Annotated in this window: 51 protein-coding genes, 4 tRNA genes, 1 other RNA gene and 1 pseudogene (1 of these 57 cut by a window edge); 32 read left to right on the forward strand and 25 right to left on the reverse strand. The window is 68.9% G+C overall.

Annotated elements, in window-relative coordinates; all coding sequences use genetic code 11:
* The 3 genes from ACFVYR_RS13820 to ACFVYR_RS13830 all read right to left on the reverse strand — a co-directional run.
* Window positions 1-818, reverse strand: partial view of an META domain-containing protein gene (locus ACFVYR_RS13820; protein ID WP_384256054.1) — the 5' portion only. The gene continues 31 nt to the left of window position 1, outside the view; the window shows 818 of its 849 coding nt (coding positions 1-818); the start codon lies at window positions 816-818; the stop codon falls past the left edge of the window.
* A 118-nt stretch (window positions 819-936) separates the two neighbouring features.
* The gene (locus ACFVYR_RS13825; protein ID WP_384256052.1) at window positions 937-1,737 is read right to left on the reverse strand and encodes a sterol carrier family protein; all 801 of its coding nucleotides are present in this window, start codon (window positions 1,735-1,737) and stop codon (window positions 937-939) included.
* Window positions 1,738-1,747: 10 nt separating this feature from the next.
* Window positions 1,748-2,389: a TetR/AcrR family transcriptional regulator gene (locus ACFVYR_RS13830; protein WP_384256049.1), complete on the reverse strand. Its 642-nt coding sequence runs from the start codon at window positions 2,387-2,389 to the stop codon at window positions 1,748-1,750.
* A gap of 127 nt (window positions 2,390-2,516) precedes the next feature.
* Between ACFVYR_RS13830 and ACFVYR_RS13835 the strand changes: the two genes are divergently transcribed.
* Window positions 2,517-4,031, forward strand: a complete 1,515-nt coding sequence (locus ACFVYR_RS13835) for an MFS transporter (protein ID WP_384256047.1) — start codon at window positions 2,517-2,519, stop codon at window positions 4,029-4,031.
* Here ACFVYR_RS13835 and ACFVYR_RS13840 read toward each other — a convergent pair.
* From ACFVYR_RS13840 to purS, 5 genes are all read right to left on the reverse strand, one after another.
* A complete protein-coding gene (locus ACFVYR_RS13840; RefSeq protein WP_384256045.1) occupies window positions 3,973-4,845 on the reverse strand; it encodes a M23 family metallopeptidase in 873 nt (290 codons plus the stop codon). The genes ACFVYR_RS13835 and ACFVYR_RS13840 overlap by 59 nt on opposite strands.
* 46 nt (window positions 4,846-4,891) lie before the next feature.
* A complete protein-coding gene (locus tag ACFVYR_RS13845) occupies window positions 4,892-5,398 on the reverse strand; it encodes an ArsR/SmtB family transcription factor (RefSeq protein WP_384256042.1) in 507 nt (168 codons plus the stop codon).
* Window positions 5,399-5,520: 122 nt separating this feature from the next.
* Window positions 5,521-7,770, reverse strand: a complete 2,250-nt coding sequence (gene purL, locus ACFVYR_RS13850) for a phosphoribosylformylglycinamidine synthase subunit PurL (protein WP_384256040.1) — start codon at window positions 7,768-7,770, stop codon at window positions 5,521-5,523.
* Window positions 7,767-8,447 carry a phosphoribosylformylglycinamidine synthase subunit PurQ gene (gene purQ / locus ACFVYR_RS13855; protein ID WP_384256037.1) on the reverse strand — a complete coding sequence of 227 codons (681 nt, stop codon included), beginning with the start codon at window positions 8,445-8,447 and terminating at the stop codon, window positions 7,767-7,769. The genes purL and purQ overlap by 4 nt, the downstream gene beginning before the upstream one ends.
* Window positions 8,444-8,725 carry a phosphoribosylformylglycinamidine synthase subunit PurS gene (gene purS, locus ACFVYR_RS13860; RefSeq protein ID WP_384256035.1) on the reverse strand — a complete coding sequence of 94 codons (282 nt, stop codon included), beginning with the start codon at window positions 8,723-8,725 and terminating at the stop codon, window positions 8,444-8,446. The genes purQ and purS overlap by 4 nt, the downstream gene beginning before the upstream one ends.
* Before the next feature lie 352 nt (window positions 8,726-9,077).
* Between purS and ACFVYR_RS13865 the strand changes: the two genes are divergently transcribed.
* From ACFVYR_RS13865 to ACFVYR_RS13900, 8 genes are all read left to right on the forward strand, one after another.
* A complete protein-coding gene (locus ACFVYR_RS13865) occupies window positions 9,078-9,395 on the forward strand; it encodes an Lsr2 family protein (RefSeq protein WP_384256033.1) in 318 nt (105 codons plus the stop codon).
* Window positions 9,396-9,528: 133 nt separating this feature from the next.
* Window positions 9,529-9,600 (forward strand) — tRNA-Gly (locus ACFVYR_RS13870).
* A 79-nt stretch (window positions 9,601-9,679) separates the two neighbouring features.
* Window positions 9,680-9,755: transfer RNA gene (locus tag ACFVYR_RS13875), tRNA-Gly, on the forward strand.
* A gap of 178 nt (window positions 9,756-9,933) precedes the next feature.
* The gene (locus ACFVYR_RS13880; RefSeq protein WP_384256030.1) at window positions 9,934-10,911 is read left to right on the forward strand and encodes an ATP-binding cassette domain-containing protein; all 978 of its coding nucleotides are present in this window, start codon (window positions 9,934-9,936) and stop codon (window positions 10,909-10,911) included.
* Entirely contained in the window at window positions 10,908-11,705 is a 798-nt protein-coding gene (locus ACFVYR_RS13885) for an ABC transporter permease (protein WP_384256027.1), read from the forward strand. Before ACFVYR_RS13880 ends, ACFVYR_RS13885 begins: the two co-directional genes overlap by 4 nt.
* Window positions 11,706-11,745: 40 nt before the next feature.
* Complete coding sequence (locus ACFVYR_RS13890; protein ID WP_384256025.1) at window positions 11,746-13,290, forward strand: histidine kinase; 1,545 nt, start codon at window positions 11,746-11,748, stop codon at window positions 13,288-13,290.
* Window positions 13,287-13,895, forward strand: coding sequence for a response regulator (locus ACFVYR_RS13895; RefSeq protein ID WP_384256023.1), 609 nt, complete (start codon window positions 13,287-13,289; stop codon window positions 13,893-13,895). The genes ACFVYR_RS13890 and ACFVYR_RS13895 overlap by 4 nt, the downstream gene beginning before the upstream one ends.
* 23 nt (window positions 13,896-13,918) lie before the next feature.
* A tRNA-Gly gene (locus ACFVYR_RS13900) sits at window positions 13,919-13,991 on the forward strand.
* Window positions 13,992-14,068: 77 nt separating this feature from the next.
* Here ACFVYR_RS13900 and ACFVYR_RS13905 read toward each other — a convergent pair.
* From ACFVYR_RS13905 to ffs, 6 genes are all read right to left on the reverse strand, one after another.
* A complete protein-coding gene (locus ACFVYR_RS13905; protein ID WP_384256020.1) occupies window positions 14,069-14,965 on the reverse strand; it encodes a phosphoribosylaminoimidazolesuccinocarboxamide synthase in 897 nt (298 codons plus the stop codon).
* Window positions 14,966-15,119: 154 nt separating this feature from the next.
* Window positions 15,120-16,601: a N,N-dimethylformamidase beta subunit family domain-containing protein gene (locus ACFVYR_RS13910; protein WP_384256018.1), complete on the reverse strand. Its 1,482-nt coding sequence runs from the start codon at window positions 16,599-16,601 to the stop codon at window positions 15,120-15,122.
* 515 nt (window positions 16,602-17,116) lie between these two features.
* On the reverse strand, window positions 17,117-19,288 hold the full coding sequence (locus ACFVYR_RS13915) for a hypothetical protein (RefSeq protein ID WP_384256015.1): 2,172 nt from the start codon (window positions 19,286-19,288) through the stop codon (window positions 17,117-17,119).
* A 535-nt stretch (window positions 19,289-19,823) separates the two neighbouring features.
* Window positions 19,824-21,080: a phosphoribosylamine--glycine ligase gene (purD, locus tag ACFVYR_RS13920; RefSeq protein ID WP_384256013.1), complete on the reverse strand. Its 1,257-nt coding sequence runs from the start codon at window positions 21,078-21,080 to the stop codon at window positions 19,824-19,826.
* Between the two features lie 284 nt (window positions 21,081-21,364).
* The gene (locus ACFVYR_RS13925; protein WP_384256010.1) at window positions 21,365-23,797 is read right to left on the reverse strand and encodes a DNA polymerase III subunit gamma and tau; all 2,433 of its coding nucleotides are present in this window, start codon (window positions 23,795-23,797) and stop codon (window positions 21,365-21,367) included.
* Between the two features lie 44 nt (window positions 23,798-23,841).
* Window positions 23,842-23,940, reverse strand: an RNA gene (gene ffs, locus ACFVYR_RS13930) — signal recognition particle sRNA small type.
* 130 nt (window positions 23,941-24,070) lie between these two features.
* On the opposite strand from ffs, the gene ACFVYR_RS13935 reads away from it, so the two are divergent.
* Window positions 24,071-24,155: transfer RNA gene (locus tag ACFVYR_RS13935), tRNA-Ser, on the forward strand.
* On the opposite strand, the gene ACFVYR_RS13940 is transcribed toward ACFVYR_RS13935, so the two are convergent.
* Both ACFVYR_RS13940 and ACFVYR_RS13945 read right to left on the reverse strand, forming a co-directional pair.
* Window positions 24,129-24,536 carry a hypothetical protein gene (locus ACFVYR_RS13940; RefSeq protein ID WP_384256008.1) on the reverse strand — a complete coding sequence of 136 codons (408 nt, stop codon included), beginning with the start codon at window positions 24,534-24,536 and terminating at the stop codon, window positions 24,129-24,131. The genes ACFVYR_RS13935 and ACFVYR_RS13940 overlap by 27 nt on opposite strands.
* Complete coding sequence (locus ACFVYR_RS13945; RefSeq protein ID WP_384256005.1) at window positions 24,533-24,835, reverse strand: hypothetical protein; 303 nt, start codon at window positions 24,833-24,835, stop codon at window positions 24,533-24,535. The genes ACFVYR_RS13940 and ACFVYR_RS13945 overlap by 4 nt, the downstream gene beginning before the upstream one ends.
* Before the next feature lie 503 nt (window positions 24,836-25,338).
* On the opposite strand from ACFVYR_RS13945, the gene ACFVYR_RS13950 reads away from it, so the two are divergent.
* The 14 genes from ACFVYR_RS13950 (at window position 25,339) to ACFVYR_RS14015 (ending at window position 40,629) form a co-directional block, all read left to right on the forward strand.
* Window positions 25,339-25,992 (forward strand): hypothetical protein, encoded by a 654-nt coding sequence (locus ACFVYR_RS13950; protein ID WP_384256003.1) that lies wholly within the window; start codon window positions 25,339-25,341, stop codon window positions 25,990-25,992.
* Window positions 25,989-27,008, forward strand: coding sequence for a hypothetical protein (locus ACFVYR_RS13955; RefSeq protein ID WP_384256000.1), 1,020 nt, complete (start codon window positions 25,989-25,991; stop codon window positions 27,006-27,008). Before ACFVYR_RS13950 ends, ACFVYR_RS13955 begins: the two co-directional genes overlap by 4 nt.
* Before the next feature lie 80 nt (window positions 27,009-27,088).
* Complete coding sequence (locus ACFVYR_RS13960; RefSeq protein ID WP_384255997.1) at window positions 27,089-27,400, forward strand: hypothetical protein; 312 nt, start codon at window positions 27,089-27,091, stop codon at window positions 27,398-27,400.
* Window positions 27,401-27,407: 7 nt separating this feature from the next.
* Window positions 27,408-31,823 (forward strand): DUF6531 domain-containing protein, encoded by a 4,416-nt coding sequence (locus ACFVYR_RS13965; RefSeq protein WP_384255994.1) that lies wholly within the window; start codon window positions 27,408-27,410, stop codon window positions 31,821-31,823.
* Window positions 31,820-32,296, forward strand: coding sequence for a barstar family protein (locus tag ACFVYR_RS13970; RefSeq protein ID WP_384255992.1), 477 nt, complete (start codon window positions 31,820-31,822; stop codon window positions 32,294-32,296). The genes ACFVYR_RS13965 and ACFVYR_RS13970 overlap by 4 nt, the downstream gene beginning before the upstream one ends.
* A gap of 209 nt (window positions 32,297-32,505) precedes the next feature.
* Complete coding sequence (locus tag ACFVYR_RS13975; RefSeq protein ID WP_384255989.1) at window positions 32,506-32,886, forward strand: hypothetical protein; 381 nt, start codon at window positions 32,506-32,508, stop codon at window positions 32,884-32,886.
* 603 nt (window positions 32,887-33,489) lie between these two features.
* Entirely contained in the window at window positions 33,490-34,395 is a 906-nt protein-coding gene (locus tag ACFVYR_RS13980; RefSeq protein WP_384255987.1) for a phosphorothioated DNA-binding restriction endonuclease, read from the forward strand.
* Between the two features lie 619 nt (window positions 34,396-35,014).
* Complete coding sequence (locus ACFVYR_RS13985) at window positions 35,015-35,218, forward strand: cold-shock protein (RefSeq protein WP_384255984.1); 204 nt, start codon at window positions 35,015-35,017, stop codon at window positions 35,216-35,218.
* A 353-nt stretch (window positions 35,219-35,571) separates the two neighbouring features.
* The gene (locus ACFVYR_RS13990; RefSeq protein ID WP_384255982.1) at window positions 35,572-37,071 is read left to right on the forward strand and encodes a DEAD/DEAH box helicase; all 1,500 of its coding nucleotides are present in this window, start codon (window positions 35,572-35,574) and stop codon (window positions 37,069-37,071) included.
* A 45-nt stretch (window positions 37,072-37,116) separates the two neighbouring features.
* Window positions 37,117-37,395 (forward strand): CBS domain-containing protein, encoded by a 279-nt coding sequence (locus ACFVYR_RS13995; protein ID WP_384255979.1) that lies wholly within the window; start codon window positions 37,117-37,119, stop codon window positions 37,393-37,395.
* A 191-nt stretch (window positions 37,396-37,586) separates the two neighbouring features.
* Window positions 37,587-37,913, forward strand: coding sequence for an SCO5918 family protein (locus ACFVYR_RS14000; protein WP_384255977.1), 327 nt, complete (start codon window positions 37,587-37,589; stop codon window positions 37,911-37,913).
* Window positions 37,914-38,236: 323 nt separating this feature from the next.
* Window positions 38,237-39,046, forward strand: a complete 810-nt coding sequence (locus ACFVYR_RS14005) for a hypothetical protein (protein ID WP_384255974.1) — start codon at window positions 38,237-38,239, stop codon at window positions 39,044-39,046.
* Window positions 38,982-39,731, forward strand: a complete 750-nt coding sequence (locus ACFVYR_RS14010) for an ankyrin repeat domain-containing protein (RefSeq protein ID WP_384255972.1) — start codon at window positions 38,982-38,984, stop codon at window positions 39,729-39,731. Before ACFVYR_RS14005 ends, ACFVYR_RS14010 begins: the two co-directional genes overlap by 65 nt.
* A 139-nt stretch (window positions 39,732-39,870) precedes the next feature.
* The gene (locus tag ACFVYR_RS14015; protein WP_384255969.1) at window positions 39,871-40,629 is read left to right on the forward strand and encodes a sensor domain-containing protein; all 759 of its coding nucleotides are present in this window, start codon (window positions 39,871-39,873) and stop codon (window positions 40,627-40,629) included.
* On the opposite strand, the gene ACFVYR_RS14020 is transcribed toward ACFVYR_RS14015, so the two are convergent.
* Window positions 40,562-41,608, reverse strand: a complete 1,047-nt coding sequence (locus ACFVYR_RS14020; protein WP_384255966.1) for a DMT family transporter — start codon at window positions 41,606-41,608, stop codon at window positions 40,562-40,564. The two genes, ACFVYR_RS14015 and ACFVYR_RS14020, sit on opposite strands and share 68 nt — an antisense overlap.
* Before the next feature lie 199 nt (window positions 41,609-41,807).
* Here ACFVYR_RS14020 and ACFVYR_RS14025 point away from each other — a divergent pair, with 199 nt between their 5' ends.
* The gene (locus ACFVYR_RS14025; RefSeq protein WP_384255964.1) at window positions 41,808-42,803 is read left to right on the forward strand and encodes a LysR family transcriptional regulator; all 996 of its coding nucleotides are present in this window, start codon (window positions 41,808-41,810) and stop codon (window positions 42,801-42,803) included.
* Here ACFVYR_RS14025 and ACFVYR_RS14030 read toward each other — a convergent pair.
* Both ACFVYR_RS14030 and ACFVYR_RS14035 read right to left on the reverse strand, forming a co-directional pair.
* Window positions 42,794-43,420: pseudogene (locus ACFVYR_RS14030) on the reverse strand (GNAT family N-acetyltransferase); the annotation flags it as partial. The gene ACFVYR_RS14025 and the pseudogene ACFVYR_RS14030 overlap by 10 nt on opposite strands.
* Before the next feature lie 186 nt (window positions 43,421-43,606).
* On the reverse strand, window positions 43,607-45,208 hold the full coding sequence (locus ACFVYR_RS14035; RefSeq protein ID WP_384255961.1) for an ABC-F family ATP-binding cassette domain-containing protein: 1,602 nt from the start codon (window positions 45,206-45,208) through the stop codon (window positions 43,607-43,609).
* A gap of 497 nt (window positions 45,209-45,705) precedes the next feature.
* Between ACFVYR_RS14035 and ACFVYR_RS14040 the strand changes: the two genes are divergently transcribed.
* The gene (locus ACFVYR_RS14040) at window positions 45,706-46,002 is read left to right on the forward strand and encodes a type II toxin-antitoxin system VapB family antitoxin (RefSeq protein ID WP_003955420.1); all 297 of its coding nucleotides are present in this window, start codon (window positions 45,706-45,708) and stop codon (window positions 46,000-46,002) included.
* Window positions 46,003-46,136: 134 nt separating this feature from the next.
* A complete protein-coding gene (locus tag ACFVYR_RS14045) occupies window positions 46,137-46,811 on the forward strand; it encodes a LytR C-terminal domain-containing protein (protein WP_384255959.1) in 675 nt (224 codons plus the stop codon).
* A 92-nt stretch (window positions 46,812-46,903) separates the two neighbouring features.
* Here the strand turns inward: ACFVYR_RS14045 and upp are convergent, their stop codons facing one another.
* Window positions 46,904-47,539 carry a uracil phosphoribosyltransferase gene (gene upp, locus ACFVYR_RS14050; RefSeq protein ID WP_384255956.1) on the reverse strand — a complete coding sequence of 212 codons (636 nt, stop codon included), beginning with the start codon at window positions 47,537-47,539 and terminating at the stop codon, window positions 46,904-46,906.
* A gap of 247 nt (window positions 47,540-47,786) precedes the next feature.
* On the opposite strand from upp, the gene ACFVYR_RS14055 reads away from it, so the two are divergent.
* The 3 genes from ACFVYR_RS14055 to ACFVYR_RS14065 are packed head-to-tail and all read left to right on the forward strand — an operon-like array spanning window position 47,787 to window position 49,319.
* Complete coding sequence (locus tag ACFVYR_RS14055) at window positions 47,787-47,975, forward strand: hypothetical protein (protein WP_384255954.1); 189 nt, start codon at window positions 47,787-47,789, stop codon at window positions 47,973-47,975.
* A complete protein-coding gene (locus tag ACFVYR_RS14060; RefSeq protein ID WP_384255951.1) occupies window positions 47,962-48,489 on the forward strand; it encodes a DUF6879 family protein in 528 nt (175 codons plus the stop codon). The genes ACFVYR_RS14055 and ACFVYR_RS14060 overlap by 14 nt, the downstream gene beginning before the upstream one ends.
* On the forward strand, window positions 48,486-49,319 hold the full coding sequence (locus tag ACFVYR_RS14065; protein WP_384255949.1) for a helix-turn-helix domain-containing protein: 834 nt from the start codon (window positions 48,486-48,488) through the stop codon (window positions 49,317-49,319). The genes ACFVYR_RS14060 and ACFVYR_RS14065 overlap by 4 nt, the downstream gene beginning before the upstream one ends.
* A 784-nt stretch (window positions 49,320-50,103) precedes the next feature.
* On the opposite strand, the gene ACFVYR_RS14070 is transcribed toward ACFVYR_RS14065, so the two are convergent.
* From ACFVYR_RS14070 to ACFVYR_RS14090, 5 genes are all read right to left on the reverse strand, one after another.
* The gene (locus tag ACFVYR_RS14070) at window positions 50,104-51,036 is read right to left on the reverse strand and encodes a P22 phage major capsid protein family protein (protein ID WP_384255946.1); all 933 of its coding nucleotides are present in this window, start codon (window positions 51,034-51,036) and stop codon (window positions 50,104-50,106) included.
* A 30-nt stretch (window positions 51,037-51,066) separates the two neighbouring features.
* On the reverse strand, window positions 51,067-51,381 hold the full coding sequence (locus tag ACFVYR_RS14075; RefSeq protein ID WP_389611870.1) for a helix-turn-helix transcriptional regulator: 315 nt from the start codon (window positions 51,379-51,381) through the stop codon (window positions 51,067-51,069).
* Window positions 51,382-52,100: 719 nt separating this feature from the next.
* Window positions 52,101-52,493: a hypothetical protein gene (locus tag ACFVYR_RS14080; RefSeq protein ID WP_384255943.1), complete on the reverse strand. Its 393-nt coding sequence runs from the start codon at window positions 52,491-52,493 to the stop codon at window positions 52,101-52,103.
* A 455-nt stretch (window positions 52,494-52,948) separates the two neighbouring features.
* Complete coding sequence (locus tag ACFVYR_RS14085; protein WP_384255941.1) at window positions 52,949-53,191, reverse strand: hypothetical protein; 243 nt, start codon at window positions 53,189-53,191, stop codon at window positions 52,949-52,951.
* 934 nt (window positions 53,192-54,125) lie between these two features.
* Window positions 54,126-55,898: a recombinase family protein gene (locus ACFVYR_RS14090; RefSeq protein ID WP_384255938.1), complete on the reverse strand. Its 1,773-nt coding sequence runs from the start codon at window positions 55,896-55,898 to the stop codon at window positions 54,126-54,128.
* A 176-nt stretch (window positions 55,899-56,074) separates the two neighbouring features.
* On the opposite strand from ACFVYR_RS14090, the gene ACFVYR_RS14095 reads away from it, so the two are divergent.
* Together ACFVYR_RS14095 and ACFVYR_RS14100 are read left to right on the forward strand one after the other, a co-directional pair.
* Window positions 56,075-56,245: a hypothetical protein gene (locus ACFVYR_RS14095; RefSeq protein WP_384255936.1), complete on the forward strand. Its 171-nt coding sequence runs from the start codon at window positions 56,075-56,077 to the stop codon at window positions 56,243-56,245.
* Between the two features lie 247 nt (window positions 56,246-56,492).
* On the forward strand, window positions 56,493-57,047 hold the full coding sequence (locus ACFVYR_RS14100) for a hypothetical protein (RefSeq protein ID WP_384255933.1): 555 nt from the start codon (window positions 56,493-56,495) through the stop codon (window positions 57,045-57,047).
* Window positions 57,048-57,105: the final 58 nt, after the last annotated feature.

The following is a 57,105-nucleotide window of genomic DNA, read 5'->3' on the forward strand; positions in this document are numbered from 1 at the left end:
GCGCTGATCACCGTGCCGTCGGCGGCGGTGAGCCTCAGCGTGCCCTGCTTCACCTCGTAGCGCGCCGTGCCGTCGAACAGCTTGAGCAGCTTGCGCTCGGTCGTCATCGCGTCGCCGGGGCACATCTTCCGGGTGGTCGCGGGCGGCCCGAAGGTGATCCGGCCGTCCTCGGCCTCGGCCTCGGCCGTGACGTCGTTGCAGCCGAGGTTGCCGCGCACCTTGCTGTCCTTGCCGAAGGTGAGGTGGACCTTGCCGTCCAGCGACTTCGGCAGCGTCGCGGCCGTCCGGGCGTCGCCGACGCCGCTCACCGTCCACTTGGTGCCGGTGAGCGGGGCGGCGGGCTCGGCGGGGCGTGAGGTGAAGTCCACGCGGTCTCCATCGGACGTGCTGAGGGTCATGCGGTCGCCTTCGGTCCTCGCGGTGAACTTCTCCTCGCCGAGGGTGCGCAGGAGTTCCTTCTCGAACGCCATGCGGCCGTCGTCCGTGCAGGCCCGCTTCGTCATCAGCGGCTTGCCGAAGTGGACGGTGTCGCCCTTGACGGACACGTCGGAGCTCACGCCGTTGCAGCCGTAGCTGCCAACGGCCCGCCCGTCCTTGCCGATCTTCAGGTAGGCGTCCCGCGGTGCGACGCGCTTCTTGCCGTCCGCGGTGAGGCTCTCGACGTGCCAGCGGACGCCGGTGAGGGACGGCCCGTCCGCCACGGAACGGCCGCCGGAGTCGCTGTCGGAACCGGCCCCGGACTCGGTGCCGCATGCGGTGAGCAGCAGCCCGGCGGAGGCCAGCGCGGTCAGGGTGAGGGTCAGACGCTGCGTGTGCATGACGATGTGACGGGACAAGTGGGGGTCCCGGTTCCACGACCGGAACGATGACCGGATCGACGACCGATTCCCCGACCGGTTCCCTCGCCGAGTCCCCACCGGTTCACGCCCCGCACCGCTACCCCATGACCGGCAGCAGCTCCGACAGATCCGCCCGCTCCCCGCTCGCGCTGACCCGCGCCGCGTCGAGCGCCGTCGCCCACTCGGTCCGCCCGGTCGCGAGGCGGATCCAGGTGAGCGGGTCGGTCTCGACGACGTTGGGCGGGGTGCCGCGGGTGTGCCGCGGGCCCGCCACGCACTGCACGACCGCGTAGGGCGGCACCCGAACCTCCGTCGAGGCGCCCGGTGCCTTGATCGCGAGGGCGTCCGCGAGCAGCCGGGCGCAGGCGGCCAGGGCCTGGCGGTCGTACGGGACGTCGAGGCCCGGCACCGCGTCGTTCAAGTCGTCGGTGTGAACGATGAGTTCGACGGTGCGGGTGACGAGGAAGTCGCCGAGGGTCATGGCGCCGAAGCGCATCGGGACCAGGCGCTCGTCCGGGGCGCCGGGCAGGGACTCCTCGATCCCGGCGAGCGTGCGCGTGAACAGTTCGTCGAGGCCCGTGCCCGCGGCCTCGGCGATCTCGCGGGTGTCCAGGTCGACCTGGACGGCGGCGGTGACCGTCGCGAACGGCCAGTCCATGAGCGCCACTTCGTGCCGTTCCGGTTCCGGCATGCCGAGGTAGCGGTGGACGGTGCCGAGGACCATCGCGATGTGGGCCGCCAGTTCGCGCACGGTCCAGTCGCCGAGCCGGGTCGGGCGGGCGAGCTGCTCGGGGGTCAGGGTGCGGACCGCCTCGCAGACGTTGCCGAACTGGGCGAGGACGGCGGAGCGGATCTTCACGGAGTCGTACGAGCGCAAGCGCTTCTTGGCCGGGGGCATGGTGCTGAGCCTAGAGGTTCCCGGGATACCCCTGAAGTCCCTTTTCGACCAGGTCGAAGGCGCGCTCGGCGAGGGCCGCGCAGTCGACGGCGATGTCCTCGGCCCGGTCGCCCGCGAGCAGCCTGCGGTGGTTCTCCAGGATCACCGCGTCCCGCGCGGCGACGAGCTGGTGGGCGGCCACGCCGGCGAGCAGCCGGTCACCCGTCTCCTCGGTGAGGACCTCGGCGAGCAGCTCGATGCCGCGCATCTGGAAGAACAGGGTGCGGCGCGCCAACGTCGGCGTGTCGGTGATGAGTTGACGCATCTGGACCAGCCGCACGTCGTCGGAGAGGCCGATCGAGGGGTCGCGCTCGGCCACCTTGGCCAGGAACTGCCGACGCAGGGCGCTGACCGCGGACTCTCCGGGCTCCCGCTCGCGTACCGCGTCGGCGGCGTCGGAGACGTGGTCCTCCATCGGGCCGAGGAGCACGTCCTCCTTGGTGCCGAAGTAGTTGAAGACCGTCATCTTCGAGACGTCGGCCGCGGCGGCGATCTCCGCGACGGAGACCTTGTCGTAGCCACGCTCCAGGAACAGGGTCAGCGCGCTGCGCCAGATCCGCATCGCGGTCTGCCGCTTCTTGCGCTCGCGCAGTCCCAGCGCTTCTTCAGCCATGCGCTTCCTCAGCCATGCGACCCCTCAGCCATCCGCCTGCTCAGCCATGCACGGCACTGTACCAGGATGAATTTTACTCTCGGAGTAAATATTGACTCGGTACATTTTCGCGGGCAGGGTGGTCCTCATGCCTCCGACCACGACCACCACGACTACGACCACGCCCCCCGCGTCACCCGCGGACACGACCCCGCCCCTGTCCGAAGGGCGCCGCAAGGTCGCGTTCGCCGTCTGTCTCGCCACGATCGTCCTGGCCGTCCTCGACATGCAGATCGTGTCGGCCGCCACCGTGCCGATCGTGCGCGACCTCGACCCGGCCCACGGGGTCGACAAGATCCCCTGGCTGGTCAGCGCCTACGCGCTGGCGGGTGCCGCGATCCTGCCGCTGTACGGCAAGCTCTGCGACGCGCTCGGCGCCGCCCGCGTCTTCGTCGCCGCCGTCACCGTCTTCCTGCTCGGCTCCGCGCTCTGCGGCGCCGCCCAGTCGATGGGCCAGCTGATCGCGGCCCGCGCGGTGCAGGGCGTCGGGGGCGGCGGCCTGATGAGCATCACGATGGTGGTGATCGCCCAGCTCAAGGGGGCGGGCGGGAAATCGTCCGGGCCCGGCGGCATCGGCGGCATCGTGGCGGGCGGCGGCATGGCGCTCGGTCCCTGGCTCGGCGGCCTGCTCGCCGACCACGCGAGCTGGCGCTGGATCTTCTACGTCAACCTGCCGGTCGGCATCGCGGTCCTCGCCGCCTCCGGACTCGTCCTGAAACTCCCGCGCCAAGCCGGCGCGCGCCACTCCATCGACTACCCGGGCGCCGCGCTCGCCGCCGCGTTCTCCGTCGCCCTGCTCCTGGTCACCGACTGGGGCGGCAAGGACTACGCCTGGTCCTCACCCGTCGTCGTCGGCCTGATCGCGGCGGCCGCGGCCACCCTCGCGCTCTTCCTGTGGCGGCAGGCCAGGGCGGCCGAACCGGTGCTCCCGCTCTCGATGTTCCGGATCCCGCAGCTCCGCTTGGGCTTCGCCATCCAGGCGCTGACGGGCGCCGCCATGATGTGCGTGATCTATTACGTGCTCGTCTACCTGCAGGTCGCGCGGGGCGTCTCCAGCTCGTCCGCCGGGCTCTACCTGCTCCCCATGGCGGCCGGCATGACCGCCGTCGGCCTGCTCTCGGGCCGCCTCGCCACCCGCGGCTGGTCCGCGCGCACCTTCACCATCGGCGGCACGGCGACCACGGCCGTCGCCTTCGCGCTCCTCGCGACCGTCGGCCCGGACACCTCGCTCTGGCTCGTCAGGGCCGAACTCCTGCTCGCCGGGGCCGGGTTCGGCCAGCTCATCGGCCAGTTGATCCAGCTCGCGCAGGACTCGGCGCCGCGCCACCAGCTGGGCGTCGCGACGACGAGCATCCGCTTCTTCCAGACCCTCGGCAACGCGGTGGGCACCGCCCTGTTCGGCGCGGTCCTGCTCCGCCTGTACGCGGCGGAAGGCCCCGGCGGCGACGTCGGCGCCATCCCCGGCCTGACCGGAGAAGCGCACGCCGCCGCCGTGCGGGCCTACGTCGACGCCACGGACGTGGTGTTCCTGTGCGGGGCCGGGATCATGCTGCTCGGGACGGTGCTTGCGCTGCGGCTTCCTCGCCGGTCCCACCGGCCGTGAAGAACGCGCCGTTCGCCGGTACCCCGATCCCGCGCCACGTGAACGGCACGCCCCGCGCGGTGTCCGGGTCGGGCCCGTCCATCAGCTGGAAGTGCACGTGCGGCTCGGTGGAGTTGCCGGAGTTCCCGCAGTCGCCGAGCCACTGCCCCGCCACGACCCGGTCCCCCGCCCGCACCGTGAGCGAGCCCCGCCTGACGTGCGCGTACATGGCGTACGTTCCCCCGCCGAGGTCGAGCACGATGTGGTTGCCGACGACGCGGCGGGTGCCGCCGAGCGTCCTGCCGACGCCCTCGACCAGCCGGAAGTACAGGACCCCGACGAGCGAGCTGCGGCTGAGGTGGTCGCGCTGGCCGTCCTCGGCGTGCACCACGGTGGCGTCGGCGACCGCGTGCAGGGGTTGCCCGAAGGCGGGATAGGCGTCGCCGCGCCGGGCGACGGGCCAGAACCAGACGGGCTTGGGGCGGGCGGGCCCCTCCTCCGGTTCGGCCGTGATGTCGATGGCGTACGTCTGCCCCAGGTGGTGCGTACCGTGGCTCGGCACGTTGTCGGCGGGGCTGTTCAGCGCGGACCAGCGGCCGGTGACCGGGGGCGCGACCTCGACCGGGGCCGGGGGGTCCGTCTCGATCTGCTTGCGCGCGGAGCGGGACATCGACGTACTGATGCCGATCGCGGCGATCGCGGGCAGCCAGCCCAGCCAGTAGTTGTACGGCAGCTCCGTGAACTGCCGTACGACGAACTGGGCGAAGAACACGACCCACAGCAGCCGGTGGGCCACAGCGGCGGACTTGCGCAGCCCCGCGGATTTCACGGACATGATTCCCCCTCGTGCGACTCGTACAGAAATGCGTGCCGGAATCCGGTCAGGTCACCGGGCGCGCTGCCGTGAGCACCACAAGCAGCGGCACCACGCGCCCGGCGGGAACCTCGTACCGCCCGCGCTCGGTGGTGTGCAGCCAGCCCGCGCCGGTCAGCTGGCGCAGGTGGTGGTAGATCTGGCCGGTCGTGCCGACGTCGTCGAGCGCGGCCAGCTCGGCGGCGGTGCGCAGGCCGCCGAGGATCTCCCGCAGCAGCCGCAGCCGTACGGGATTGCCGAGGGCCGCGAACGACTCGGCCGCATCCGACCAGTCGCCCTCGAACAGCGCCTCCGTGAGCTGCCCGTACTGCCAGTCGTACCGATGCCCCGTCGGCACCCGCACGGAGCCGGTGAACAGGACGGCACCGTCGGCCTCCTCGGTCACCGGGTGCCGTGCTTTCAGGGCGTCGAGGGCCCAGAAATCGCCCTCGCCCACCGGGGGCGCGGCCGGACCCGCGCTCTCCAGCCGCGCCATGCGCCGTTCGAGCTCGGCGACCCGCTCTTCCAGGTTCATGATGCGAGATTACGTAATTACGTAATCTCATGCAACCCCCTACGGGGCGCGGTCCAACCGGCGCGGGAACGACGAAGCCCCCGCCCGGACCAGGTCCGAGCGGGGGCGGCGAAGAAGAACCGTCAGGCGAAGAGCCCCGGAATCGTCTCCTCGTGCGCGGCACGCAGCTCGCTCAGCGGCAGCGTGAACTCGCCCTGCACTTCCACCGCGTCGCCGTCGACGACACCGATGCGGCGCACGGGCAGGCCCCGCGCCCCGCACATGTCGGTGAAGCGCAGCTCCTCGCTCCGCGGCACCGAGACGACCGCGCGCCCCGCCGACTCGGAGAAGAGGAAGGTGAACGCGTCGAGGCCGTCGGGGACGACGAGGCGCGCGCCCTTGCCGCCGCGCAGGCACGACTCCGTGACGGCCTGCACGAGACCGCCGTCGGACAGGTCGTGCGCGGCGTCGATCATGCCGTCGCGGGAGGCCGAGATGAGGATCTCGGCGAGCAGCTTCTCGCGCGCCAGGTCGACCTTGGGCGGCAGCCCGCCGAGGTGGCCGTGGACCACCTGCGACCAGGCCGAGCCGCCGAACTCGTCGTGCGTGTCGCCGAGCAGGTAGAGGAGCTGGCCCTCTTCCGCGAAAGCGATCGGCGTGCGCCGCGCGACGTCGTCGATCACGCCGAGGACGGCGACGACCGGCGTCGGGTGGATCGCCGCCTCACCGGTCTGGTTGTACAGCGAGACGTTGCCGCCGGTGACCGGGGTGCCCAGCTCCAGGCAACCGTCCGCGAGACCGCGGACGGCCTCGGCGAACTGCCACATGACGTCCGGGTCCTCGGGCGAGCCGAAGTTCAGGCAGTCCGAGATGGCGAGCGGCCTGGCGCCGGACGCGGCGACGTTGCGGTACGACTCGGCGAGCGCGAGCTGCGCGCCCGTGTACGGGTCGAGCTTCGCGAACCGGCCGTTGCCGTCGGTGGCGATGGCGACGCCGAGGCCCGTCTCCTCGTTGATCCGGATCATCCCGGAGTCCTCGGGCTGGGCGAGCACGGTGTTGCCCTGCACGAAGCGGTCGTACTGGTCGGTGACCCAGGACTTCGCGGCCTGGTTCGGGGCGGCGACCAGCTTGAGGACCTGCTCGCGCAGTTCCTCGCCGTTCGCCGGGCGGGCCAGCTTGTTCGCGTCGTCGGCCTGGAGGGCGTCCTGCCAGGACGGGCGGGCGTACGGACGCTCGTAGACCGGGCCGTCGTGCGCGACCGTGCGCGGGTCGACGTCGACGATCTTCTCGCCGTGCCAGAAGATCTCCAGGCGGTCGCCGTCCGTCACCTCACCGACGACGGTGGCGATGACGTCCCACTTCTCGCAGATCTCCAGGAAGCGGTCGACCTTCTCGGGCTCGACCACGGCGCACATGCGTTCCTGCGACTCACTCATGAGGATCTCCTCAGGGGTGAGCGTGGAGTCGCGCAGCGGCACGTCGTCGAGCTCGACGCGCATGCCGCCGGAGCCGTTGGACGCCAACTCGCTGGTGGCGCAGGAGAGTCCGGCCGCGCCGAGGTCCTGGATGCCGACGACGAGCTTCTCGGCGAAGGCCTCCAGGGTGCACTCGATGAGGAGCTTCTCCTGGAAGGGGTCACCGACCTGGACGGCGGGACGCTTCGACGGCTTGCTGTCGTCGAAGGTCTCGGAGGCCAGGATGGAGGCGCCGCCGATGCCGTCGCCGCCCGTGCGGGCGCCGTACAGGATGACCTTGTTGCCGGGGCCCGAAGCCTTCGCGAGGTGGATGTCCTCGTGCCGCATGACACCGATGGCACCGGCGTTGACCAGCGGGTTGCCCTGGTAGCAGGCGTCGAAGACGAGCTCGCCGCCGATGTTGGGCAGGCCCAGGCAGTTGCCGTAGCCGCCGATGCCCGCGACGACTCCGGGGAGCACGCGCTTGGTGTCGGGGTGCTGGGCGTCGCCCATGCGCAGCGGGTCCACGACGGCGACCGGACGGGCGCCCATCGCGATGATGTCGCGGACGATGCCGCCGACGCCGGTGGCCGCGCCCTGGTAGGGCTCGACGTAGGAGGGGTGGTTGTGCGACTCGACCTTGAAGGTGACCGCGTAGCCCTGGCCGACGTCGACGACACCGGCGTTCTCGCCGATGCCGACCAGCATCGCTTCGTTCTCGGGGACCTTCTCGCCGAACTGCTTCAGGTGGATCTTGCTGCTCTTGTACGAGCAGTGCTCGGACCACATGACGGAGTACATGGCGAGCTCGGCGCCGGTCGGGCGGCGGCCGAGGATCTCGCGGACGCGGTCGTACTCGTCCTCCTTCAGGCCCAGTTCGGCCCAGGGCAGCTTGACGTCGGGCGTCTCGGCCGCGTGCTTGACGGTATCCAGAGTCATGCGTTGACCAGCTTCTTCAGGATCGAGGTGAAGAATCCGAGGCCGTCGGTGCGGCCGGTCCCGACCAGCGGCTCCACGGCGTGCTCGGGGTGCGGCATGAGGCCGACGACGTTGCCCGCCTCGTTGGTGATGCCTGCGATGTCACGGAGCGAGCCGTTGGGGTTGCCGTCGAGGTAGCGGAAGGCGACGCGGCCCTCGGCCTCCAGCATGTCCAGGGTCCGCTCGTCGGCGGTGTACTGCCCGTCGATGTTCTTGAGCGGGATCGCGATCTCCTGGCCCGCCGTGTAGTCGGCGGTCCAGGCGGTCGCGGCATTCTCCACGCGCAGCCGCTGCTCGCGGCAGATGAAGTGCAGGTGGTTGTTGCGCAGCATCGCGCCGGGCAGCAGGTGCGTCTCGGTGAGCACCTGGAAGCCGTTGCAGATGCCGAGGACCGGCATTCCGGCCTTCGCCTGCGCGATGACGGACTCCATCACCGGGGAGAAGCGCGCGATGGCGCCGGCCCGCAGATAGTCGCCGTAGCTGAACCCGCCGGGCAGCACCACGGCGTCGACCTGCTTGAGGTCCTTGTCCTTGTGCCAGAGCGGCACGGCCTCGGCGCCCGCCACGCGGACGGCGCGCTGGGTGTCGCGGTCGTCGAGGGTTCCGGGGAAAGTGACGACTCCAATTCGAGCAGTCACTTCGCGGCCTCCTCGGCCTTCTGCGTCTGCTGGTCTTCTTCGACCTTTACGACGAAGTCCTCGATCACCGTGTTGGCGAGGAAGGTTTCCGCCAACTCGTGGATACGGGCGAGGGCCGGGGCGTCGATCGGCCCCTCCACCTCGAGTTCGAAACGCTTTCCCTGACGTACGTCGGAGATGCCCTGGAAACCGAGGCGCGGCAGTGCACGCTGCACCGCCTGGCCCTGGGGGTCGAGGATCTCCGGCTTGAGCATGACGTCGACTACGACGCGTGCCACTGGCACTCCCGGTGTGTGGTGCTGGCGTGTGCTGCTTGCACGGTGCTGAGCAGGTGCCTTCAGACTACCGGCACAAAATTTCTACTCGCGTAGATTCGTAGCAACCTACGAGATGACGGTCACGTTCCGGTACCCAACCAGGTTTCGAACCGGGAATCTTCACAGCGAATCCCCGAAAGATCACGCATCGTCATTGGAGCCTGACACGCGGAGGTATTAGGACAGGCTTCACAATGCAATGCCGGGCACTGTACAAAGGAAATGGCAATAGTCGATACTTTGCCCAAAACATCCGTGCAGTCGGCATCACCGCATGTCAACGCGGTAGAGCCGCGCGAAGGGACCGATATTCGTGGCGCAACGTGTCGTGGTCACTCTCTTTGACGACATCGACGGCGGGGAAGCGGCGGAAACGGTCGCGTTCGGTCTTGACGGCAAGTCGTACGAGATCGACCTCAGCCAAACCAATGCGAAGAAACTGCGCACGGCCCTCGCCCCCTACCTGGAGGCGGCCCGCAAGCAGGCACGCCCCGGTGTCACCTTCCGGCACACGGCGGTGTCCCCCGATCCGTCGGCGGTCCGCGCCTGGGCGCGCTCGCACCGGATGAGCGTGCCGCCGCGCGGCCGCATCCCGAAGAAGGTCTACGAGGCCTTCGAGGCGGCCAACTGACGGCGCGCGCCGACCGGCCGGGACCCGGCCCCGGGCCCCTCGCGGCAACCGACTTGCGCTGCACCCCTCCCGGTCGGCTAAAGTCTGGAGCACGCCGAGGGGCGAGGCCGAAGGCCGGGCCTCACGGAGTCTTGCGGGTGTAGTTCAGTAGTAGAACATCCCCCTTCCAGGGGGAAGGCGCAGTGTGCAATTCCTGTCACCCGCTCCGCATCGCTCACCGACCAGTCAGCTGGTTGCGGTAAGCTGATGCCCGCGCCGACCGGTGAAAGCCGGTTGGAGGCAATGCGAACGTAGCTCAGTTGGTAGAGCGCAACCTTGCCAAGGTTGAGGTCGCGAGTTCGAACCTCGTCGTTCGCTCCACAGAGAAGGCCCCGGTCGATCCGACCGGGGCCTTCTTCATGTGCCCCCCCATCCGGCCCCTGCCTGCCCCCCCCTCCCACTTGCTCCCACCTGCGCGGACACCGCTCCTGACATTTGTCATGCGGGCCGGTGACAGCGCGCACTGCCGACGGCCCGGCGGCCGGGTGACGCTGAGGACATGACTGACCAAGTGATCGACGTGACCGGTCTCCGGCGCGTGTACGGGGGCGGTTTCGAGGCGGTACGCGGGATCTCCTTCTCCGTGGGACGGGGCGAACTGTTCGCGCTGCTCGGCACCAACGGCGCCGGCAAGACCTCCACGGTCGAACTCCTCGAAGGGCTCGCCGCACCGTCCGGCGGACGCGTACGGGTGCTGGGACACGACCCGTACACCGAGCGGGCCGCCGTGCGCCCACGGATCGGCGTCATGCTCCAGGAAGGCGGCTTCCCCGCCGAGTTGACCGTCGCGGAGACCGTACGGATGTGGGCGGGCTGCACCAGCGGCGCCCGGCCCGCCGCCGAGGCACTGGAGCTCGTCGGGCTCGGCAGGCGGACCGGCGTGCGCGTGAAGCAGCTCTCCGGCGGCGAGAAGCGGCGGCTCGACCTCGCGCTGGCCCTCATCGGCCGTCCCGAGGTGCTCTTCCTCGACGAACCCACCACCGGACTCGACGCCGAAGGGCGCCGCGAGACCTGGGAGTTGGTCCAGGAACTGCGCGACAACGGCACGACCGTCCTGCTCACCACGCACTACCTCGAAGAGGCCGAGGCGCTCGCCGACCGGCTCGCGATCCTGCACGAGGGGCGCATCGCCGCCGAGGGCCGCGTCACCGACGTGGTCGCCGCACAGCCCTCCCACGTCTCCTTCGACCTGCCCGAGGGGTACTTCCCCGGCGACCTGCCGCCGCTCGCCGCGCTCGGCGTGACCGGCCACGAGGTCACCGGGCGGCGCGTCCGGCTGCGTACGAACGAACTGCAGCGGACCGCCACGGAACTGCTCCTGTGGGCCAGGGACACCCGGATCGAACTGGCCGGGCTCGACGTGCGGGCCGCCTCCCTGGAAGAGGCGTTCCTGCGGATCGCCCGCGACGCGGAGAACGGAACGGGAACGGACGAGCGCCCCGCGGGGCGCGCCACGCAGAAGGAGACAGTGGCATGAGCGGAGGCAGCGGCATGAGCACGGTGGCCGTCACGACACCCGCGCGGCGGATGCGGGCGCTTGCACGCGCCGAGCTCACCCTGCTCGGCCGGAACAAGGGAATGCTGTTCGCGGCGCTGTTCGTGCCGATGGTGGTGCCCTTCAGTACGAAGCAGGCCGCCAAGGACATGGACCTGGCAGGCACCGGGCTCACCGTCGGCACCGTCGTGCTGCCCGGCGCGCTCGGCTTCTCGCTGCTCTTCGCCGTGTACTCCTCGCTGACCGCCGTCTACACGGCCCGCCGCGAGGAACTCGTCCTCAAGCGGCTGCGCACCGGTGAGCTGCGCGACCCCGAGATCCTGGCGGGCGCCGCGCTGCCCTCGGTCGTCATCGCGGCCGTGCAGTGCCTCGTGCTCGCCGCGGGCTGCGCGGCGCTCCTCGACGCCGGGGCGCCGAACCGGCCCGACCTCGTCGTGCTCGGCCTCGCCGCGGGGCTCGTGATGTTCGCCGCGCTGGCGGCCGTCACCGCGAGCTTCAGCAGGTCCACCGAGTCCGCGCAGGTCATGAGCCTGCCGCTGATCTTCGCCTCGATGGTGGGCTCGGGTCTCTTCGTGCCTCTCGAAGTCATGCCCGACAAGGTCGCCTCGGTCTGCGAACTGCTTCCGCTCACGCCCGTCGTCGAGCTGATCCGCGGCGGCTGGGCGGGCGGCGTCTCCGCCGGTGAGACGTTCGGCGCCCTCGCGACGGCGGTGGCCTGGACCCTGCTCGCGGTGTTTGCTGTACGCCGGTGGTTCCGCTGGGAACCGCGTCACTGAGGGACAGGCTCTGAAAGACAGCCTCTGAGGGAGGTACTGGGTGCTACTCGGCCGAATACGGGCCTGGCAGCGTGGCTGGCACGGACGCAGCAAGATCGAGAAGGTCGAGTTCCAGAGCATGGCCATGTGGCACGCCATGCCGTGGATCTTCTTCGTCAGCTGGGGCTCACTGCCGCTCGGCCTGAGCCTGCGCCACGAGCCCGCCGCGCAGATCCTCGGCTGGGCGCTGATCGCGGTCGCCGCGGCGCAGAGCGCGCACGCCAACCGCTCGCTGCGGCAGGTGTACGACCACTACCTGAAGCGTGTCCCGCTGCCGCGCCGCGACCTCGCGATCGGCGGCGCCCTGCTGGCCGTCGCGGAGGGACTCGGGCTCGCCCTGCAGGCGGTCGACGGGGTGAAGCAGGGCATGCTCGGCCTGACCGCGCTCTACCTGGTCGTCCCGTTCGGCCAGTCGCTCGCCTTCGCCCTCCCCATCAAGGTCTTCCTCTCCCGGCTCGCGCTCTTCGACGCCGTGATCGTGGCCTGCTACGCCCTCATGGGCGCACGCGGCGGCCAGCTCGCCGGCTACGCCGCGCTGATCGCCTTCGGCGGCGTACTCGCGCTGTTCTCCGCGCGCTGCGGCGCCTGGACGCTCTCCGTGATGTGGGAGGCCGACCGGGCCCGCGAGGTCGAGGCGCGGCTCGCGGTCGCCGAGGAGCGGCTGCGGTTCGGGCGGGACCTGCACGACGTGATGGGACGCAACCTCGCGGTCATCGCGCTCAAGAGCGAGCTGGCGGTGCAGCTCGCGCGGCGCGGCAGGCCCGAGGCCGTGGACCAGATGGTCGAGGTGCAGCGCATCGCCCAGGAGACCCAGCGGGAGGTACGGGAAGTGGTGCGCGGCTACCGCGAGATCGACCTCGGCGTGGAGCTGACCGGCGCGCAGGGCGTCCTGGAGGCGGCCGGAATCCGCTGCCGGGTGACCGGTTCGGCGGCCGGGCTCTCCGCGCCCGTGCAGTCGGTCCTCGCCTGGGTCGTGCGGGAGGCGGCCACGAACGTGCTGCGCCACGGGGACGCGCGGCGGTGCGACATCGTGCTGGCGGTGGGCGGGGACGAGGGCGGGGCCGAGGGGCGTACGACGCTGGTCGTCGAGAACGACGGGGTGGATGGCGGGGTGCCGGGGGCAGGGGTGCCCGGCACCGGAGGTGTGCCTGAGGGGGCACCCGTAAGGCGCGGCACCGGGCTCGCGGGGCTGCGGGAGCGGCTGGCCGCGGTGGGCGGAACGCTGGAGCACACATCGGGGGACGGCGTCTTCCGCCTCTCCGTGGACGTACCGGCGGCGGGACGGCTTCCAGGTCCGGAGCCGGAATCGGGATCGGAACCGGGGTCGGGACCGGAACAGGAATCGGGATCGGGATCGGAACCGGGGCCGGGGTCGGAACAGGAATCGGGAGCGGGATCGGAACCGGGGCCGGGCCCGGAACAGGAATCGGGAGCGGGATCGGAACCGGGGCCGGGGTCGGGATCGGAGCCGTCTTCGCGTGCCGCCACCGCCGGGGCGCCCCGCCAGGAACCCGGCAGCCGTCGTGAGGAAGAAGCCCTGCTGTGAGCGTTCGCGTGCTGCTCGCCGATGACGAGCACCTCATCCGGGGCGCGCTCGCCGCCCTGCTCGCCCTGGAGGACGACCTGGTCGTCGTCGCCGAGGCCGCGACGGGACCCGAGGCGCTCGCCATGGCGCGGGCCCACGAGCCCGACGTCGCCGTGCTCGATCTGCAGATGCCGGGCGCCGACGGTGTGAGCGTGGCCACAACCCTGCGCGACGAACTCCCGCGCTGCCGGACCATGATCGTGACGAGTCACGGCCGGCCGGGGCATCTCAAGCGGGCCCTCGCGGTCGGGGTACGCGGCTTCGTGCCGAAGACCGTGAGCGCCCAGCGGCTCGCCGAGATCATCCGGACCGTACACGCCGGAAACCGCTATGTGGACCCGGAGTTGGCCGCCGACGCGATCTCCGCCGGGGACACGCCGCTGACCGCACGCGAGGCCGAGGTACTCGAACTCGCCGCCGACGGAGCACCCGTCGCGGAGATCGCCGAGCGCGCCGCGCTCTCCCAGGGAACCGTCCGCAACTACCTCTCGTCGGCGGTCACCAAGATCGGGGCGGAGAACCGTCACGCGGCGGTGCGTCTCGCGCGCGAGCGAGGTTGGGTATAGTTGTCCTCGCGCTTCGGCGCAACGCGGACGTAGCTCAGTTGGTAGAGCGCAACCTTGCCAAGGTTGAGGTCGCCAGTTCGAACCTGGTCGTCCGCTCCGTACAGAAGGCCCCGCTCCTCGGAGCGGGGCCTTCTTCGTGCCGGGGCCTTCTTCGTGCCGGTGCGGCCCGGTGGCTACCAGGGCGTGCCCGTCAGCCGCTCGTACGCCTCGATGTACTTGGCGCGGGTGGCATCCACCACGTCCTGCGGCAGCGGCGGCGGGGGCTGCTCGCTCGCCCGGTCCCAGCCCGAGTCCCGCGAGGTCAGCCAGTTCCGCACGTACTGCTTGTCGAACGAGGGCTGGGCGTGGCCCGGCTCCCACTGGTCGGCGGGCCAGAAGCGGGAGGAGTCCGGGGTCAGGACCTCGTCGGCGAGGATCAGATGCTCCCCGTCGAAGCCGAACTCGAACTTCGTGTCCGCGAGGATCAGGCCGCGCTCGCGCGCGATGCCCCGTGCCCGGCCGTAGACGGCGAGGCTCGCCTGGCGCAGCTGGGCGGCGGTCTCCGCGCCGACCTGGCGGGCGACCTCCTCGTACGAGACGTTCTCGTCGTGCTCGCCGACGGCGGCCTTCGCGGCGGGCGTGAAGATCGGCGCGGGCAGCTCGGAGCCGTCGAGGAGGCCCTCGGGCAGGGCGAGGCCGCAGACGGTACGGGAGGCGTTGTACTCCAGGAGCCCCGAGCCCGTCAGATAGCCGCGGGCGACGCACTCGACCGGCACCATCCGCAGGGACTTGCAGACGAGGGTGCGGCCCTCCCAGTCGGCGGGCGCGCCCTGCGGCAGCTCCGTGGAGATGACGTGGTTCGGGACGAGGTCGGCGAGCTGGTCGAACCACCACAGGGAGAGCTGGGTGAGGACGCGGCCCTTGTCGGGGATCTCCGAGGGCAGCACCCAGTCATAGGCGGACAGGCGGTCGCTGGCGACCATGACGAGCTCGCCCGCCTCGTTCTGGTACAGCTCGCGCACCTTGCCGGTGTGGAGGTGGACCAGACCCGGCACTTCAAGTGGCTCGGGCTTTTCTACGAATCCGGACACGGTTCCCTCCCGTGGTTCTGGCCAAGTGAGGTCGATTCTCCCGCATCGGACGTGCGGTTTTGGCCAGGGGTTGAGCGGGGCGGTGCGGCGGCGCGGTGTTCGTTGGGGTTTCCAGTGCGATTTCCGGGGCGGTTTTCGAAGCCGTGCGACGGGGTCAGTCCCGCTTGCAGATGCGGTCCAGAAGATTGGCCGTGGCGCGCTGGATACGGGGGTCCACATGCCCGGGCCGGTCGAGCGCCGGCGACCAGGCGAAGGTGCCGGACGCGAAGACGAGGGCGCCGGACGGGGCGCGGTAGAGGGAGGACTCCTGGTGGCGGGTGGCGCCCTCGGCGTCCTCGTACGGGGAGTGGGTGAGCAGGATGCGGCCCTGGTGCTCGGGGAGCGCGGTCCGCGGGAAGTAGCGGTCGGCCTCGCCCGCGACCAGGCCCTCGATCTCGTCGCCGTCGTGCGCCCCGGTGGCCTCCCACAGCCAGTGGTCGGCGTTGCGGACGACGAGGGGGCGCGGCTCGGGGACGCGGCCCGCGTACTGGATGCCGAGCAGCTGCTGCTCGGCCTTGTCCTGCTCGCGCCAGAGCGCCGGGCGGCCGGGGCCGCGGCGCTTGCGGCAGGTGAGCAGCCGGTCCGCGACACCGGAGGCGGAGGGGCCCAACTCCACCTGCCAGTACATGGTGTTGGCTGAGAGGAAGACCAGCGAGGTGCCGTGCTCGCGGGCCAGCTCGGTGGCGCGGCGCATGTTCGGCGACCAGTACTCGTCGTGGCCGGGGAAGACCAGGCCGCGGTACCGGGTGGTGTCGATGCGGCCCGCGTGCAGGTCACGGGCGTCCGCGTACGCCAGGTCGTAGCCGTACCGCTCGGCCCAGCGGATGAAATCGTAGGCGTGGCCGACGTGCAGGGGGAGGCCCGCGCCCGCGTACGGACGGTCGAAGGAGACCGTGACGGCGGCCTCGCTCTCGCCGAGGAGAGCGCCCTGCTCGTCCCACGCGTGGTAGAGGCTGGCGCCCGTGCGGCCGTCCTCGGGGTAAAGGTTGTACGCCTGCCAGGTGACGTCCGGCAGGAGCAGCAGGAGGTCGGCGGGGTGGTCGTCGCGGACCGTGAAGGGGACGTGCGAGCGGTACCCGTCGGCGGTGGTCAGGACCGCCACGTACGCCCCGATGCTCCAGTAGCTGGGAATCTGCAGGCGCCAGGAGAGCCACCAGTGGTGGCAGGAGACCGTGCGGTCCGCGGTGAGCGGGGCGGGCTGGACGATGCCGGAGAGGCGGGGGCTGGTGGTGATCTTCGACGCCCCGTCGCCCCCGTAGTGCCCGATGCGGTAGATGTCCACGCTGAACTGCTGGGGCGGGTCGACCGTGACGTGGAAGTCGATCGCCTCGCCCGGGGCGGCGGCGCCGGTGGAGGTGAACCCCTTGATCTGGCGGTGCACGTCGTCGGCGGTGAGCGGACCGCCCGTACGGGGCGCCGGGATGTCCGTCGCGCCGGGGGCGGGCGCGTGGTCGACGTACCAGGGCACGACGTGGCCCGTGTCGTCGAAGTACTGCTCCGAACCGCGCAGCCAGGGCAGCGGGCCCTGACCGAAGGGGTCCGACACGGCGTGCGCGAGTGCGCCTGATTCCCAGCGGCGAATCGGCTCCGACTTCATCCCTGCCCCTCCCTCACTCCCCCGAGCTGCGGCGCCTGATGGTGCGTTGCGGTCCGGCGGCCATATCCAGCACATCACATTACGCAGGCACCTCGTCACCGTTCGTCGCGAATTCCTGTGAACGGAGAGTGACATTCCGGGCACCGTGGCGGAAGGGGTGGCGGACGGGTGGCGGGAGGGGTAGCGGGATGCGTGTTCCGGCGAGGGCGCCTGCCTGCGGCTTTGCCTCCGACACGCGGCTCGGAGGTCCGGCGGGGGCGTGGGCGCGCGGGGCGGGGCGCATCGGGGTGCGGGTGCGGTGGCCCTTGCCCTGGCCCTGGCCCCCTGGCCCTGGGGGCAGGGAGGGAGGGGGCAGGAGGCAGGGGCGGGTGGGCAGTGGCTGTAAGGCACACGGCGGGCGGCAGCCCTGCGTCCAGTCCTGCGTCCAGTCCTGCGATCCATACACCCGGCGCACAGCGGCCGGGCGGAGGTCGGGCACCCCGGCACGGTGCCGCCCCCGGAAGCGGACCGCCAGGTCAGACCAGGCGGACCGGTTTTTCCGGGCGGATGCCCAGGCGGGTGAGCCAGGCCCGCAGGGGCGACGGGTCGCCGTCCTCGACGAGGCTCAGGACGCGCGGCGCGAGGTCCGCCGCGCGCTCACCGTCGACCAGCAGGGCGGGGCCGTCGAGCCAGTCGAGACCGGGGACCGCTCCCGCCGTGTCCACCGCGGCGCAGCACACCATCGCCGTGACGTGGTCGGCCAGCAGCTCGCGACCCGTACGGGGTGGCTGGAGCGGGAAGAGCGGCAGGGCACCGTCGTCCCAGAGGGCGTCGTCAGGTCCCTGGCCCGTGGGCGCGGGGCGAGGCGGAGTCGCGGCCTCCTCACGGGCGAGCTCGGCGGTGAGGCCCGCGGCGAGCCTGCCGGGCCGGCTCTCCGCGTCCGCTTCGTCCGCCTCGTCGTCCACCGCGGGGAAGAGGGAGGCGGCGCGGGGCTCCGCGGCCGGTGCGGGCCGGACCACCGCCGAGGAATCGGAGGCGGAGTCGGGGAGGGAGTCGGAGTCGCAGCCAGGGCCGGAGTCGGGGTGGGCCCCGGGGCCGGAGTCGGGGTGAGCCTCGGGGCCGAGGCCAGAGGCAGGATCAGGGCCGAGGGCAGCAAGGTCACCCCTAGCCGGAGCCTCGTCCCCCGACCCGCCCAGGGACCGCACGTCACTCTCCGTACCGCCGAGACTCTCCGTACCGCCGAGACTCCCCGTACGGCCGAGACTCCCCGTACCGCCGACACCCTCCGTACCGCCGACCGACGCGGTTGTCGTCAGGTGGTCCAGGACGCGGCCCAGGGTCGGCCCTTCGGGGTCGGGGGCCGTCGGGTCGGCGGAGTGGCTGACGCCCAGGGAGTCCAGGACGCGGTGGAGCCGGGCGGCGTCCATGCGCCACTTCCGGTCGACGACCTCGTCCGGATACTCCTGCCAGGCCACCGGCGCCCAGTCGGGCCCCGCCTCCGCGGGGCCGCCGTGGAAGAGACGGGCGGCGAGGAGCGACGCCGCCTCGTCGATCGATCCCGGCTCCTCCAGAAGGTCACAGGCGGGGCGCTCGCCCAGGCGCGAGGCGAAGCCTTCGGCCAGGCGGTCCCTGCGGGACAGCTCCGTGAGCGCCGAGACGACGCCCGCGTCGAGCCGGGAGGGCCAGCGGCCCATGCGCCAGGCGGGCAGCGCGACGCGGGTGAGGAGGCGGTCCCACCCCGCGTACGCGAGGCCGACCTGCTCCTGGGCGACGATCCGCACCCCGTAGTCCACGGTCTGGGCGCGCTCGGCGGCGGCAGCCGCGACACCGCGCTCCATCTCGGCGGCGTGGACCCGGCAGTGGCGCAGGAGGAGCCGCGCGACCCGGCCGATACCGCCGAGCACCACGCGCGGGAGGGCGCCGCGCCCCGGTGCGGCGGCGACCGCGACCGCGGCGTCGAGCCCGCGGACGAAGCGCCGGGCGGCCGCTATGTCGGGGTGCGCCGAGGGCCCCGTACCGGCGACGACCGGGGCGAGCACGGCGCGCAGCTCACCGACCCGCATCCACCACAGGAACGGGGAGCCGATGACGAGCACGGGGGCGACGGAGGGTGGACGGTTCGGACCGCGCCCGCTCCGCGCGGCGCCGACGGCCGCACCACTCTTCGCCCCCGAGGCATCCGCCTGGGCACGGGCATCCGACTGGGCACGGGCGTCCACCTGGGCACGAGCATCCGACTGGGCACGGGCGCCCGCCTGACGACGACGGCCCCCGCGGCCCCTACCGCTCGGCCCGTGCGCGGGATGGGTGCGGTCCTCCAGCCAGCTGTCGCAGTCCGGGGTGAGCGCTATGGCCGAGGGCGCGGGCACGTCCAGGCGGTCGGCGAGGTCGCGTACGAGCCGGTACAGGTCGGGGGCGGACTCCTCGGCGATCGGCACGGTGGGGCTCAGCGCGGGCCTGGCCCGCGCGACGACCAGGGCGACCCCGGCCGCGCCCAGCAGGACGAGCACGGCCGCGCCGGTCACGACCCAGCGGGCGATGTCCCAGCTCCCGCCGCCCGCGTGCCCCGTGGCCCCCGCCGCGAGCAGCACGACGGCGACGGCCGCGGGCAGCAGGGCGACGGCCAGCGCCCTGCTGCGCAGCCGCAGCACAGCGAGGGCCCGGGAGCGCGCGGCCTGCGCGCCCACCTCCACACCCGTACCTGACACGACCGATGGCACCCCCTGCTGCCTACAGCTCGGCCGCCGGCCTGGGCCGGCGGCGCACATCAATGGCGTTGGTGTTGCTCACTCCCCCACTGTGGCACCCGCCACCGACATCGCAATGCCGGTGGTCTGTTTGGCCCTGGGGGCCTTGAACGCTTGCGCCGCACCCTAGTTGGGGCACACCGCCCCGTCAGCCGTACGGGCTACCGGTCACTCGATGGAATGGCTTTGGCTAAGAGCCTGTCTTTGAACCCCCGTCGTCCGCGCGAAGCGCGGGCGCAGCGGTGGATTGGGGCCTCCCCTGCTCGAGCGGAGCCGAGAGCTTGGGGAAGCGTGCGATCGGTGTGCGGAGTTCGAGGTCTGTGGCGGAGCCACCTGTCCTGGGGCTCCGTGCGCCGAGCGTGCGTGCCGGGCGTCGGGGCGCAGGCGGGGGTTCAAAGACAGGCTCTAAAGGTGGCTGCCGAAAAGGCCCCGGATCAGCGACAGATCCGGGGCCTGAAGTTGGCTGAAAGTTACGCGGGAGTACTCCCGGGCGGGGTCACGCCTGCGCGCCCGCCGCCTTCGCCGCGATGTCCGTGCGGTGCTGGGAGCCGTCGAGACGGATCCGGGACAGCGCCGCGTACGCGCGCTCGCGCGCCTCGGTCAGGTCGGTTCCGGTGGCCGTCACGGAGAGCACGCGGCCGCCCGCGCTGACGACGGCGTCGCCGTCCCGCCTGGTCCCGGCGTGCAGGACGTACGCGTCCGGGCCGTCCTTCGCCGCCACCGCGTCGAGCCCCTCGATGGGGTCGCCGGTGCGCGGCGTACCGGGATAGTTGTGCGAGGCGACGACCACGGTCACCGCGGCGTCGTCGCTCCAGCGCAGCGGGGGCAGGTCGGCGAGGTTGCCGGTCGCCGCGGCCAGCAGGAGCCCGGCGAGCGGCGTCTTCAGGCGGGCGAGGACGACCTGGGTCTCGGGGTCGCCGAAACGGGCGTTGAACTCGATGACCCGCACACCCCGGCTCGTGATCGCGAGCCCCGCGTACAGCAGCCCCGCGAACGGGGTGCCGCGGCGGCTCAGCTCGTCCACGGTCGGCTGGAGCACGCTCCGCACGACGTCGTCGACCAGCTTCGGGTCGGCCCACGGGAGCGGCGAGTAGGCGCCCATGCCGCCCGTGTTCGGGCCCTCGTCGCCGTCGAGCGCGCGCTTGAAGTCCTGGGCGGGCTGCAGCGGGACGACGGTCTCGCCGTCGGTGACCGCGAAGAGGGAGACCTCGGGGCCGTCGAGGAACTCCTCGATGACGACGCGGTCACAGGCGAGGGCGTGCGCGCGCGCCGCCTCGACGTCGTCGGTGACGACGACGCCCTTGCCCGCCGCGAGGCCGTCGTCCTTGACGACGTACGGCGCCCCGAAGGCGTCGAGGGCCTCGTCGATCTCGGCCGGGGTGGCGCAGACGTACGACCGGGCGGTCGGCACGCTCGCGCCCGCCATCACGTCCTTGGCGAAGGCCTTGGAGCCCTCCAGTCGCGCGGCCTCCTTGGAGGGACCGAAGGCGGGGATGCCGGCCTCCCGCACGGCGTCGGCGACGCCCGCGACGAGGGGGGCCTCCGGGCCCACGACGACGAGCCCGGCGCCGAGCTCGCGCGCGAGGGCGGTCACGGCGGCGCCGTCGAGGGCGTCGACCGGGTGCAGCTCGGCCACCTCTGCGATGCCGGCGTTGCCGGGGGCGCAGTGCAGCTCGGAGACGTCGGGGTCGAGGGACAGAGAGCGGCACAGGGCGTGTTCGCGGGCACCACTGCCGATGACGAGGACCTTCACGCTGGCCAGCCTAGCCGCCGGGACGGAGTGCCTTTGTACGGGCCGCCCAGCTCAGGCTCACCAGCCTGTTGTACGTTCCTCCAGCTCGCGGCGGCCCTTCCGGGGCCAGGGGCTCCCCACCTGCGGCTGCGATCGCCCTTGCCCAGGAAAGGGGCCACCGCCCCCGCACCGCCGCCCAGCCCCGCCGCCCCACGGCGGCCACCCCCCACCCACCCGCCCGTTCACCCCGCGACGCCGGGCAGAGGCAGGAGCAAGAGGCCCCCCGCTCCGTTCCCGCGCCGCGCCTACTCGTTCGGGTACTCGTCGACCACCGTCGCGCCCAGTTCCCGCATGATCAGGTCGTGACCGGAGAGCGCCGACTCCACCAGGTCCGGGTCGTCGTCCTCGGGGATGTCGTCCTCGGGGGACACGTGTTCCGGGGCCGGGGCGGCGGGAGCGGCCGTCCGGGGGGCCGGGGCGGGGGCCGGGTCGCGGGTGGGCGGTGCCTGGGGGGCGGGGGTCGAAGGGGGCGACGACGGCTGCTGCGGGGGCGCGGCGGAGCGCTGGGGCGCCGGGGCGCCGCCACCGAAGCCTCCTCCCCCGCCTCCGCCGAAGCCTCCACCTCCACCGCCGAAGTTCCCGGCGGCCGGCGGGGGCGCGGAGCCGCCGGACGGGTCGACGATCGCCTCGACCTTCCACTCCACGCCGAACTGCTCGGACAGCGCGGCCCGCAGTACGTCCTCGCTGCCGCTGCTCGCGAAGTTGTCCCGAGCGCCCGCGTTGACGAAGCCGAGCTGGAGGGTCGTCCCGTCGAACCCGGCCACCTGGGCGTTCTGGCTGAGCAGGATCCAGGTGAAGCGCCGCCGGTTCTTCACGGCCTCCAGGATGTTCGGCCACAGGCTGCGCGGGTCGGGCCCGCCCGCCGGGGCGGCCTGGGCGGCCATCGGGGCGGGAGCCTGCGCGGCCGGGGCCTGAGCGGGCGCCGCCGGAGCGGGCTGCGGGGCCGCCGGGGCGCCGCTCCCCACGCTCGCGGCGGTGGGCCAGCCGCCGGGCCGCGGTGCCGTCTCCGGAGCGGCGGCGGCCGGGGAGGCATGGGAGGCCTGGGAGGCCGCCGGTGCAGAGGCGGGGGCCGAAGCCGTGGGCCAGCCGCCGGGACGCCGCTCACCGGTGGGGGTGGGAGACGGGGAGGCGGGAGCAGCCGCGGGGCCTGTCGGCGGGGCCTGGGGCGCCTGCTGCGGCGTGTGAGGTGCCGGGGAAGCCTGAGGCGCCTGCGCCACAGGAACAGCCGAGCCCGAGCCCAAGTCTGACTCGGAGCCCGCACCGGCCCCCGGCCCCGAACCCTGCCCCGCGCCCCCCACACCAACACCCGCTCCAGACCCCTGCGGCCCCCCGGCCCCGCCCCCCCGCACCGCCGCGCGGGCAGCAGCAGGCCCACCCCCGGGCGGCACCGGCTGGCCCATGCCCGCGGGCGCGCCCTGCGACATGGCGACGCCCCCGGCCTGCTGTACGCCCGCGTGGGTCTCGGACCCGGGGACGTACGCCATCGCGGGGCCGGGGCCCTGGCCGCCCGCGACGAAGTTGCCGCCGCGCTCCAGGCGGTCGAGGCGGGCCATGACGGAACGCTCGTCGTCGTAGGCGGCGGGGAGCAGCACGCGGGCGCAGATCAGCTCCAGCTGGAGCCGGGGCGAGGTGGCGCCGCGCATCTCGGTGAGGCCCTCGTTGACGATGTCGGCGGCGCGGCTCAGTTCGGCGCCTCCGAAGACACCGGCCTGGGCCTGCATCCGCTCGACGACGTCGGCGGGGGCGTCGATGAGCCCCTTGTCGGCGGCGTCCGGCACGGCCGCGAGGATCACGAGGTCGCGCAGCCGCTCGAGGAGGTCGGCGACGAAGCGACGCGGGTCGTTGCCGCCCTCGATGACGCGGTCCACGACCTCGAAGGCCGCGGCGCCGTCCCCGGAGGCGAATGCCTCGACCACGGAGTCGAGCAGCGAGCCGTCCGTGTACCCGAGGAGGGAGGTCGCCATGGCGTACGTCACTCCGCCCTCGCCCGCGCCGGCGAGGAGCTGGTCCATGACGGACATCGAGTCACGCACGGAACCCGCGCCGGCCCGCACGACGAGCGGGTAGACGCCGTCCTCGACGGCCATGGCCTCCTGGCCGCAGACCTCGGCGAGGTAGTCCCTGAGCGTGCCGGGGGGCACGAGCCGGAAGGGGTAGTGGTGCGTACGCGACCGGATCGTGCCGATGACCTTCTCGGGCTCGGTCGTCGCGAAGATGAACTTGAGGTGCTCCGGGGGCTCCTCGACCACCTTCAGGAGGGCGTTGAAGCCCGCCGAGGTGACCATGTGGGCCTCATCGATGATGTAGATCTTGTACCGGCTCGACGCCGGGCCGAAGAAGGCCTTCTCGCGCAGGTCACGGGCGTCGTCCACGCCACCGTGCGACGCGGCGTCGATCTCGATGACGTCGATCGAACCGGGGCCGTTGCGCGCCAGGTCGCGGCAGGACTGGCACTCGCCGCAGGGCGTGGGGGTGGGACCTTGCTCGCAGTTCAGGCAGCGGGCCAGGATGCGCGCGCTCGTCGTCTTGCCGCAGCCGCGCGGGCCACTGAACAGGTAGGCGTGATTGACCCGGTTGTTCCGCAGCGCCTGCTGCAGCGGGTCTGTCACATGCTCCTGCCCGATGACCTCGGCGAACGACTCCGGGCGATAACGGCGGTACAACGCGAGAGACGACACACATACGAGGTTATAGGCGACCACTGACAACCCGGACCGCCCCAACGCAAAGCGCCCCCCACGCACCCGCCAGAGCCGACCTACCCTTGCTGCCTTCCGGCCCTGGGGGAGTTCAGTCAGATAGCGCCACGTGAGGGGCTGGCCCCCACAGTAGCGGATCCCCGCCCCCGGAAGCGACGCCGCCCCCGGCCCCGGCCCACGAGACGACGATCACGTCGACGACCTCGGGATCGTGTTCGCGAGCACTCCCCAACGTCTTGTATTGTTTGCGGCGGAGGATTCGCCTAGTGGCCTAGGGCGCACGCTTGGAAAGCGTGTTGGGGGCAACCCCTCACGAGTTCGAATCTCGTATCCTCCGCACCCGCCCACCAGGGCAAACGAAGGGTCCGACCGCTGAGCGGTCGGACCCTTCGTTGTTGTCTGGTCTCAGTTGATACGGGGCGCCGAGAACAGGTTCCGCCCATGCCTGCCAGCCCACCAGGTCAGGGCGCGGGTCCGCGTCCTGGACGAGCGGCGGCAGCAACTCCAGGGACACGGTGCAGGAGAAACCGGGGTCGGTGGCGGTCGTGCGGGGCCGGTCCACATCGCGGAGCCAGCCCTGGGCACCGAGCGCGGTCAGGACCCTCTCGGGTCCCTCAAAGCCGACGTCGGGTGCCTCATGGGCGTCGATCGCGATGAGGAGATCGGCGACCGCCTCGTGCGGGACACCGGCGGTGAAGTACGCGTTCCATTCAGTCATGGCGGAGGCGTCATGTGGGCGGCGCTGAGCTGCCAGGCGACAGGCAGCCCGCCCAACTCGAATGGGGAGGCCGCAAGGATCCACTCGGCACCGCGCAGTTCGTCCGGGCTCACATACAGCAGGGTGTTACGGGAAGTCGGCCACATGCGCCAGCCGAGGCCGGCCAGGACGTCACCCATCCGCTCGGCGAGATCGCCGTCATCACCGGCCAGGTGGCGCGGGGTGACCCAGTACACCGGGTCGGGCGAGTCGGAGTGCAAGGGATCGGTGGGGTGGTGCGGGTGCAGGGGCGCATCCATGGGTTCGGGGCTGGTTCTCCAGCAGGGCGTCGTACGTTGGCATGCGTTGCGGCCGCGTACCAGACCCTTCCGGGGTCTTTCCTGTCTGCCCCCGGCGAACTGGTGCGAAGGCAGGCAGATTTGACCAGGTGCACAGGTCGAGCCCATAGCGCTCCGGCGCAGGCGATCACCAAAGGCATCCGGCACGTCCACTCTCGACGACGGCCGAACCTAAGTCACCAACAAAACCGACATGGATAGCGCCCGGGGCGCGGTGATCCCCCAGTCCAAGGCGGCTGCTACCGAGGCGAGTACCACCTTGGGTGCCTGCGCTTCCTGCGCGGCATGGGCGGTTTTCAGCCCTGCCTCGATCGCTTCCCCTGACAATCCGTGTGCGCCGCATCCGTATTGCCCGATCCGCCCCGGAGCACTCCGGCCATCGTTCACCCCCGCCTCATTGTCACTGCGTGATCACGGATAGCGTTGGTTTGCTCGGCTCAGCTCCTACGTACCGGAGATCCCCCGTGAATCGCTCGATCCGGCTTGCAACGTCCGCACTCACCGCATGCGCGGCCCTGCTGCTGACCGCCTGCGGCGGGTCGGACGACAGCAAGGACATCGACAAGATCGCTGGCGCTGACGCGAGCGGCGAAAAGTCGGCCTCGCCATCGCCGTCCGCGACGGCGGACGGGATCGACCGGCCAGCGATCAAGCTGCCGTCCGACATGAAGATGCTCTTCGAGAACCGGGAGACGGGCGACGCGGTGAAGGACGCCATCCTGGCGGACAACGAGCGAACCGTCAGCACGGTCTGGCAGGCGATGGCGACCGGGGACGCCAAGCACGCGGGGATGGCCTTCTACTACACGGATCAAGCGTTGACCGGCGTGTACAAGTACGCCACCTCCAACATCGACAAGAACATCAGCTGGACCGGGACCTTGCGCTACTACGACCGGCAAGTGACCACGTTCAGCAAGACGTCAGCCGCGGTGACGTACTGCGTGGACGAGAGCCGGGCGGACCTCAAGAACCGCAAGACGGGTAAGAGGCAGGGGACCAAGACCACGCCGAACAGTTACGTCTACTACAACGCCGGGGTGAAGAAGAACGAGGACGGCGTGTGGCAGATCTGGGACATCAGCGAGGACCGGGGGGCCCAGAAGTGCCAGCCGTGACACACCGCACTGCGGTAGCGGCGCTCACTACCGTACTGTGCCTGCTCTCTGCGTCCCCTGCGGCGGCTGGAGGGTTCGGCGACACCGGCGAGCAGAAGTCCGATACGAGTGGCGACTCCACGGGCCCGCTCCTGATGTCCAAGGTCGTCTTCAAGGTGGAGGGCGGCCAGGCTTCCGCCGATGGCTCCGGGAGCCTGACTCCCACGGCGCTGGACTGGAAGATCCCCGCTTGCTGGTACGAGCCGTACTGGAAGGCCAAGGACTTCAAGACCTTCATGGAAGCGCAGTGGTCGATCCACAAGTCTGCGGGCGGCAACCCCAACAAGATCGCCGGCGCCAAGGAGCGTTATAAGGGCGGACACCCTTACAAAAACTTCAATGCCGACAAGAACGGCAAGGGCATGTGGTGGGTGGCCGTCAAGAACAAGGACATGAAGAACGATCCGGCTGCTCGGGCCTGCACCCGGCCTCCCTTCTGGGTGGACAAGGGCAAGCCTGCGAACGTTCCCCAGGCCATCAACCCCAAGACCCTCGCCGCCCTCGCCTACCAGCAGACCAAGGTGCCGGACACCAAGGTCGAGCTGAAGCCCGAGGCCACGTCAACGGTGAACTTGCCCACTTGGGTGTGGCTGGACAAGGGGACCTTCAAGGAGATCAGGGTCCGTGCCGAGCTACCCGACACGGGACTGTGGGCGGAGACCACGGCGAAGCCGGTCAGCCTCCACCTGAATTCGGGCACGGAGGACGCGGAGACCTACCCGGCAACCGGCGAGTGCACCTTCAACAAGGACGGCTCCATCGGCACCCCGTACAAGAAGGGCAATGCCGAGCAGGATCCGCCGTGCGGCATCAAGTACCGGCGCGCCACGGGTGATCATCCGTATCAGCTGAAGGCATCGGTGACCTGGTCCATCGAGTGGCACGGCAGCGGGAAGACCAAGGGTGATCTGCCCGATGGCACCTTCGAGACCACCCAGGACATGAACGTCCAGGAAATCCAGTCCATCAACCGCTGACCGAGGCTGTCGGCCGATCCGGTCTATACCCGTTAGCGCGTCACACGTAGAACCATCTCAACCCACGGGGGCGGGCAGGCATGTCAGACCTGAAGAAGGATGCGGAATCCCTCCACAAGGCGGCCTCCGCCCTGGGCAAGGTCGACCACCACACCACCAAGCCGCTGCACGACTTCACTTCCGCCTCCCACGACATGTCCGCCTTCGGCGTGCTGGGCTCGCTGATGAGCGCCAAGGACGACATCCAGGACGGCATGGACACCATCGCCAAGCTCACCAAGAACCTGCACAAGGAGTGGGAGAGCGAGGCGAAGTTCCTGGGCGATGTCTCCGACGCCTTCGACCTCCTCGATGTCCTGCTGACCGCCGCGGCCCGCGCCAAGAAGGGCTGAGCCGTCCATGGGCTTCGACATCCCCGGCATCGACGTCGACGACCTCAACCCGCTGAAATGGATCAACAAGGCCAACCACGCCTTCGGTGACACCCTCGCCAGCAATCTGGAGTTCCTGGGCATCACCGACCCCGCCGTCGACCCGGACGGCATCCGGGAGATAGCCAAAAAATGGCGAGCCCTGGCCAAGGGCCTGGATGCCGCCGCCCGTGACGCCGAGACGGCACTCAAGGGCCTGGAGTGGGAGGGCAAGGCCGCCAAAGCTCTGCACAAGCGGGCCAAAGCCAGTCGTACGCAGGCCACCGACATGGCCGACTCCCTGCGCAAGGGCGCCAAGGCGCTGGACGACTTCGCCGACGAGGCCCACGAGCTGCTGACCGAGATCGGTGTGATCCTCGCGGAGATCGCCGAGTTCGAGATCGCGAGTCTGGCCCTGTCGGTGCTGACCGGTGGCCTGTCCGTGATCGCCGGCAACCTTGCGGCTGGTGCGCGGGCGGCGAAGGTCGTGGCGCTGATCGCCCGGATCGAGAAGTCCGGGACCCGCATGGCCTCGGTCATCCGCACCGTCATGGAGGCGATCCGCGGCCTGGAGCGGGCACTGAAGGCCCTCGGGGAAATCAAGACGATCGCCAAGGCCGGCAAACTCGCTGGCGACGGCATGAAGTTCGCCGCCTTCGACGCCGCCCTGCAAGATCCTGGCGCCTTCAAAGACCCGGGCAAACTAGCGGAGCTGCTGGCCACTGGTGCCGCCTTCGGCATCGGCGCCGGGGCGCTGGGCAAGGCCCTCGGCAAGGGCCTGGGCAAACTCAAGCCCACTGAACTCGCCAAGCTCAGCCGGTCGTTGAAGCTCGATGGATCGGGCCTCTCCCGCCTCAAACTTCGCCCCGAAGAGTTGCAGAAGCTCCCCGCTTCGATCCGCGCGCTGTTCAAGAAGTGCAAGCTCGACCCGATCGACGTCGCCACCGGCGACATGCTGCTCCCACAGACCGACGTTCAGCTGCCGGGTGCCCTGTCACTGGTTCTGGAGCGCACTCATGTCTCCTCCTACCGCTGGGGAGGATGGTTCGGGCCGTCCTGGGCCTCCACCCTTGATCAGCGTCTGCAGGCCGACGAAACCGGCATCATCTATGCCGCTGCAGACGGCGCCCGCCTTGTCTACCCTCAGATATCTGCCGACTCCTACGTACCCGTGTACCCAGAAGTCGGCCAGCGGTGGCCTCTGACTTGGGACGGCGATGTTGACGGCGCACTACGTGTGACTGATCCGGACACTGGCCTGGCCTACATCTTCCACACGCCGCAGTCCACCGACGACGGCGAGGCGGTTGACCTACCGCTCCAATCGATCGTTGACCGAAACGGGCAACGGATCACCATCAACTACACGGCAGACGGCTGCCCAGAGGAAGTCGTTCACTCCGGTGGATACCGCATCGCGATACAACGTCACCCCGATCTGCCCCGGATCGCAGCGCTCAGTCTCCTCGACCCAGAACGTCCACAATCGGCGGGTACGCCACTGGTCACCTACGGCTACAACGACGACGGGCACCTCACCGAGGTCATCAACTCCTCGGGTCTCCCCATGCGGTTCACGTACGACGAAGAGGGGCGCATCACTTCGTGGACGGACCGGAACGACACGGTCTACGCCTACGAGTACGACGGATTCGGCCGGGTCATTCGCACTGAGGGCAGCGACGGATTCCTCTCCGGATCCCTTACCTACGATGACGCCACCCACACCACCACTGTGACTGACTCCCTCGGCCACAGCACCCGGTACGAACACAGCGAGGCCCTGCAGCTCGTCCGCGAGACCGACCCGCTGGGCAACGTCACGGCACAGGAATGGGACGAGAGCCTCCAACTCATCTCAGTGACCGACCCACTCGGCCACACGACCCGCTACACATACGACGCCCTCGGTCGTGTCACGTCCATCGTCCGCCCTGATGGTCACGAGACAACGGCCGAGTACAACCCGCTGGGTCAGCCCACAACGATTTCCACAGCAGACGGATCCAACTGGCGTCAGGAATTCGACGAACGCGGCAACCGCACAGCTGTCACCACGCCGGTCGGCGCCATCACCCGTTACGCATACAACGCTGCCGGGCATCTCACTTCGATCACGGACGCGCTCGGTCACACCACCCGCGTCCGCTGCGACAAGGCGGGACTGCCCATCGAAATCGTCGACCCGGTGGGGGCAACCACTCGCTATCAGCGTGATCCGTTCGGCCGTACCGTGACCGTCACCGATGCCCTTGGCCGTATGACACTGCTCGAGTGGACTGTCGAGGGCAAGCCAGTCCGCCGTACCGAGCCGGATGGCACTACGGCGTCCTGGGCATATGACGGTGAGGGAAACTGCCTCAGCCACACAGATGCGATGGGCGCGGTCTCGCGGTTCGAGTACACCCATTTCGACCTGCCGACGTGCCGCATCGCCCCGGACGGTACGCGCTCTACCTTCACGTACGACACAGAGTTGCGCGTCTCCCAGGTCACCAACCCACAGGGCCTGACCTGGAACTACCAATACGACCAGGCCGGACGTCTGGCGTCGGAAACGGACTTCGACGGGCGGACTCTCACTTATGCGTACGACCCGGCAGGGTGGCTCGTCACCTCGACCAACGCACTCGGGCAGGTCATCCGATATGAGCGAGACCCGATGGGCCGCGTGTGTCGCAAAGACACCGGCGGAGCAACCACGACCTACGAATACGATCTTGCTGGGCAACTCGTCCAGGTGGCGGGCCCGGACGCCACGCTGGTACGGAAACTCGATGCGGAAGGGCGTGTTCTGACCGAAACGGTCAACCAGCGCACCATCACGTACACATACGACCTCCTGGGCCGCCGTACCAGCCGCACCACACCCACTGGCGTCACCAGCGCATGGAGCTATGACACGGCCGGGCGACGCACCCAGCTGACCGCCGCGGGTCGCAGGATCGACTTCGAGTTCGACCTTGCTGGCCAGGAACTGAACCGCCACATCGGCGAAACACTCACTCTGGCCAACACGTTCGATGATCTCGGCCAACTGGCGACGCAGGCAGCCACCATCGTCGGCGGCCGAGACATCCTGCGGCGCGCCTACGCCTACCGCGCAGACGGCAATCTCATTCGCACTGAGGACGAGCGGAACGGATCCCGCGAGTTCTCCCTGGATGCCGCAGGGCGGGTCACAGCTGTCCACGGAGCGACCTGGAGCGAGCGATACGCCTACGACGAGGCGGGAAACCAGACCCAGGCCGAGTGGCCCGCCGCTCACCCCGGCCAGGAAGCGACCGGACCTCGCACCTACGCCGGCACCCGTATCACTTGTGCCGGAGGCGTCCGGTACGAACACGATGCCCTGGGACGCATCACGCTGCGCCAGAAGATACGCCTCTCCCGGAAACCCGACACCTGGCGATACACCTGGGACGCTGAAGATCGCCTCGCATCCGTCACCACTCCGGACGGCACCGTCTGGCGTTACCGGTACGACCCGCTCGGCCGCCGAGTCGCCAAGCAGTGTCTCGCGGGCGACGGCGAAGCCGTCGTCGAGCAGGTCGACTTCACCTGGGACGGCTCTGTCCTGTGTGAACAGACCACCACAGCCACCGAACTGCCGAATCCGGTCACCCTCACTTGGGACCACCAAGGTCTGCGGCCCATCACCCAGACCGAACGCATCACCTCTACCGACGTACCCCAGCACGAGATCGACTCCCGGTTTTTCGCTATGGTCACCGATCTCGTCGGTTCACCCACCGAACTCATCGACGAAACAGGGGACGTCGCCTGGTTCGCCCGCACGAACCTCTGGGGGACGACGAGTTGGGCAGCCGACAGCAACACCTACACGCCACTGCGCTTCCCCGGTCAGTACCACGATCCGGAGACCGGCCTTCATTACAACTACTTCCGCCACTACGACCCCGAGACTGCCCGCTACCTCACCCCGGACCCTCTTGGCCTCACCCCTGCACCCAACCCCAACGCCTACGTCCAGAACCCCCACACGTGGTCCGATGCCCTCGGTCTCGCACCGCAGTGCCAGGAGGGCCAGGTCCTCGGCGACACCTCCAGTCTGCAGGGGTGGATTCCCACGAAGGTGCCTGGCGAGTCCAAGGCAGTGCTGCAGGACATACGACAGTTCGGAGTCGAAGCGCAAGGGGCTGGGCCGCAGCTCATGGGACCATCAATCCCGCGACCCTTTGAGAACAGCGGAAAGGGCGGGGGTTACAAGCTGCCCGAGTTCGACAGCGCTGGGAAACCGGTTCGCTACACGGAATGGGGCACAGTGCAGTCTACGCAAAATCCGAAACCGGGCGGAGAGCGGATCATTACGGGTTCTGATGGATCGGCCTATTACACTCCCACGCACTATCAGACCTATATCGTCATGGAGGCGGGACGGTGAGTGATCTCTCGTGGTGGGCCGACTCGCCCCCCTGGCTGTTCCTCAACCCCAGCGATTCGCTCGTTCCGGCGGCGGAAGCTCTACCGCCCAGCGGATCGTTCTATGCCGCTCGCATGCCGGGCAGGGAAATGCTCGACGCTGACGGTGTTTTCACCCAGTTCTACGAGCATGTTCACCTGCCCGACTACTTCGGATGGAACTGGAACGCACTGTACGACTGCCTGTCCGACCTGAACTGGATCCCAGCAGCGCGCTACCTGCTGATCGTGGACGACGCCGAGCATGTACTTTCGGACAATCCAAGCGAACGTCCTGATTTTCTGCGAACCCTCTTCAGGGCCGCCGAATCTTGGGCAGCCAAGCCTGACTTGCCCAACCGGAAGAAGGTCACGTTCCGTGTCGTCTTCCTGTGCGCCTCGGAAGCCCGCAATGACTTCAGCGCAGAGATCGCTCGGGCTGAACGCTCACTGTGACGCTGGAGAGGGGGACAGGTGGAGGGATCCTGAGACGAGGTCTTCGCCGCCCTCCTGCGCCTTTCGCAGGGAGACATCTCCACCGTGAAGGACATGGACTGGCAGGAGTGAGCAGAGGCCGAAGTTGACTCACGCCCGAAGGCGGGTTCCGGCGGAGGAACGCGGCCTTGCCCTCGCGCACGGCGTGAACATGAGCCCCAGGTGATCACGTGGCGGAGCGGATCCTTGAACATCCTCAGCGCCCCTCCGATCCGACGCCTGGTCGTTTCAGCGCTGGCCTGCGCGCGACGCCGGCCGCGATGCTGCCGACCAAAGCTTCGAGAAGAGTGCAGGCCTCGTCCAATTCCCCGGAGCGGACCCTCATCTCCTCGCTGGTGGTCTCCAGCGCCAGATCGGTGAGGGTCCGCTGGAACAGCAGCGGCGAGGAGACCCTGGATGTCTTCCACGAAGGCGCGACTCGCATGGCGGTTCACTCCAGTTCGCGTTCCACGTACTTCTCGATCGAATTCCAGATGGGTGAGTGCGCTGGCAAGATGAGCATTCAAGTATTCCCGAACTTGGCGGTTACGGATCAACTCCTCTTTGTCTGACCTTCAGGGCCCGGCGCTCTGCCGAAGCTTCTCCGTGGTAATTCAAGGGAAAGATCATTCGCAATCACCCCTACGGCCGACCTCTGCTCGGGCACCGGACATCGGCTCTTGTACGTGCCGACGGAGCTGCTGCAGCTGATCACAGAGCCATCGAGATCGATTGCGCGACGACTCTTCAAGACGTACGCAACGGCGACTTCGACGGAGACATCCGGGAATAGCGGCCCGGCCTGTTCGAGGAGTAACCCGCAGCATGGAGGCCAGAATGAGAACCTCTCCGTGGTCTCAGTTCTGGTCTCATTCACCCGCGTACAGCACCGCGCCCCGCCCGACCCGACTGCACCGCAGGTCAGGACAGTCTCGTACTCCCAGGAACAGTCGGGCGAAGACTTGGAAAGCGTGTTGGGGGCAACCCCTCACGAGTTCGAATCTCGTATCCTCCGCACCCGCCTGAACAGGCGAAACGAGAACCCCGGTCCGCTGAGCGGCCGGGGTTCTCTGCATGTCCCGGTCTCCGTTCTGGTCCTTGTGAGGTGTCCCATCGGCGCGGCCGGTGGAGGCCCGGCCCACCGCTGCGACGAGCCTCCACTACGATCGCCGATCGTGGACTGGGTCGAGCGCACCACGCAGCTGAGGCAGTGGACGAGGAGTGGGACGCGCGCACCGCACAAGCCGCTCCTGTTCCTGTACGCGCTCAGCCGGTTTCAACAAGACGCCGACGGCGAGCTGCGGTACAGCGCGGTGGAGCAGGATCTGCGGCGGCTGCTCGACGAGTACGGGCCCGGCAACCGGACGACGCCCGCCTATCCCTTCCATCACCTGGTGAGTGACGGGGTGTGGGAGGTGCGCACCGAGCGCGGGCCGGGGAGCCCCGGGACCGGGGTCAAGGAACTGCGGGCGTCCGGCGCCGCGGGGCGGCTGACGCCTCAACTGCGGGCGGCACTGCGGCGGGAGCCGTCCCTGCTCGGCCGGCTGGCACGAGTACTGCTCGACCTGAACTTCCCGCCCTCCCTCCACGGCGAGCTGTGCGAAGCCGTCGGTCTGGAGCTGGAGGGGGCCGAACCCGGACAGCTCTCGGCCGCGCGCAGACAGCGGGACCGGCGGATGCGGGAGATGGTCCTGACCGCGTACGAGTACCAGTGCGCCTTCTGTGGGTACGACGGCAGGATCGGCACAGTGCCGGTCGGCCTTGAGGCCGCCCATGTGCGCTGGTGGGCGTTTGACGGACCGGACGACGTCGACAACGGGCTGTGCCTGTGCACGCTGCACCACAAGCTCTTCGACAAGGGCGTACTCGGTCTCGGTGAGGGCCATGGCGAGGGCCACCGCATCCTGGTCTCACAAGGCTTCGTCGGGCACAGCACCGCTGCCCGCGAGCACGTCATCATGCTCGCCGGCCGTCCGGTCATCGGCCCCCAGCCGGGCGTCCGCCCCATCGCCGCCACCCACCGATCCTGGCACACCAGCCAGGTCTTCCACGGCAGCCCACGCCCCGCCACAACCCCCTGACCGCCGATCCGAGGGTCGCCTCAGTGCACCGCCGCCGGAACACATGGCGCCGGAGAGGCCGCGTGAAGGAACGGGCCGGCGAGCACGGGCAGTGACCACTGCGCGTCTTCGTGCTCGACCGCGAAGCCCTGTCCCTGGCCGTGCGCGGCGACCGGAGGATGATCGCGTAGCTCGACACCGTCTTCACCTCGGACGCAGACGACTGGGAGAAGCTGGTCCCGGACGCGATCGTCGTCAGGAAGGTCTGACCCGGCGCTCCGGTCTCGGTCCGCACCCGCCCGTCAGGTGCACGCCGCCCCGCCCTCACCGCCACCGCCCTCCTGAAACATCGTATTTCGGTGACTCAATTTCTGTGTTCGCGGAGTGAGGGTTTAACGAGCCGGGCGCGAAGGGTTTTTGGCGCCACCGGTAAAGCGGAATTATTCCCCGCCCACGGGCCGCCATGACGTGCTACTGTCGTTCTAGTTGCAGTTGTGGTTCCCGAAACTTCAAGTGCTCCTGGTCGCATACTGTGACGAGGGCGCTTTTGTATTACCGGTCATTTCCGGCGGGGTGATCATCGCGGCGACACGGTTTCCGCAGACGCGGATTCCGGTGTACTGCCCCAAAGGAGATTGACATGACTAATGGCACCGTGAAGTGGTTCAACGCGGAAAAGGGCTTCGGCTTCATCGAGCAGGAGGGTGGCGGCGCCGACGTGTTCGCCCACTACTCGAACATCGCCGCCCAGGGCTTCCGCGAGCTGCTCGAGGGCCAGAAGGTGACCTTCGACATCGCGCAGGGCCAGAAGGGCCCGACGGCCGAGAACATCGTTCCCGCCTGACACTGACGCGCACTTTGTAGCTGGGGCCCGCATCCTTCGGGGTGCGGGCCCCAGCTGCATGCATTTCCCGCAGTGATTTCACCTGCGGGCCGGGACGGCACACAGGAGCCGTCCTCCTCAACCGTACGCGGCAGCCCGCCCAGGGACACGGAAGTCCCTCTCCACGGCACCGCCGCAGTCGACGCCCAGGATTCCACGTCCTCATCGCGTCACTCAGCGCAGCTTCGCATCGAACGAAACGTTCGCCGGACGACTGCCCTTTTGATTTTACCCTCGGCTCATTCTTGCAATTCTCTGCGCTGTTCATCGCTGCGGAATTCCTTGATATGCGCCGCATTGAGGAAGGTTCCCGCATGAACCGCACACGTACGAACGACCGTTTCCCCCGCACCCGTAATGGCGGTCCCGACACGGGAAAGAGCGGCGGCCGCTTCGGCTCCTCGGCCCCGCGCCGCTCCGGCGGTCACGGCCGTCGGCCCGTCGCGCCGCAGGGTGAGTTCGCCCTTCCCAAGACCGTCACCCCCGCGCTTCCCGCGGTGGAGTCCTTCGCCGATCTCGACATGGCGGCGCCGCTCCTTGCCGAGCTCGGCAGGCAGGGTGTGGCCGTCCCGTTCCCGATCCAGGGGGCGACGCTGCCGAACTCTCTCGCGGGCCGTGACGTCCTCGGCCGCGGGCGGACCGGCTCCGGCAAGACGCTCGCCTTCGGCCTCGCCCTGCTCGCCAGGACGGCCGGGCAGCGCGCCGAGCCCGGCAGGCCCCTGGGCCTGATCCTCGTACCCACCCGCGAGCTCGCTCAGCAGGTGACCGACGCGCTCACCCCGTACGCCCGCTCCGTCCGGCTCCGGCTGGCCACCGTCGTCGGCGGGATGTCGATCGGCAGGCAGGTCGCCGCGCTGCGCGGCGGGGCCGAGGTCGTCGTCGCCACTCCCGGCCGGCTGAAGGACCTCATCGACCGCGATGACTGCCGGCTGAACCAGGTGGGCATCACCGTGCTCGACGAAGCCGACCAGATGGCCGACATGGGCTTCATGCCGCAGGTCACCGAACTCCTCGACCAGGTACGCCCCGAGGGCCAGCGGATGCTCTTCTCCGCAACCCTGGACCGCAATGTCGACCTGCTCGTGCGCCGCTACCTGACGGACCCCGTGGTCCACTCCGTCGACCCCTCGGCCGGCGCGGTCACGACGATGGAGCACCACGTGCTGCACGTCCACGGCGCCGACAAGCACACGGCCACCACCGAGATCGCCGCCCGCGACGGCCGCGTGATCATGTTCCTGGACACCAAGCACGCCGTCGACCGGCTCACCCAGGACCTGCTCAACAGCGGCGTACGGGCCGCCGCACTGCACGGCGGGAAGTCGCAGCCCCAGCGCAACCGCACCCTGACGCAGTTCAAGAGCGGACACGTCACCGTGCTCGTCGCCACGAATGTCGCCGCCCGCGGCATCCACGTCGACAACCTCGATCTCGTCGTCAACGTCGACCCGCCGACCGACCACAAGGACTACCTCCACCGCGGCGGCCGTACCGCGCGCGCCGGTGAGTCCGGGAGCGTCGTCACGCTGGTCACCCCGGCCCAGCGCCGCGGCATGGTCCGCCTCATGTCGGACGCCGGGATCCGCCCGCAGATCACCCAGGTCCGCTCCGGCGAGCAGGAACTGCACCGCATCACCGGCGCGCAGGCTCCCTCAGGTGTTCCTGTCGTCATCACCGCGCCGGTGGTCGAGCGCCCCAAGCGGGGTGGCTCTTCGCGCGGTCGTCGCCGGCCCGCTTCGGCGGCGCGGCGTGCGTACGCACAGCAGCAGGGCACTGCCGGCCGACAGCAGGGCACTGTCGACGCGGCTGCGTAGAACCTTCGTCATCAGAAGCCGACCCATTGCCGCAGGAGGCACCCTTTGACGCTGGTTCAGACGCAGGTCCGCCCGACGGGCACCGGCCACGCGCCCACGGCGCTGGACGACGACGCGGAGGAAGCAGGACCGCAGGTCTGGGCCGACATGACCGTCGAGGACGCCCTGTGCGTCATGGTCGGCGCTCGCGTCAAACGCCTGGTCGTCTGCGACGAGGACGGCAAGCGCATCGATCTGGTCACCCTGTCCGGGCTCACCGTCGTCCGCGACGGCTCCGGATACACGGACCGGCTCCGTCTCCGTGACATAAGAGCCTGTCTTTGAACCCCCGTCGTCCGCGCGAAGCGCGGGCGCAGCGGCGGTCGGTGCGTGCGCCGAGCGTGCGTGCCGGGCGCCGGGGCGCAGACGGGGGTTCAAAGACAGGCTCTAAGCGCCGGGGGCGAGCACTTCCCCCCGCTGTCCCTCTGAAGCACCTCACCGTCGTCGTCCCCTCCCCTCTCCCCTTAAGAGGTCCCATGCGCTGTGTCATCGCCCGCTTCCCGTTCGACCTGACCAAGAGCGGTGTGCTCGAGACGATGAAGGGCGTCAAGCCCGAACCCGTCACCGGGCAGTCCGTGATCATCGGGCGGCGCCACTACCCCGTCAAGCAGGTCGGCCAGGTCATCACCCGCCAGGACCCCCGCGACTTCAGCGCGGGCGAAGTACTCCGGTCCATGGCACAGCTCGGCTTCACCTGCCGCACGGCCGCCGCACCCGCCCCCGTCCCGGCAGCCGCCTCCGCGGCCGTGCTCAGCCGGGTCCAGCGGGCCTCCGCCATGCTGGGCAGCCCCATCTCCGCCTGATCACCGGGCAGCAGATGGAGCGGTAGTTCTTAGGGGCCCTGGTGCGTACCGCACCAGGGCCCCTCCATGTGACCGGTCAGCGCCTCACTTCCCGCCCGCCTGCCCGCCCGCCTGCCAGAGCGGGACCGCGGGGGCGGTGCAGGAGATGACGGCCGCCGGGGACGGCAGGCGCACCTGTCACGTATCCTCCGCATTCGCCCGTCCGGGCAGTAGCCGAGAGCCCGGTGGGGCGAGCACAAAAGGGTGGACGACTGGTGTCTCCGAGGTCTCTGGTGTCACGGCTGGGCGGCCGGTGTTGGGGGGCCCTCGTCCGGGAGTGGCGCGTGGTGGTGGTCGGGCCGGTGCGGGGGCTGCGGGCGCGCGGCCCCGCTGGAGTCGTACTCGCGGTCGTCGCTACCGTCGCGGTGGTCGGGCTGCACGAGTTCCAGCAGACGGACACCGGGGCCGACGTGGTGCGTGTGATCAGTGAGGTGCGGGCCGACCAGCCTCTCTGGCTCTCCCTGCTGCGTACGCCCGTCTCGTTGTTCGTGCCCGCGGTGGATCTGCCGGCCTGGGGCGGGCTGCCCCGGTTGTTCCTGGCGTTCGCGCTGGCCGAACTGGTCTTCGGACGCATACACACCTTGGCGGTGGCCTACACCGTCACGCTCGCCGGGACGCTCGGCGCCCGCGCGATGATCGCTCTCGGCCCCGGCCCGCTCGGACTGCCCGCCGACGTCGCGCACGCGGTCGACACCGGTGCCTCCGCGGCGATCGTGGGGCTCTACGCCTACACGGCCGTGGCGTTGCGTGCGCCCGTCCTCTTCCTCGCCGCGGTCGTCCCGACGGTGGCCGGTTCGCTCGCCGACCCGGATCTCGCGGGCCGCGAACACCTCGTGGCCGTGACCGTCGCGATGGGGCTCGCAGCGGTCCCGCGCTTCCTGCGCCGGACCGGTCGGTCCGTGGGGGTACGGACATCCGACCGTTGTCAGTGGGCGCTGACAGAATCGGGAACTGCGACCGATCGATGCCGACCGGTCGTGCCGGCCGGCCGTTCGGGCCCGTCGGGCCGGGTCGTTCAGGAGGTCGGGCATGGCGATTCTCGACGCGGAGGAACCGCTGGCGGTCGCGGTGACCGGGGCGATCCGGGCCGGTGACCTTCCCGGGCTGCGCCGGCTGCTCGCCGCGCATCCCGCTCTGGCGTCCACGGGAATCAGACAGGCCGGTGAGGCCGCGGGGACGCGCAGCCTCCTGCACATCGCCACGGACTGGCCGGGGCACTTCCCGGCAGGGCCTGAGGTCATCGCCGTCCTGGTGGCGGCGGGCGCCGACCCCAGCGCCCGGTTCGTCGGGGCCCACACCGAGACCCCCCTGCACTGGGCCGCGAGCAATGACGACGTCGCGGCGCTCGACGCCCTCGTCGCCGCCGGTGCGGACATCGAGGCGACCGGCGGCGTCATCGCGGGCGGCACACCGCTGGCGGACGCGCGCGGATTCGGCCAATGGCGTGCGGCGCGGCGGCTGCTGGAGCACGGGGCGAGGACGACGTTGCAGGACGCGGCGACGCTGGGGTTGCTCGACCGCGTGGCGGCCCTTGTCGAGGGACGCGGTGACGAGGAGTCGAGGCCACCCGACGCGGACGACATCGCCGCGGCCTTCTGGGGCGCCTGCCACGGCGGACAGCTCGCCACCGCGCGCCATCTCCTCGCTCGGGGCGCCGACCTCCAGTGGGGCGGGTACGACGACATGACACCGCTGGACATCGCCACCGAGGCCGGCGCCGAGGACGTCGTGCGGTGGCTACGGGGGCAAGGGGCGCGGCGGCGGAGGGAGTTGGCCTGACCCGGGAGGCCGGCCTGCGCTCCTCGAAGCGCACGCCTTCGCCAGGCGACGAGAGGGGGCGGCAGGGGGCCTAGCACCACCCCCCGGACACCGGATCACCGTATGTCGCCGGGCCGGTGGGTACGGGAGCATGTAGGCCATGAGCGACAACACGCTGCCGTACGCCGCACACGTCACGCACACCGCACACGCCACGCACACCGCACCCTCCACGCGCCCCGCACCGACCACGGCTCCTGCAACCGCACCCGTACCCGCCCCCGGCTTCTGGCGCGCGCCCTTCGCCGCCGCCACCTTCCGCGAGATCGGGTACGTACTGGTCTCGCTGCCCGTCGCGATCGCGGGATTCACGTTCGCCGTGACCATGTTCTCCCTCAGTGCGGGCCTGCTCGTCACCGTGCTGGGGCTGCCCGTTCTCGCCGCGGCGCTCACGGCGGCGCGCGGGCTCGGTGGTGTCGAGCGGCGTCGGGCCGGCGTGCGGCTCGGGCTTGCCGTCGGGGGGCCCGGAGCGTTCGACCGGCCTCGGGAGAAGGGGTGGTGGGCCGGGGTCAGGGCGCGGCTCGCGGACGGCGCGGGCTGGCGGGCGCTGCTGTTCCAGGTGGTCATGTTCCCCTGGCGGGTGCTGAGTTTCGTCCTGACGGTGACGTTCTTCGTCACCGGCTGGGTGGTCGCGCTCTTCCCCACGTACTCCTGGGTCTTCCACCGGTACGTCGGCTGGCCCGGCTACCGCCTCTACGACTTCACCTCCGGCGGCGAGCGGCACGCGTACTACATCACCTCGCCCGCCCAGATCGCCGGGGTCGCCCTCATCGGCGCCGTGCTCGTCCTCCTCACCCCGAAGCTGGTCCGCGCACTGACGAACGTCGACCGCGCGGCGGTGCGCTCGCTGCTGGGCTGACCCCGGACCGCCGCACGAACACCGGCCACCCACTACGGGTACGAGTACGGGAACCAGTGCGGATACCAGTACGGGAACCAGTACGGGCACCAGTACGGGAACCAGTACGGGTAAGCCCCACCCCCACGAGCACGACCGCCATCCCCACGACCACCCGCACCCCGATCTCCTCACCGAGCACGAGCGCCCCGAGCACGAGGGAGACGACCGGCAGCAGATAGCCGACGGTGGCGGCCGCGGTGGGCCCCTCGTCAGCGATGAGGCGGGAGTTGAGGTGGAAGGTGACGCCCGTGCCGAGCGTGCCGAGGAGGACCGCGGCGACGATCCCCGTAAGGGTCGGGGATGAGGCGGCCACCGGCACGGCGGGCAGGGCGAGCGTGGTCAGGCCGGTCGCGGTGAGCAGCTGCGCGGCGGAGAGGGCGAGCGGGGCGGAGCCGCGGCCGACGAGGTGGCGGGCCATGTAGGCGAAGGCGGCGGCGTAGCTGACAGCGGCGGCGAGGAGCACTAGCGCGCCCCAACTGGCGAGCCCCGTCCGCTGCCAGGGCGCGAAGATCAGCAGCGTCCCCGCGAAGCCGAGCAGCAGACCGGCGAGACGGAGCGGTCCGAGGCGGCGCTCGGTGCGCAGCATCAGGCCGATGGCCAGGGACCACAGGGGTGTGGTGGCGTTCAGGACGCCCGCGACGCCCGAGTCAACGCTCTGCTCGCCGAGGCCGAAGAGGAAGAACGGCAGCGCGTTGCAGAAGAACGCGGCGACGACGAGATGCCCCCAGACCTTGCGGTCGCGCGGCATCCGCTGCCCGGCCGAGCGGGCGAGGACCAGCAGGACGCCGGCGCCGAGAGCGCATCGGACGACCGTGAGGTGCAGGGGCGAGAGGCCGCCGCTCAGGGCGAGCTTGATCCAGAGGAAGCTCGACCCCCAGAGCAGGGCGAGGACCGCCATACGGACGTGGGTGGCGCGGTGGCCGGGACCGCTGGACATGGCTCGCCTCCTGATGATCCTGCGCTGCTTCTGCTGCGGGTCTGCCGCTGTTCTGCTGCGGGTCTGCCGCTGCTTCTGCTGCTGCTTCTGGTGCTGCTCCTGACGTCTTGTACGGTCCCGTGAGCCGAGCTGTAAGACAAGCGAAAAGATCCGGATGCAGAATTAAGCTGAGCTGCACGCTCTGCTGCATACTGGGCTGATGCTTGATATGCGGCGCATGCAGATCCTGCGGGCAGTGGTCACCAGCGGCTCGGTCACCGCCGCCGCCCGGAACCTCGGGTACACGCCCTCGGCCGTCAGCCAGCAGATGGCCGCGCTGGAGAAGGAGGCGCGCATCGCGCTCCTGGAGCGGACCGGTCGCGGCGTGCGGCCGACCGAGGCGGGGCGCCTGCTCACCGAGTACGCGACGGTCATCGGCCGGCACGCGGCCGAGGCGGAGACCGCACTCGCCGAGCTGCGGGCGGGACGCACGGGCCACGTCTCGATGCGGTACTTCGCGACGGCGGGCGCCCCCCTCGTGGCCCCCGCGCTGGCCGCGCTGCGCCGCGAACAGCCTGGCGTACAGGTGGAGTTGAAGCTCTTCGAGCCCACCGATCCGGTACCGGAGGTGAAGGCGCGGCGGGCCGACCTGGCGCTGGTGGTGCGGCCGCGGGACGCCGCCCCGGTCGACGGGATCCGGTTCGTGCACCTGCTGGACGACCGGTACCGCGCGGTGCTTCCCGCGGGCCACCGGCTCGCCGAGCGGCCGGTGGTCGACCTGACGGACCTCGCCGAGGAGCCGTGGATCGCGGGCGAGACGCCGGGCCCGTGCCTGGACCCGGTCATCGACGCCTGCGCCGCAGCTGGTTTCAGCCCGGACTTCGTGGTGGAGAGCGGCGACTACGCCACGGCACAGGGCTTCGTCGCCGCGGGGCTCGGCGTCAGCCTCGTCCCCGAGCTGGGGCTCACCGGCGGGCACCGGGCCGACGTGGTCGTACGGGAGGTCAGAGGACCCGAGCCGGTCAGAGTGATCCAGGCGGCGGTGCGTGCGGCGTCACCGGTTCAGCCGGCGCTGCGGGGGTTGTTGGGGGCGTTGCGGGAGGCGGTGGAGGGGCTGGGCGGGGAAGGGGCCGGGGCGGGCGCGGCGGAGGGCGTGGCGGAAGGCGCGGCGGAGGGCATGGCCGCGGGCGCCGCCCGGGGCACCGGAGCCGCGTAGCAGTGGAGGGTGACCCGTTGCCCCGGCTCCCACTCCTGCTCGACGATGGCCAGCAGCTGCCAGCCCATACGTTCGTAGAGCGCGGTCGCCGAGGTGTCGGTGGAGACCACGTCCAGGACCGGGTGCAGGCCGCGCGACCGGGCCTCCCGCACGGCCCGTCCCAACAGCAGGGCGCCGATGCCGTGCCCGCGGGCGTCCGGCGCGACGAAGAGACGGCTGACGACACCGGCCGCGCCCGCCCCGCCAACCTCGCCCGCCTCTCCGGGCCCGCCTGCCTCTCGCGTCCCGCTAGCCTCTCCGGCCCCACCAACCTCTCCCGCCCCAGCCAACCCCGCACGCTCGCTCCACAGGGCGGGCGCCTCGTCCGTCGCCCCGGGGCGGGAGAGCCCCACGTGCCCGACGATCCTCCCGTCGACCTCGGCCACCCAGGCGCCGAGCCCGCCGCAGCCCTCCAGCCATTCGCCGGGCCGCGGGGGCCAGTTGAGGGGGTACCCGTCCGCCTTGTGGACGCTTGCGAGGACCCCGACGCAGGCCTCCAGATCACGCTGACCGGAACGTTCCCGCAGCCGGAGAACAGGGTGGCCGTCGGCCGCGTCGGCGGCACGGTCTCGTCTCATCGGAGCATCGAACCACAGCGGCGGTGGCGAGACAGGCGACCTCCCCAACTCCCCCACGCCGAACCACCCTTGACCCTCAACTCTCGGCCCTCAACTCTCGGCCCTCAACTCTCGGCCCTCGACCCTCGACCCTCGACCCTCGGCCCTCAGCCCTCAGCCCTCAGCCCTCAGCCCTCAGCGCTACTGTCAGGCCAGCGTGACGAGTTGACGGTAGTCGGGGCTCCACAGGTCCTCGGAACCGTCCGGGAGCAGCAGCACACGGTCCGGCCTGAGCGCGTCGATGGCGCCCTCGTCGTGCGTCACCATCACGATCGCCCCGGGGTACGTCCCCACGGCTCCCAGCACCTCGTCCCTGGACGCCGGATCGAGGTTGTTGGTGGGCTCGTCGAGCAACAGGACGTTGGCGCCCGAGTGGACGAGACCGGCCAGCGCGAGCCGCGTCTTCTCGCCGCCGGAGAGGACGGCGGCAGGCTTGTCCGCGTCGTCCCCGCCGAACAGGAACGAGCCGAGGACCCGCCGCACCTCCCCGTCGGTGAGGTGCGGGGCCGCGTCCGCGAGGTTCTCCCGGACACTCTTCTCGCCCACCAGGGTGTCGTGCTCCTGGGCGAAGTACCCGAGCCGCAGCCCGGGGCCAGCCACGACCCGCCCCTCATCCGGGAGTTCACGCCCGGCCAGCAGGCGGAGCAGCGTCGTCTTCCCGGCGCCGTTGAGCCCGAGGACGACGAGCCGGCTACCCCGGTCGACGGCCAGGTCGACACCGGTGAGGACGCGATGGGACCCGTACGCCTTGGTGAGGCTGATCGCGCCGAGCGGCATCCGGCCGCACGGCGCGGGCTCGGGCAGCCGGATGCGCGCGACCTTCTCGCCCCGCCGCACCGGCTCCGTGCCCGCGAGCATGCGCTCGGCGCGCCGGTCCATGTTCTTCGCGGCGGTGGCGGTGGAGACGTGCGAGCGCATCTTGTCGGCCTGGGCCCGCAGCGAGGCGGCCTTCCGCTCGGCGTTGGCGCGTTCACGGGTACGCCGGCGCTCGTCCGCGGCACGCTGGGCGAGGTAGGTGTGCCAGCCGGTGTTGTGCACGTCGATGGCCGCACGGCGCGGATCGAGGTGGAAGACGCGGTTGACGACGTCGGCGAGGAGACCGGTGTCGTGGCTGATGAGCACGAGACCGCCCGGATATCCGGCCAGGTATCCGCGTAGCCAGCCCACCGAGTCGGCGTCCAGGTGGTTGGTCGGCTCGTCGAGGAGCAGCGTTTCGTGCTGCGAGAACAGGATCCTGGCCAGCTCCACCCGGCGCCGCTGGCCGCCCGACAGATCGCCGACGGGCTGGTGCAGGGAGCGTTCGGGCAGCCCGAGTCCGGCGGCGACACGGGCGGCCTCGGCCTCGGCGGCGTAACCGCCGCGCGCCTGGAAGCGGTCGTCGGCGCGGGCGTAGGCGGCCATGGCCCGCTCCTGGGCGGCCGGGTCCCCGGCCTCCGCCATGGCCTCCTCGGCGGTACGCAGCGCCGCCACCGCCTCGTCCAGGCCGCGGGCGGACAGGATGCGGTCGGTGACGGTGACGGCGGGGTCGGCGGCGCCCGGGTCCTGGGCGAGGTGGCCGACGGAGCCGGAACGGGTGACGGTGCCGTCGGTGGGGGCGGCGCGGCCGGCGAGGATCTTCATGAGGGTGGTCTTGCCGGCGCCGTTGCGCCCGACCAGGCCGACGCGGTCGCCGGGGGCGACGTGGAAGGAGACGCCGGACAGCAGGAGGCGGGCACCGACGCGCACGTCGGCACCTCGTACGGTGATCATGAGGTAACGCTCCGCAATAGCGAATGGACACACGGGTGACGTGGAGGCGTGTGTCCTGGCTAGGAGATGCGGGGCGTAGACATGGCTCCGAGGTTACGTTCCGCCCGGCCGGGCCGCACCCGAATTTCCGCGCGGCGGGATTGCGATCTCCGCGCGGCGGGATTCCGCGGTGCGGCGGGATTCGCGGTGCGGCGGCGCCGGGCAGGCGGGTGCGTCACCCCGCCACGCGATCCCGCCACCCCGATCCCCCCACCCGACCCCCGTCACCCATCCACCGCCACCCGACCCCAACGACCCCGTCACCCAACCCCCGACACGAACCCGTTCGGGCGATTCGCGCGGCCCGACATGGACGACACCAGCCGACTGCCGCCCACTTCCAGCCCCGCACCCCGCCGACACCTTTCCGGTTTGTCCCGCTTTGCAGCGGCATTTCCCAGACTCGCACTACGTCGCCATGGCTGCGCCCGGAGAGCCTTCACCGGTAGGCTTTCCGTGTGATCTTCAAGCGCATCGGAAACGGCCGGCCGTACCCCGACCACGGCCGGGAAAGCACCCGGCAGTGGGCGGATGTCGCGCCGCGCCCGGTCCGCCTCGATCAGCTCGTGACGACCAAGGGGCAGCTCGACCTCGAGACCCTGCTCGCCGAGGACTCCACGTTCTACGGCGACCTCTTCGCGCACGTCGTGAAGTGGCAGGGCGACCTCTACCTGGAAGACGGGCTGCACCGCGCGGTCCGCGCCGCGCTCCAGCAGCGCCAGGTGCTCCACGCGCGCGTACTCGAACTGGGCTGAGGTACCGGTCCACCCAGGCCCGTACACCCTGCCCGCACCCCCCTCAGGACCACATTGACCCTTTCGGGTTGGACTGAGCCCCGGGTAATGATCATTTAGTAGGCATCGCCGCCCCACCGCACTACGCTGCGCCCATGAGCATGCTCACTCCCCCCGGCATGGGCGGCGAATACCGCATCACGGGGGACAAATATCCACGGATGCGCCGTCCCGACGGGCGTCGCAGGATCGTGCTCGCGGTCATCGCGTCAGCCGCCGTCGTCGGCCTGATCGGCTGGGGCACGCTGCAGCTCATCGACGTCTTCACCGGCGGCCACAAGGCCTCGGCCGCGGGCGCCACGACCGGGGACTGCGACCGTAAGTCCGCCGCGTCCTCCGCGCACGACTCCACCCGCGTCTCGAAGTCAGGACCCCGGCCCGAACCGCTGCCCGAGCCGGGCCGGATCACCGTCAACGTCCTCAACGCCACGCCCCGCGGCGGCCTCGCCAAGAGCACGGCGGACGAACTCAAGAAGCGCGGCTTCAAGGTCGGCAAGGTGGGCAACGCGACGAAGGAGTACGACAAGAAGGTCAAGGGCTCCGGGCTGCTGCTCGGCGCCAAGTCGGCCGTCGGCACCGCACTCCCCGTGCTCGGCACACAGCTCGCGGGCGCCGAGCTCAAGTCCGACGGCCGCAAGGGCGGCGAGGTCGACCTGGTCATCGGCGCGCGGTTCAAGAACCTGACGAAAAAAGAGGACGCCGACAAGGCCCTGGCCGCACTGGCCAAGCCCAAGCCGACGTCCACGCAGTCGGGCAAGAAGAACTGCTGAGGCAGTAGGAGCTGCTGAGGCTCCAAGAACTGAGGACTGCTGAAGCGAGCCGGTAATCCGCCGCTCCAGTACTCCGCCGCTCCAGTACTCCGCTACTCCGTCGCCCCGTACATCCGGTCCCCCGCGTCCCCGAGCCCCGGCACGATGTACCCCTGCTCATTGAGCCGCTCGTCGACCGAGGCCGTCACGACCGTCACCGGCGTCCCGGCCAGCTCGCGCTCCATGATCTCGACGCCCTCGGGGGCCGCGAGCAGCACGACGGCGGTCACGTCGTCGGCGCCGCGCTTGATGAGCTCCTGGATCGCCGCGACGAGCGTGCCGCCCGTGGCGAGCATCGGGTCAAGGACGTACACCTGACGCCCGGAGAGGTCGTCCGGCATGCGCGTCGCGTACGTGGAGGCCTGCAGCGTCTCCTCGTTGCGCACCATGCCGAGGAAGCCCACCTCGGCGGTCGGCAGCAGCCGCACCATGCCGTCGAGCATGCCGAGTCCCGCGCGCAGGATCGGCACGACCAGGGGCCGCGGGTGGGAGAGCTTGACGCCCGTGGTCCTGGAGACCGGGGAGTCGATGTCGACCTGCTCGGTGCGCACGTCCCGGGTGGCCTCGTACGCGAGCAGGGTGACCAGCTCGTCGGCGAGGCGCCGGAAGGTCGGGGAATCGGTGCGCTTGTCGCGCAGCGTGGTGAGTTTGTGCGCCACCAGCGGGTGGTCGACAACATGCAAACGCACAATACCTCCAAGGGTCTGAACAGCAATATGGCCGCTCACAGCGACCCTTCAGACCAGGCTACCGGCGCTGAGACGGTACGCCTCGCTCGTGGGGCCCCCGCCCTACGCAGAGGGCGGGGGTCCGGGAAGCGTAGGACGTGCCGGGCCCCCGCAGGATTTCCCGTTCTGGAAATCCGAACCCCTTGCCCCACCCACGCCGCCTCGCGACGATCAGACGAGACGCTCCGTCCACGGGAAGGGACCGCTCGTGAAGGTGACCATGCTGGCGACGACATGCGACAAGAAAGACTGCCCGTCGATCTACAAGACCGAACGGGGCACGATCCTCGTACAGGGTGAGACCCCCGTGGGACACGGGCTCAACATCCCCGGACACGAACACCTCGTAGAGATTCCCATGGAACTCATCCGAGAGGCCTTCGGTGGGCAGCTCTAGCCGCTCCCTGGGCGACCTGTTCGACAACTTCCGGCAGGAAGCGTTCCGGCTCGAAACCCTCGACGACTACAGCCAATCCGGGAACGTCGATGCGTACCGGCTGTACCTCGACGGCCAGCCGCAGCCTGCCGACTACAACGTCGATTGGCTCGATGAGATCCGGACCTATGTCGGCTCAGGGCGCCGCATGTACCGCGTCCACATCCTCACGCGGCCGCTCACCCCGTACCTGCGGTTCGAACTCGGGTGGGGCTACCGGACGAACGCCACAGCCGGTGAAGAGTTCTTCATCCTCGACATGACCGACCAGCCAAACCCTCTCCCCAAGGGTGTGGGGGACTTCTGGCTCTTCGACTCGACCACTCCGGCACGCTTCCGCTACAGCCGTGATGGCAAGTTCCTCGGGTCCGATGTGCTGCCGGATGACCGTGGGCCCGAGTACGTCACTTACCGGGATACAGCCCTAGCTCACGCTGTCCCGTTCGCGGACTGGTGGGCAAAGTACGGGGAGTGAACCGTTCAGAGCTTGGTGCGGCGCTACGGGCACTACGGCAAGCCTCGAACAAAGAGGCCAAAGTCGTTGCCCGTGGCGCTGTCATGTCTGCCAGCAAGTTGAGCAAGATCGAGACAGGTAAGGCCTCAGCCACCGCTGATGACGTCAACCGCATCCTGACCGCTATCGCCGTCTCAGACGACGTCAAGGCCGAGTACATGGATGCCGCGCGGGCGGCAGCAACAGAAGCCACAGCTTGGCGTCTCATCCAACGTGCAGGACTCCACAAGGCGCAGAGACAGTTGAGAGCTCTTGAAGCCCGTATGACGCTCCTGCGGCTTTTCCAACCCGCCCTAGTGCCTGGCCTGCTCCAGACCCCCGAGTACATGCGGGCAATTCTGTCCCGGCACGATGATCTGACAGAGGATACGGTTCGTCAGACCGTGAGCGCGAGGCTTGAACGGCAAGAGGTTCTGTACGACGAAGGCAAGACCCTACGGTTCGTGATCACAGAACCCGTTCTTCGGTGGCTGATCGTGCCACCCATGGTCATAGTCGGGCAGCTAGACCGGCTCATCTCCGTGTCACGACTCCCGAACATTGACGTCCTCCTGGTGCCTCTCGCAGGTCCAAAGCACGACGTTCCCAACCACGCCTTCGTGGTCCGTGACGACAGCGCGGTGACGGTAGAGACCGTTCACGCGGAAGTTGTCGTGACCGACCCGAGAGACGTTGCACTGTACGTCGCCAAGTTCGATCGGTTCGCTGCCGACGCTCTTAAGGGCAACGACATGAGAGCCCTACTGACATCCATCAGGGACGACCTTTTGCAGCAACGGGAAAGCCGCTAGAGACAGTTAGCCAACCGGCTCACGATGGTTCCCAGCGAATCGAGACGCGGGGAGGCCACATCGTGACCCAGAAGCAACAGACCTACAGCGGACTGACAGAGCTTCCACCGGAGCCCCGTGCAGTGCCCGGCTGTAAACACTGCTTGGGTCTCTGCAACAAACGAGAGAACGTCAGATCCACCGCTAACTACAGTGCCGTATCTGACATCAATGTGGAACTCCGACAGCATCACGATGCTGATCACAGGTGAGCCTCGTGGACATCGATATGCAGAGCTGGCGGGACAGCCTCAGGACAGCGGATAACGCCAGTAACGCGCTCCGAGAGGCGCTCACCGCGCTAGGGCTTCCCAAGGAATTCTGCGACGGCATCCGACCCATGGTGAGCCGTCCTCAGGGGCATGCCTACGTTCAGGTGCCCACGCTCAAAGCGGAGCACGTGGAGGGGATGGCGGAAGCACTCCGCGCCCTCCAACGCAGATGACCACTCAACGCCGTAAATGCCAGCCGGTTAGATGCGTGAAGTGCGGCAGCGTTTCTGTGATTCTTTCCCAGCCCATAGACTCCGCGTCCGGCGAGCCCCGGTGGCGATACCGATGCATCGCTACTGAGTGCGGTGTGGCTTGGTGGGTTGACGAGCATGGAGGGACGTCCGAGGAGTATCGCCAGGTAAAGGACTAAGAATAGGCCCCCGCATCCGGCAGGGGCCAGTCCTACTCAGTCCAGGGCTTTCCCTTTTGGAGAATTCGGTTAGGCCGGGAGTGATCCGGCCAATCCGTAGCCATCACTTCTTCGAAGCCTTGGCGCTCATGGTCCCGGCGCTGAATGCACCCGACGGAAGTTTCAGCCCAACCGAACGGGCCGGGTCGATCTCAGCTGTACCCACGAAAGCCTCAGCAATGATTCGCTGAGTGAGTGTGTCGTCGTGGAAAGCTTGAAGCACGGTAAGTGCGTAGCCAACAGTCGAAGTCGAGTCAGAGAACTCGGCAGATGCCCCGTTCGAGCCGGGCGGAGCATACGGGGCGCGGATAGCCACGGCAAATGCGTCCTGCGAGTAAGCAACTGCACCGGCATCCAGGTAAGGCGAAACAACAACGTTGAAACCATGGAGCCTACCGATAACGGCATCTGCCAGAGCATCGTCACCGCCAGAGGAATTGACCGCAGCCAGCATCGGATCAGCCAAAAGAAGCTTCTTAACGTCAGGGGAAACAGCCAGCCAGCGGGTTCCCGGAACCTTGGCCTTATCCAGCTTGACACCAGCGTCCAGGATCGCATCACGGACATTGACAGGATCGATAACCAGGGCGTCAGCCGCAGCAATCTTCGGGTTAAGACGCTCAGTTGCAATGGCATTCTCGATGTACTCGGCAACACCCTGGGAAGTTGGGATGACTGCCTGAGCCTGAGTCGAGAAGACGTTCAGGCTGTAGTCTTTCGGGCTCAGCGAGACCGCAGAAACGGCGTGGGTATTGAGCTTGAGGGGAACAGTTCCCTCATTCACTGTCTGGACAATATCTGTGATGGTGGTCGTGCCTTCGATGAAAGGCTTGGCCGGAATCGCCTTAGGAACTCGGATGCGAATGGTGTCACCATACCCTCCCTCGAACTCCTTCTCGACATCGCGGAAGACGGTACGCCCGAGAACTAGAGAGGCACCCAAGGAAGCGGCGGCAACAGATGCCACCTTGTCAGTCACTGCAAAATTGTTAGCCATTTTCAATCTCCGTTCTTAGTGATCAAAGGTTCAGGCAGCGTTAGTGACGCGGGCCTGGGTAACGAGCTGGCGGATTACACCGTGTTCCGGCTGAGTGAAGCCACCGGGGCACAGGGCGGCAATCTCACGCTCGTTCTCACCCGCATAGGCCAGAAGTACCGAGATAGGCATACGGACCGCCTGAGCCCACTTCACAAGGTGTTCGTGAGTAGGGGCGTGCTGGCCCGACTCCCACCGGCCAACCGTCTGGCGGTCAACACTCACCAGGTCGCCAACATCTTCCTGAGTCAGGCCCAGGTTCCGGCGCCGCCGCGCAAGGTCAAAGTTTGGAATCACTTGAATCACTTCACTTTCAGCTGATTGGGATGAATCAATCCCATCAATGGGCAATAAAGAGGGGCCCGTTGCTCCCAGGTGGACCAAGCCTGCTGTGACTCTTGCTTAGGGCCGGTGGTCACAGATACCGGCACCTCTCCGTATGCCAGTGAGAGGTAGGAATGAAAGGGGATTGTTGCATCAGCCCATAAAGCGGCGGCCACATTCAAGACGCCGTGACCAAAGTCAAGACGTCCATCCCCCTCGCGAAGCTATGGGGTGGATGTTGAAGGCTGGTCATCGGTGGATGGAATGAAAGGGAACTGCCATCAGCACGCCCGAGCGTAAGGAATCCACCGTTAAGCACCGGAGTGCAGCCGCAGGAGGTGCAGGTGGATTCATGTAGTGAGGTTGCTATGGTGCTGATGTCCATATACGGACGGAGCCATAGGCGGAGTGTCAAAGTAACGAGAAGTGAGAACAGGAGGACAGATCCGCCTGGAGATGAATGAAATGAATCTCAGGATCTAGTTCCGACTGGGCATCTAGCAATCTACCTAGCCGCTTTCAATGCGGCATAGTCCTATTGTGAGTAGAGACTGAGCATCTGGCTTTCAATGGCCAGATGCCTAGTCGGCCAGCGAGTAGAGCTGGCCTCTGGTGTATCTGTCCCAGGTGTTGCTTATAGGGGTGGGAGCAAAACCCCAGGTCAACCACAGTGGTCATTTCCTGCGAGGAAGAAGAGATGATCATGGTGTGGTGGTGTAGGCCCTCAGCAGTCCTGTGGCTAGGTCCCGGCCCAGCTCTGCCGTCTCGGGAGCGGGGGTCACAGTCCCCGCCCCCAAACGCCCATGGACATCACACCCCCACTTCGGGTCGACCTCCGGGCGACCCCCTCCGCGCAGCTCGTAGGCGAGCCACACACAGCGGGACTTGGACCCCTGCACCGCGAGCCCGGCCTTGACCAGCTTGGCTATCAGCTTGACTACGGCGGGCTCCTGGACGCCCAGGAGGAGAGAGAGTTCACCGGACCCGAATTCTGCGTGCCCGTACTTGTCTGCCCTCCCGAGCACAAGCATGATCAAACGGCTATCACTGGAAAGCCCGGTGCCATTCTTTCCGATTGAATCGCAGTAGGACATGGATACCCCCTGCCACGGACCGCGTCCAATGTCAGCTGGTTTCATCACTTCAAATTTAGAGTCCCAGGGGGCAGGCTTTATTTCCTGATAGGAAACAGGGTCGCAGTCGCCTGCCTCGTACCGGTGATTTTTGCTATCGGACGCACAGGCAGAGGGGGAACTGTTAGTCGTCGCCTGTGGAGGGATCTCAGGTTCAGTGAGCACGGGGGCCTGGTTAGGCTTGGCAGCTTCCTGCGCCCCCTCAGGGCAGGGCGTGTCAATCATGGGATTGGCGCAGGGGCAGAACGGGCTATTGCACTTGCCGATTACGGTAGCCATTGCTTGTCTCCAGTCACAGAAAATGGGGCCCGGCTGATGCCAGACCCCTAGGTTTGGGAAAATGAAAACAAGAAGCTCCCTCAATTCGAATTGAGAGAGCCTCTTGGTGTCGTGTTGGTTTGTTGCGCGGTCAGCCCCTAAGACTCCTCCAGAGCCTCTAGACGCTTTTTCAGCTCCTCGTTCTCACTCTCAAGGGCTTCTATCCTCTGCTCCAAGTCTTGATCGGAGTAGATCGCATACTGCATAGCCTGAGCTATTTCGCTGGAAACTTGCCCGCGAGTGATGGGACCGGTCGGGTCCGGATCAGAGGAGTATCCGACATTTTTCACATGCTCGATATCGCTGTCATCGCTGATCTTGTCGATAAAGTCATCGATCATGCAAAATCCCCTCAATTTTTGGGCAGGCTAAAGCGTCTCCGGATTGCGACTGGCGCCGGTCGGCCTCTAGGCCCGACTCGTAGGTGAGACAGAGGAGTAACACCAAAGGTTGTATGAGGTAGCGGTGACCTGGGTCACGGCCTGTTAGCTGGCTAGGCAAGGGGAGGGGGGTACCTCTCTTGGCCATCCGGGCTGTACTAACGATCTCCCGTGGTCAGCAAGACCCCTGGTTGTCGACTCGCCGTGCTCCGTGGGGGCATTCAGGCCTCTGGGGTATCGGTAGCAGCCCCTGGTCGTTAGCCCCTTCGATGTGGCCTCCGCTCGCGCCCTGAGACGCCTGGTCACCAGTCACCGTTAGGGCGCCTGTGGGCCGATGAGAGCAGAGGCTCCCGTCCGCCATCTTGGCATGAGCCGAGATGGCCGCTCGGAGCCTCGTAGAAGGGAAGTGCAGGACTGATGAGAATCGAGGTCTACACAGTGGACAGCGACGGTACGGAGACGCTCGATCATGTGAGCTATTACGACGATGAATCAGCAAGGCAATTTCGAGATTCCCTCGACCCTAGTTGTCGACTGTTCCATGATCTCTACCATCGCGACAATGAAGATTGTGCGAAAAGTAGCTGCGTCTTTTGATCGTGCTACGAAGCACATAATGGGTGCACGGGGGTAGGGGGAGGGGTCCGGGTACGCCCATCACCCTGATCGGGACGTCATAGCAAGCGAGGTCCTGTACGGGTTTCCGTGGGCCAGCCAGGTCTCAAGTTAGGCCCCTTTTGAGGGCGTGACCACAATCACGCACCCTTGGCATTGCTGGGGGGAGGCGCTTTTAGTGGTCATTGCCCACATTCTGGATTGCTTATTTTCGGTGGGAAGATGAGAAAGCCCTCGCCCATCGGCAGTAGCCGATAGGCGAGGGCCAGAATACTGCGTACTACTCCTCACCTTCCTTTAGCTCCAGATGGGCGTACATTTCCTCTAGGTCGCGGTCACGCGATTCTACCCAGTGCTCGTAAACTGCCTGCATGTTTGATCCCGGTCGCTTCGCAATGGCCACGAAGGCGGAATTCTGTTGCTCGCCGGTTAGGTTAAGGGCATGGAGACCTCCGGGCGGGAGTTCGTCTGCGGGGAGCCCCATAGCCATTGCCACCTTGACGAGGTCTCCAATCCAAATATAGGCAGCGCGCTCTTTCGGGTCCTTTCCTGAGCGCCAGAACCCAACGAACACGTTGTGCTCAATCAAGTATTCCCGTTGTTCTTCGGTCGTCATCCCTTCCCACTTCTGACGGAATATGCGTCCAGTGGGCACGTACTCAATTCTGTCGGGGATTACCGGCTTGGCTTCCAACTCCTTGATGCGAGAGACCACGTTCCTGCGCTTCTTGAAATAGGACTCCCGGTCGTCGTCGTACCAGCCCTCTTCATCTTCCCTTTCGATTCGGGCCAGACGACTCCGGTACTGTTCCAGTTCAGCCGTGTGGTCTTCACCCTTGGTCTTGACCACCCTCACTTCCTCACGGTCACCCAAGTGAAGGAGTAGAACACGGTCCAAGAACTCATCGAGGATGGCCTTTTCGATGTATCCGGGTTCGCTGCACTGCGCCGCCTTGGTCGAGGAAGAGCACCGGTATCGCTCGTAGGTCTTATCCCCGCTCTTGAGCTTGTGCGTGACGCGGTTGACGGTGGCCCTCTGGCCGCAGGTGCCACACCTCCCCACTCCACTCAGCCGGGCCACATCCCTACGCGCCCGCTGCGGCTTAGAGGCCCGCTCCCCGATTTTGTCCAGGATCTCTGTGCGTTCGGCCTCGGTGAAGATCGGTTCTGCCGTGAACGTCACCGGGTCCCCGTTGTCCAGCTCGACTACCCGGACTCGGCCGGTCTCCTTGTCGGTGTGCTCAAGCTGTCCCACACAAGAGAGCTTCTGGAACTGACGACTAAGGGTCGACGGGTGCCACTGGATCCCCTGCGGTTCCCTCTGCCTCTTCTTGGTACCTGGGAGCGCCGGAAGGGTGCCCTCGTAGTCTCGCCAAGTCAGGATTGCCCGTTCGTTCAGATCAGCAGCGATCTTCCGTAGCGGCTCCCCGTTCAGGACACGGCGCGCTACCTCTCGAAAGATCTTGGCGTAGGTCGACTCCTGAACCAGCTTGTAATGGATCTTGTCCCCAACCTGGATCGGGATCGGCTTGTATCCAAAGGGAAGGTTGCCGCCTGCCCACATACCGTTGCGTCGGAGGTAGTCACGGGAGTCGAGGGCGCGTTGCCTGATCTTCCGCAGTTCCCCCGCCGCCTGGGTCGCCTTGGCGTAGGCAATCAGGCGCCCGGTCTCGGTCGTGAGGTCGAAGGAAGGGTCGTCCTCGACGAACACGCCCTTCTTCCAGTCCATGACGTCCTTGACGAACGCCATGAAGTGGAGGTCATCACGGCCCAGACGGTCTTGGGTGCTGATCCAGATGGCATCCCACTCGTCTCGCTTGTCCTCAGCCAGCCAGGGGCCAAGCTCCGGCCTGTCCTTGAGGTCTATGGCGCCGGATACCGAACGGTCCTCGGTCACGTGGACGAGACGGGCCCACGGATTTCGGCGAAACCAGTCCTTCCGCTTCTCGTGCTGCCGCTCGATGGACGTGCTGGCGTCGTCGTCCAGGGAGATACGGAGAGCCGCAAGGATGCGGACGGGTCCGCCATCTCGGCTCGTTCTTGCAGGTGACATGGGCACTACCTAGCCTCTCTGACCCGCTCTTGTGCTCTAACGAGTTGTCGAGTGGTCGACGACGTGGATCCGCATGCCATCAACAGTAACCGGGCCGGACCCCCGCGCCTCTCGCTGGCATCAACGCAGCCGGACGGGGGAAGGTGGGGACGTACGGACTGAGGTGGTGTTGGCCCATGGCGGAGCGCAAACCGGACGACGAGAACGACACCGAGCGCCGCAGGCGCCGTGCCCAGTTCCTGCGCGAACGCACCGAGGCCATCGAGCTGCGCGACCGCGTGAAGCCGCGCCGCGCCCGGGCGGCGCGCATGCGCCAGCAGATGCGCATGCGTACGTTCCGCTGGTAGCCGCCTCGTCGGCCGCCCCCTGGGCGCCCGGTACCGCACGTCCGAGGAAGGCCCGGTGACGGCCCGACGGAGGCTCCCGGAGAACGCGACGCGGAACACAGCGCGCGGAAGACCTCTCCTGACGGCGCCGTTTCTGCCACGATTCCGAATGGGCGGGGCTTGGCAGCAGCATTCCCCGCTCCCCGACCTCGCCGGGGGGACCCCAAACCGCCAACCGGCACTGCCTATGACCAGTGGGAGAGTCACGGTGTACTTCGCCGCACTGCTCGCGCGCACCGAAGACGGGTGGGAAGCGAGCGACACGGAGCTCGACGATGTGGAGACCCTGTCGGATCTGGCCGACCTGGCCCGTGAGGCCACGGTCGACTACGACGACGACACAGTGCTCGTCTTCATCGAACAGGAGGACGCGTGGTTCGGCGTCGTCCGCGTGGACGGTGAGGAGGACCCTCGTATCTACGTGTCGGACGCGGCCGCGGCCGCCCGCAGCTCGTACGGGGAGATCCTGCTCACCGACGAGATGCTCGGCCGCGATCCGGACGACGACGGGGCGACCGACCTGGACGCCCTCGACCTGGACGGCACGGAGGACGGCGAACCCGAGGCGCCCTCCGACTCCGTACCGGAGACGGAGGAGGTCCCCGGTACGTCGGGGGCCGTGGCCGGGCCGGTGGGCGACACGGGGATCCTCTCCGACCTCGGGGTGCCCGAGAAGGATCTGCTCGGTCTGCGGAGCGGTGACGCGCTCAACGAGATCGCCGAGATCCTCGGGGCGGCGGAGGTGCTCGAAACCGTCCGCTAGGTTCCCCGTGTGAACGACCCGACCGACCCCATGACCGGCCCCATGACCGACTCCATCA

Origin of the sequence: Streptomyces sp. NPDC058284, assembly GCF_042881135.1 — a bacterium.
Classification (GTDB): domain Bacteria; phylum Actinomycetota; class Actinomycetes; order Streptomycetales; family Streptomycetaceae; genus Streptomyces.

What these genes read in the sequence shown, in the direction of transcription:
- ACFVYR_RS14000 (WP_384255977.1), top strand. Translation starts at nt 37,587, where the DNA reads ATGCGCTGTGTCATCGCCCGCTTCCCGTTCGACCTGACCAAGAGCGGT.
- ACFVYR_RS14085 (WP_384255941.1), bottom strand. Translation starts at nt 53,191, where the DNA reads ATGATCGATGACTTTATCGACAAGATCAGCGATGACAGCGATATCGAG.
- ACFVYR_RS14080 (WP_384255943.1), bottom strand. Translation starts at nt 52,493, where the DNA reads ATGTCCTACTGCGATTCAATCGGAAAGAATGGCACCGGGCTTTCCAGT.
- ACFVYR_RS13885 (WP_384256027.1), top strand. Translation starts at nt 10,908, where the DNA reads ATGAGCGGAGGCAGCGGCATGAGCACGGTGGCCGTCACGACACCCGCG.
- ACFVYR_RS14015 (WP_384255969.1), top strand. Translation starts at nt 39,871, where the DNA reads ATGAGCGACAACACGCTGCCGTACGCCGCACACGTCACGCACACCGCA.
- ACFVYR_RS14025 (WP_384255964.1), top strand. Translation starts at nt 41,808, where the DNA reads ATGCTTGATATGCGGCGCATGCAGATCCTGCGGGCAGTGGTCACCAGC.
- ACFVYR_RS13960 (WP_384255997.1), top strand. Translation starts at nt 27,089, where the DNA reads ATGTCAGACCTGAAGAAGGATGCGGAATCCCTCCACAAGGCGGCCTCC.
- ACFVYR_RS13965 (WP_384255994.1), top strand. Translation starts at nt 27,408, where the DNA reads ATGGGCTTCGACATCCCCGGCATCGACGTCGACGACCTCAACCCGCTG.
- ACFVYR_RS14070 (WP_384255946.1), bottom strand. Translation starts at nt 51,036, where the DNA reads ATGGCTAACAATTTTGCAGTGACTGACAAGGTGGCATCTGTTGCCGCC.
- ACFVYR_RS13840 (WP_384256045.1), bottom strand. Translation starts at nt 4,845, where the DNA reads ATGTCCGTGAAATCCGCGGGGCTGCGCAAGTCCGCCGCTGTGGCCCAC.
- ACFVYR_RS14035 (WP_384255961.1), bottom strand. Translation starts at nt 45,208, where the DNA reads ATGATCACCGTACGAGGTGCCGACGTGCGCGTCGGTGCCCGCCTCCTG.
- ACFVYR_RS13825 (WP_384256052.1), bottom strand. Translation starts at nt 1,737, where the DNA reads ATGCCCCCGGCCAAGAAGCGCTTGCGCTCGTACGACTCCGTGAAGATC.
- ACFVYR_RS13835 (WP_384256047.1), top strand. Translation starts at nt 2,517, where the DNA reads ATGCCTCCGACCACGACCACCACGACTACGACCACGCCCCCCGCGTCA.
- ACFVYR_RS13990 (WP_384255982.1), top strand. Translation starts at nt 35,572, where the DNA reads ATGAACCGCACACGTACGAACGACCGTTTCCCCCGCACCCGTAATGGC.
- purL (WP_384256040.1), bottom strand. Translation starts at nt 7,770, where the DNA reads ATGACTCTGGATACCGTCAAGCACGCGGCCGAGACGCCCGACGTCAAG.
- ACFVYR_RS14045 (WP_384255959.1), top strand. Translation starts at nt 46,137, where the DNA reads ATGAGCATGCTCACTCCCCCCGGCATGGGCGGCGAATACCGCATCACG.
- ACFVYR_RS13945 (WP_384256005.1), bottom strand. Translation starts at nt 24,835, where the DNA reads ATGGATGCGCCCCTGCACCCGCACCACCCCACCGATCCCTTGCACTCC.
- ACFVYR_RS13985 (WP_384255984.1), top strand. Translation starts at nt 35,015, where the DNA reads ATGACTAATGGCACCGTGAAGTGGTTCAACGCGGAAAAGGGCTTCGGC.
- ACFVYR_RS14010 (WP_384255972.1), top strand. Translation starts at nt 38,982, where the DNA reads ATGGCGATTCTCGACGCGGAGGAACCGCTGGCGGTCGCGGTGACCGGG.
- ACFVYR_RS13940 (WP_384256008.1), bottom strand. Translation starts at nt 24,536, where the DNA reads ATGACTGAATGGAACGCGTACTTCACCGCCGGTGTCCCGCACGAGGCG.
- ACFVYR_RS14095 (WP_384255936.1), top strand. Translation starts at nt 56,075, where the DNA reads ATGGCGGAGCGCAAACCGGACGACGAGAACGACACCGAGCGCCGCAGG.
- ACFVYR_RS13830 (WP_384256049.1), bottom strand. Translation starts at nt 2,389, where the DNA reads ATGGCTGAAGAAGCGCTGGGACTGCGCGAGCGCAAGAAGCGGCAGACC.
- ACFVYR_RS13880 (WP_384256030.1), top strand. Translation starts at nt 9,934, where the DNA reads ATGACTGACCAAGTGATCGACGTGACCGGTCTCCGGCGCGTGTACGGG.
- ACFVYR_RS14020 (WP_384255966.1), bottom strand. Translation starts at nt 41,608, where the DNA reads ATGTCCAGCGGTCCCGGCCACCGCGCCACCCACGTCCGTATGGCGGTC.
- ACFVYR_RS13910 (WP_384256018.1), bottom strand. Translation starts at nt 16,601, where the DNA reads ATGAAGTCGGAGCCGATTCGCCGCTGGGAATCAGGCGCACTCGCGCAC.
- ACFVYR_RS14090 (WP_384255938.1), bottom strand. Translation starts at nt 55,898, where the DNA reads ATGTCACCTGCAAGAACGAGCCGAGATGGCGGACCCGTCCGCATCCTT.
- ACFVYR_RS13845 (WP_384256042.1), bottom strand. Translation starts at nt 5,398, where the DNA reads ATGAACCTGGAAGAGCGGGTCGCCGAGCTCGAACGGCGCATGGCGCGG.